This window comes from Methylophaga sp. UBA2513 (assembly GCF_002341285.1).
In the GTDB taxonomy this organism is placed as follows: domain Bacteria; phylum Pseudomonadota; class Gammaproteobacteria; order Nitrosococcales; family Methylophagaceae; genus Methylophaga; species Methylophaga marina.
In genome coordinates this window covers 22199-79869 of sequence record NZ_DDNT01000015.1, presented here as the reverse complement: position 1 = coordinate 79869, position 57671 = coordinate 22199, and the positions used below count along the sequence as shown (strand labels likewise).

The 57671-nt window shown below is 44.1% G+C and carries 49 protein-coding genes (1 of these 49 cut by a window edge); 20 read left to right on the top strand and 29 right to left on the bottom strand.

Annotated elements, in window-relative coordinates:
• Nucleotides 1-1390, top strand: the 3' portion of a protein-coding gene (locus B3V56_RS09635; protein WP_289283031.1) for a M48 family metalloprotease. Its footprint begins 101 nt before the window's first position; 1390 of the gene's 1491 nt are visible here — the last part of the coding sequence; its start codon lies off the left edge, out of view; its stop codon occupies nt 1388-1390.
• Between the two features lies 1 nt (nt 1391).
• On the opposite strand, the gene B3V56_RS09630 is transcribed toward B3V56_RS09635, so the two are convergent.
• Entirely contained in the window at nt 1392-3767 is a 2376-nt protein-coding gene (locus B3V56_RS09630) for a penicillin-binding protein 1A (RefSeq protein ID WP_286303494.1), read from the bottom strand.
• Between the two features lie 192 nt (nt 3768-3959).
• Between B3V56_RS09630 and B3V56_RS09625 the strand changes: the two genes are divergently transcribed.
• The 8 genes from B3V56_RS09625 to B3V56_RS09590 all read left to right on the top strand — a co-directional run bounded on the left by B3V56_RS09625 (nt 3960) and on the right by B3V56_RS09590 (nt 12101).
• Nucleotides 3960-5018, top strand: a complete 1059-nt coding sequence (locus tag B3V56_RS09625; protein WP_286303495.1) for a pilus assembly protein PilM — start codon at nt 3960-3962, stop codon at nt 5016-5018.
• The gene (locus tag B3V56_RS09620) at nt 5018-5578 is read left to right on the top strand and encodes a PilN domain-containing protein (RefSeq protein ID WP_286303496.1); all 561 of its coding nucleotides are present in this window, start codon (nt 5018-5020) and stop codon (nt 5576-5578) included. The genes B3V56_RS09625 and B3V56_RS09620 overlap by 1 nt, the downstream gene beginning before the upstream one ends.
• A complete protein-coding gene (locus tag B3V56_RS09615) occupies nt 5578-6165 on the top strand; it encodes a type 4a pilus biogenesis protein PilO (protein ID WP_286303497.1) in 588 nt (195 codons plus the stop codon). The genes B3V56_RS09620 and B3V56_RS09615 overlap by 1 nt, the downstream gene beginning before the upstream one ends.
• Before the next feature lie 7 nt (nt 6166-6172).
• Entirely contained in the window at nt 6173-6730 is a 558-nt protein-coding gene (locus B3V56_RS09610; protein ID WP_286303498.1) for a pilus assembly protein PilP, read from the top strand.
• 3 nt (nt 6731-6733) lie between these two features.
• Nucleotides 6734-8851 carry a type IV pilus secretin PilQ gene (gene pilQ / locus B3V56_RS09605; protein WP_289283032.1) on the top strand — a complete coding sequence of 706 codons (2118 nt, stop codon included), beginning with the start codon at nt 6734-6736 and terminating at the stop codon, nt 8849-8851.
• A gap of 83 nt (nt 8852-8934) precedes the next feature.
• Nucleotides 8935-9486: a shikimate kinase AroK gene (gene aroK, locus B3V56_RS09600; protein ID WP_289244104.1), complete on the top strand. Its 552-nt coding sequence runs from the start codon at nt 8935-8937 to the stop codon at nt 9484-9486.
• The gene (gene aroB, locus B3V56_RS09595; RefSeq protein ID WP_289283033.1) at nt 9467-10552 is read left to right on the top strand and encodes a 3-dehydroquinate synthase; all 1086 of its coding nucleotides are present in this window, start codon (nt 9467-9469) and stop codon (nt 10550-10552) included. Before aroK ends, aroB begins: the two co-directional genes overlap by 20 nt.
• Nucleotides 10553-10559: 7 nt before the next feature.
• Nucleotides 10560-12101: an SPOR domain-containing protein gene (locus tag B3V56_RS09590; RefSeq protein WP_289284214.1), complete on the top strand. Its 1542-nt coding sequence runs from the start codon at nt 10560-10562 to the stop codon at nt 12099-12101.
• Here the strand turns inward: B3V56_RS09590 and B3V56_RS09585 are convergent.
• From B3V56_RS09585 to B3V56_RS09565, 5 genes are read right to left on the bottom strand one after another with little or no spacing between them, the layout of a single operon-like run.
• The gene (locus tag B3V56_RS09585; RefSeq protein ID WP_289283035.1) at nt 12076-13224 is read right to left on the bottom strand and encodes a pyridoxal phosphate-dependent decarboxylase family protein; all 1149 of its coding nucleotides are present in this window, start codon (nt 13222-13224) and stop codon (nt 12076-12078) included. The two genes, B3V56_RS09590 and B3V56_RS09585, sit on opposite strands and share 26 nt — an antisense overlap.
• A gap of 6 nt (nt 13225-13230) precedes the next feature.
• Nucleotides 13231-13815: a delta 1-pyrroline-5-carboxylate synthetase gene (locus B3V56_RS09580; RefSeq protein ID WP_289244100.1), complete on the bottom strand. Its 585-nt coding sequence runs from the start codon at nt 13813-13815 to the stop codon at nt 13231-13233.
• A gap of 1 nt (nt 13816) precedes the next feature.
• Nucleotides 13817-15202: an aminodeoxychorismate synthase component I gene (gene pabB, locus B3V56_RS09575; RefSeq protein ID WP_339608424.1), complete on the bottom strand. Its 1386-nt coding sequence runs from the start codon at nt 15200-15202 to the stop codon at nt 13817-13819.
• Nucleotides 15203-15208: 6 nt separating this feature from the next.
• Nucleotides 15209-16255, bottom strand: a complete 1047-nt coding sequence (locus B3V56_RS09570; RefSeq protein ID WP_289283036.1) for a hydantoinase/oxoprolinase family protein — start codon at nt 16253-16255, stop codon at nt 15209-15211.
• Nucleotides 16239-17204 (bottom strand): ATP-grasp domain-containing protein, encoded by a 966-nt coding sequence (locus B3V56_RS09565; RefSeq protein ID WP_289283037.1) that lies wholly within the window; start codon nt 17202-17204, stop codon nt 16239-16241. The genes B3V56_RS09570 and B3V56_RS09565 overlap by 17 nt, the downstream gene beginning before the upstream one ends.
• Before the next feature lie 22 nt (nt 17205-17226).
• Here B3V56_RS09565 and B3V56_RS09560 point away from each other — a divergent pair, with 22 nt between their 5' ends.
• A complete protein-coding gene (locus B3V56_RS09560; RefSeq protein WP_289244097.1) occupies nt 17227-17940 on the top strand; it encodes a HisA/HisF-related TIM barrel protein in 714 nt (237 codons plus the stop codon).
• Nucleotides 17941-17966: 26 nt separating this feature from the next.
• Here the strand turns inward: B3V56_RS09560 and fae are convergent, their stop codons facing one another.
• The 12 genes from fae to B3V56_RS09500 all read right to left on the bottom strand — a co-directional run bounded on the left by fae (nt 17967) and on the right by B3V56_RS09500 (nt 33690).
• Nucleotides 17967-18485: a formaldehyde-activating enzyme gene (gene fae / locus B3V56_RS09555; protein WP_007143952.1), complete on the bottom strand. Its 519-nt coding sequence runs from the start codon at nt 18483-18485 to the stop codon at nt 17967-17969.
• Between the two features lie 102 nt (nt 18486-18587).
• A complete protein-coding gene (locus tag B3V56_RS09550) occupies nt 18588-19478 on the bottom strand; it encodes a triphosphoribosyl-dephospho-CoA synthase (protein ID WP_289244096.1) in 891 nt (296 codons plus the stop codon).
• Entirely contained in the window at nt 19468-20382 is a 915-nt protein-coding gene (locus B3V56_RS09545; protein WP_289281425.1) for an ATP-grasp domain-containing protein, read from the bottom strand. Before B3V56_RS09545 ends, B3V56_RS09550 begins: the two co-directional genes overlap by 11 nt.
• A gap of 6 nt (nt 20383-20388) precedes the next feature.
• Nucleotides 20389-21372, bottom strand: a complete 984-nt coding sequence (gene mch, locus B3V56_RS09540) for a methenyltetrahydromethanopterin cyclohydrolase (RefSeq protein ID WP_289244094.1) — start codon at nt 21370-21372, stop codon at nt 20389-20391.
• A 74-nt stretch (nt 21373-21446) separates the two neighbouring features.
• The gene (locus tag B3V56_RS09535; RefSeq protein WP_289281426.1) at nt 21447-22673 is read right to left on the bottom strand and encodes a multifunctional CCA addition/repair protein; all 1227 of its coding nucleotides are present in this window, start codon (nt 22671-22673) and stop codon (nt 21447-21449) included.
• Nucleotides 22674-22689: 16 nt separating this feature from the next.
• The gene (locus B3V56_RS09530; RefSeq protein ID WP_289281424.1) at nt 22690-24612 is read right to left on the bottom strand and encodes a transglycosylase SLT domain-containing protein; all 1923 of its coding nucleotides are present in this window, start codon (nt 24610-24612) and stop codon (nt 22690-22692) included.
• A 92-nt stretch (nt 24613-24704) separates the two neighbouring features.
• Nucleotides 24705-25193: a chemotaxis protein CheW gene (locus tag B3V56_RS09525; RefSeq protein ID WP_289281423.1), complete on the bottom strand. Its 489-nt coding sequence runs from the start codon at nt 25191-25193 to the stop codon at nt 24705-24707.
• Nucleotides 25194-31085: an Hpt domain-containing protein gene (locus tag B3V56_RS09520; protein ID WP_289284213.1), complete on the bottom strand. Its 5892-nt coding sequence runs from the start codon at nt 31083-31085 to the stop codon at nt 25194-25196.
• 23 nt (nt 31086-31108) lie between these two features.
• Nucleotides 31109-32374, bottom strand: coding sequence for a methyl-accepting chemotaxis protein (locus B3V56_RS09515; RefSeq protein WP_289244090.1), 1266 nt, complete (start codon nt 32372-32374; stop codon nt 31109-31111).
• Nucleotides 32375-32398: 24 nt separating this feature from the next.
• A complete protein-coding gene (locus B3V56_RS09510) occupies nt 32399-32947 on the bottom strand; it encodes a chemotaxis protein CheW (RefSeq protein ID WP_289281420.1) in 549 nt (182 codons plus the stop codon).
• Between the two features lie 2 nt (nt 32948-32949).
• On the bottom strand, nt 32950-33315 hold the full coding sequence (gene pilH, locus B3V56_RS09505) for a twitching motility response regulator PilH (RefSeq protein WP_286303515.1): 366 nt from the start codon (nt 33313-33315) through the stop codon (nt 32950-32952).
• A 3-nt stretch (nt 33316-33318) separates the two neighbouring features.
• Nucleotides 33319-33690, bottom strand: coding sequence for a response regulator (locus B3V56_RS09500; protein ID WP_414673376.1), 372 nt, complete (start codon nt 33688-33690; stop codon nt 33319-33321).
• 262 nt (nt 33691-33952) lie between these two features.
• On the opposite strand from B3V56_RS09500, the gene gshA reads away from it, so the two are divergent.
• Complete coding sequence (gene gshA, locus B3V56_RS09495) at nt 33953-35227, top strand: glutamate--cysteine ligase (RefSeq protein ID WP_289281419.1); 1275 nt, start codon at nt 33953-33955, stop codon at nt 35225-35227.
• A 5-nt stretch (nt 35228-35232) separates the two neighbouring features.
• Here gshA and B3V56_RS09490 read toward each other — a convergent pair whose 3' ends face one another.
• From B3V56_RS09490 to B3V56_RS09480, 3 genes are all read right to left on the bottom strand, one after another.
• Nucleotides 35233-36375, bottom strand: a complete 1143-nt coding sequence (locus B3V56_RS09490) for an FIST signal transduction protein (RefSeq protein ID WP_286303518.1) — start codon at nt 36373-36375, stop codon at nt 35233-35235.
• 212 nt (nt 36376-36587) lie between these two features.
• Complete coding sequence (gatB, locus tag B3V56_RS09485) at nt 36588-38030, bottom strand: Asp-tRNA(Asn)/Glu-tRNA(Gln) amidotransferase subunit GatB (protein ID WP_289281418.1); 1443 nt, start codon at nt 38028-38030, stop codon at nt 36588-36590.
• Between the two features lie 49 nt (nt 38031-38079).
• Nucleotides 38080-38733: an HAD family hydrolase gene (locus tag B3V56_RS09480; protein ID WP_289281417.1), complete on the bottom strand. Its 654-nt coding sequence runs from the start codon at nt 38731-38733 to the stop codon at nt 38080-38082.
• A 148-nt stretch (nt 38734-38881) separates the two neighbouring features.
• On the opposite strand from B3V56_RS09480, the gene B3V56_RS09475 reads away from it, so the two are divergent.
• Complete coding sequence (locus B3V56_RS09475; protein WP_289244085.1) at nt 38882-39391, top strand: RNA pyrophosphohydrolase; 510 nt, start codon at nt 38882-38884, stop codon at nt 39389-39391.
• On the opposite strand, the gene argA is transcribed toward B3V56_RS09475, so the two are convergent.
• Entirely contained in the window at nt 39388-40689 is a 1302-nt protein-coding gene (gene argA / locus B3V56_RS09470; RefSeq protein WP_289281416.1) for an amino-acid N-acetyltransferase, read from the bottom strand. The genes B3V56_RS09475 and argA overlap by 4 nt on opposite strands.
• Before the next feature lie 117 nt (nt 40690-40806).
• Here argA and ilvD point away from each other — a divergent pair, with 117 nt between their 5' ends.
• Nucleotides 40807-42660, top strand: a complete 1854-nt coding sequence (ilvD, locus tag B3V56_RS09465) for a dihydroxy-acid dehydratase (RefSeq protein ID WP_289281415.1) — start codon at nt 40807-40809, stop codon at nt 42658-42660.
• A gap of 32 nt (nt 42661-42692) precedes the next feature.
• Here the strand turns inward: ilvD and B3V56_RS09460 are convergent, their stop codons facing one another.
• Genes B3V56_RS09460 through B3V56_RS09445 form a run of 4 tightly spaced genes read right to left on the bottom strand, consistent with a single transcriptional unit; the run spans nt 42693 to nt 47122 of the window.
• Nucleotides 42693-44477, bottom strand: coding sequence for an ABC transporter ATP-binding protein (locus tag B3V56_RS09460; protein ID WP_289281414.1), 1785 nt, complete (start codon nt 44475-44477; stop codon nt 42693-42695).
• Nucleotides 44478-44486: 9 nt separating this feature from the next.
• The gene (locus tag B3V56_RS09455; protein ID WP_289281413.1) at nt 44487-45254 is read right to left on the bottom strand and encodes a heme ABC transporter ATP-binding protein; all 768 of its coding nucleotides are present in this window, start codon (nt 45252-45254) and stop codon (nt 44487-44489) included.
• Between the two features lie 7 nt (nt 45255-45261).
• Nucleotides 45262-46302 (bottom strand): FecCD family ABC transporter permease, encoded by a 1041-nt coding sequence (locus B3V56_RS09450; RefSeq protein WP_286306097.1) that lies wholly within the window; start codon nt 46300-46302, stop codon nt 45262-45264.
• A gap of 16 nt (nt 46303-46318) precedes the next feature.
• Nucleotides 46319-47122 (bottom strand): heme/hemin ABC transporter substrate-binding protein, encoded by an 804-nt coding sequence (locus tag B3V56_RS09445; protein ID WP_289281412.1) that lies wholly within the window; start codon nt 47120-47122, stop codon nt 46319-46321.
• Nucleotides 47123-47338: 216 nt separating this feature from the next.
• Between B3V56_RS09445 and B3V56_RS09440 the strand changes: the two genes are divergently transcribed.
• The 3 genes from B3V56_RS09440 to B3V56_RS09430 are packed head-to-tail and all read left to right on the top strand — an operon-like array spanning nt 47339 to nt 50255.
• The gene (locus B3V56_RS09440) at nt 47339-49333 is read left to right on the top strand and encodes a TonB-dependent hemoglobin/transferrin/lactoferrin family receptor (RefSeq protein ID WP_289281411.1); all 1995 of its coding nucleotides are present in this window, start codon (nt 47339-47341) and stop codon (nt 49331-49333) included.
• A 9-nt stretch (nt 49334-49342) separates the two neighbouring features.
• The gene (gene hutX, locus B3V56_RS09435) at nt 49343-49726 is read left to right on the top strand and encodes a heme utilization cystosolic carrier protein HutX (RefSeq protein ID WP_286303528.1); all 384 of its coding nucleotides are present in this window, start codon (nt 49343-49345) and stop codon (nt 49724-49726) included.
• 10 nt (nt 49727-49736) lie between these two features.
• Nucleotides 49737-50255 carry a HugZ family protein gene (locus B3V56_RS09430; RefSeq protein ID WP_286303529.1) on the top strand — a complete coding sequence of 173 codons (519 nt, stop codon included), beginning with the start codon at nt 49737-49739 and terminating at the stop codon, nt 50253-50255.
• Nucleotides 50256-50327: 72 nt separating this feature from the next.
• Here B3V56_RS09430 and B3V56_RS09425 read toward each other — a convergent pair whose 3' ends face one another.
• Nucleotides 50328-51002: a TIGR04211 family SH3 domain-containing protein gene (locus B3V56_RS09425; RefSeq protein WP_284452220.1), complete on the bottom strand. Its 675-nt coding sequence runs from the start codon at nt 51000-51002 to the stop codon at nt 50328-50330.
• A 164-nt stretch (nt 51003-51166) separates the two neighbouring features.
• Between B3V56_RS09425 and B3V56_RS09420 the strand changes: the two genes are divergently transcribed.
• On the top strand, nt 51167-51601 hold the full coding sequence (locus B3V56_RS09420) for an arsenate reductase ArsC (protein ID WP_284452221.1): 435 nt from the start codon (nt 51167-51169) through the stop codon (nt 51599-51601).
• A gap of 5 nt (nt 51602-51606) precedes the next feature.
• On the opposite strand, the gene B3V56_RS09415 is transcribed toward B3V56_RS09420, so the two are convergent.
• Nucleotides 51607-53421, bottom strand: coding sequence for a GGDEF domain-containing protein (locus B3V56_RS09415; RefSeq protein ID WP_289281410.1), 1815 nt, complete (start codon nt 53419-53421; stop codon nt 51607-51609).
• An 89-nt stretch (nt 53422-53510) separates the two neighbouring features.
• Nucleotides 53511-54896, bottom strand: a complete 1386-nt coding sequence (locus tag B3V56_RS09410; protein WP_273178397.1) for an OprO/OprP family phosphate-selective porin — start codon at nt 54894-54896, stop codon at nt 53511-53513.
• A 218-nt stretch (nt 54897-55114) separates the two neighbouring features.
• On the opposite strand from B3V56_RS09410, the gene B3V56_RS09405 reads away from it, so the two are divergent.
• The 3 genes from B3V56_RS09405 to groL all read left to right on the top strand — a co-directional run.
• Nucleotides 55115-55588, top strand: coding sequence for an FxsA family protein (locus B3V56_RS09405; RefSeq protein WP_273178396.1), 474 nt, complete (start codon nt 55115-55117; stop codon nt 55586-55588).
• A 115-nt stretch (nt 55589-55703) separates the two neighbouring features.
• Nucleotides 55704-55994, top strand: coding sequence for a co-chaperone GroES (gene groES / locus B3V56_RS09400; protein WP_007143920.1), 291 nt, complete (start codon nt 55704-55706; stop codon nt 55992-55994).
• A 46-nt stretch (nt 55995-56040) separates the two neighbouring features.
• Nucleotides 56041-57671: chaperonin GroEL (gene groL, locus B3V56_RS09395; RefSeq protein ID WP_289284212.1), on the top strand; the 1631-nt coding region annotated here is incomplete at its 3' end.

The following is a 57671-nucleotide window of genomic DNA, read 5'->3' as shown; positions in this document are numbered from 1 at the left end:
AACAAACCCGGTAACCGGGGATCAAAACTTCGTCATGTTTGGCGAAGATTCTGAACTGCAAATGGGCAGAGAAAACCATCCCAAAATCATTGCAGAATATGGTCGCTACGATGACGAACAACTGCAACGTTATGTGCAGGGAGTTGGAGAAAAGCTGGCTGCTGTCAGTCACCGTACAGATCTGGTCTACCGATTTACGGTATTAGACTCTCCTGTTATTAATGCGTTTGCTTTGCCGGGGGGGTATATCTATATCACTCGTGGGCTGATGGCATACCTGAACTCTGAAGCAGAACTTGCGGCAGTACTTGGCCATGAAATTGGTCATGTCACAGCCAGACATGGTGTCAGACAACAGAGTGCGGCGCAGGCTGCCAATATTGGTTACACACTTGGGTCATTATTGATACCTGAGCTGCGCAACGCTGGTTCTCAAAATATATTCAACATGCTGGGCGGTGCATTATTGAGTGGGTATGGTCGCGAGCATGAGCTTGAGTCAGATCGCTTGGGTGCTGAATATCTGGCTAGAGCTGGCTATGATCCGAGCGCGATGATTGATGTGATTTCTGTGTTAAAAAACCAGGAAATATTTGCTGCTGCTGAAGCCAAGAAGCAAGGACGTGACTATCAAGGCTATCATGGCCTGTTTGCCAGTCATCCAGATAACGATACGCGTTTACAGGAAGTGGTGGCTGCTGCTGGTAAAAATAAACTAGCTGATGGCCGGATTGAGAAAGCGGCCTACTTGGAACATATTGCTGGCATGACATTTGGCGATAGTGAGGACCAAGGCATACGATCTGAGAATCATTTTTACCATCTATCTATGAACTTTGCCGTTGATTTTCCTGAGAAGTGGCATATCAACAATAACCCTGACAGTTTGCAAGCGATTGCTCCTGATGGCGAAGCGGTGATAGAGATGGGAGCGGCAGATTTGAATCGTCAGTTATCACCTGAGCAATTTATCAAGCAGCGGTTAAAAATCACGACGATCCGATCTGGCCAGGCTTTTGAAAGTCATGGATTATCAGGTTATACCGGTATTGCTTTAAGTCAGAATAAAACGATCAGGGTTGGGGTGGTATACCTGAATGACAAAGCCTTTATTTTCTTTGGCGGTACTGAAAGTAGCAATATGTTTAGCAGCTATGATCCGGCTTTTCTGACAACGATTAAAAGCTTACATCGTTTAAGAGATGATGAAGTGAAACTAGCCCAGGAATTAAAAATTCAAATTGTGAAGGTGGGTAAAAGTGATAACTATGCTGCGTGGGCAAAACAGAGCAGAATCAGTAATAGCCCAATCGAGCAATTGCGTTTACTCAATGGTGATTACCCGGACGGCGAATTACAGCCCGGGCAGTTAGTAAAACAAGTTCGGTAAATCAGAATAGTTCAATTACCGGTGACGAGCCGCTATCACCTTGTCCTGATAGCGGTGCCATCCGCTTCGGTACATACTCTTCTCTGAAGGTTTCGTATATTGCATCCGTTGCTTCTGGTCTGGCGAGCAAACCCGTGGCAGGATCAATTCTCACTGTCACCATACCCACTGGTGGTTCCAGAGGAGATTCTGGCATACCTTCCAGAGCGACCTTCATAAAGTCTATCCACATAGGCAGGGCAGCACGTCCACCCGTTTCATAACGCCCCAAGGAGCGTGGGTTATCAAATCCTACCCAGGCTACAGCGACCAGTTCCGGATGGAAACCATTAAACCAGGCATCTACCTGATCATTAGTTGTTCCTGTCTTTCCTGCGAGATCATTCCGTCCAAGACTCATCGCTTTACGCCCCGTGCCGTGTTTAACGACATCACGCAATAGACTGTTCATGATGTAATTATTCTGTGGTGTCATGATGCGTTGCGCGGCATGGAACTCATCATTATCATCATTAGAGGCATCCAATAAACAGGTTTCACACACGGTATCTGGCGTGGCCTGCATCACAATCTTTCCTGAAGCATCTTCAACGCGTTGAATAATGTAAGGTTCGACTCTATAGCCGCCATTAGCCAGTGATGAATAGGCACGAGCCATATCCCAAGGTGCTGCACTGCCACTACCTAATGCTAAAGATAGATTTTTGTGCATCATGCCCGGTTTAAATCCAAACCGCTCTGCATACTCAACAGCATAGTCTGCGCCGATATCACGCAGCAAGCGGATAGAAACCAGGTTGCGAGAATGAATTAAGGCTTCTCTTAAGCGCGTGGGACCAAAGAATTTGCCGCTGTAGTTTTGTGGGCGCCAGACATTCTCTAAGCCAGGATCATCAAATACGACTGGCGCATCATTGACGATGGTAGCGGCGGTGTAGCCTTTTTCCAGTGCGGCAGAATATATAAACGGCTTAAATCCAGAGCCAGGTTGACGACGAGATTGAGTCACCCGGTTAAACTTATTATTGAAGAAGTCAAAACCACCATTCAAAGCGGTGACAGCGCCATCATACGGTGCAATTGCTACCAGTGCGCCCTGTGCCTCGGGTAACTCAGCCAGCTCCCAGTTCGAACTGGTTAATTGTTCAACTCGAATAATGTCACCGGCCTTAATCGCATCGGTGATTTTCTTTGGCACAGCGCCTCGGCTATTGGTACTCAGTTTTTTCTGAGCCCATTTCACCGCATTGAGTGGTAAATGTGCGTAACCCCAGTTCCTGATGTATAACTCAGCTTTTTCGTCAGTGGTTTCAATCACAAGGGCTGTTTTTAGTGGACCAATATTGTCGTAGTCTTTCAGAATTTTATCGAGAGCTGCTCGATCTGATAGGTCCTCTGGTAAAGCTATATTGGTGACTGGACCGCGATAACCATGTCGACGATCGTAGTCTAACAGTGCAGTCTGTATGGCTTTATTAGCAGCTTGTTGATGCTTGGCACGAATTGTTGTGTAGACATTAAAGCCATTGGTATAGGCTTCTTCACCAAACTTGGCGATTAGGTCTGTACGTACCATTTCTGAAACGTAAGGGGCATATACTTTGATTTCCGGACCGTGATAGCTTGCCGTAACGGGTGCTTGTATAGCCTGATCGTAATCTTCTTTTTTGATAAAACCCACTTCCCACATACGGCGTAAAACATAATTGCGTCTGATAGTGGCTCGTTCTGGGTTTGCAATAGGGTTGTATGCTGAAGGTGCTTTGGGTAAACCGGCGATCATGGCCATTTCTGATAAAGATAATTTATCTAGTGGTTTGCCGTAATAGACATTAGCCGCTGCGCCAACACCGTAGGCGCGGTTGCCTAAATATATCTTATTCAGATAGAGCGATAAAATGTCTTCTTTGGATAAAACTTTCTCAATTTCAAGGGCGAGAATAATTTCATTTAATTTTCTTAAATACGTTTTTTCATTAGATAAGAAAAAATTGCGCGCAACCTGCATAGTAATCGTACTACCACCTTGCGATTTTTCCCCTGTCACTAACAAAGAATAAGCCGCGCGGATAATACCTTGATAATCAACACCAGGATGTTGGTAGAAGCGATCATCTTCCGCCGCTAGAAAAGCATCAGCAAGCGATTTCGGGATTTCATTGTACTCAACAGGGATACGTCTTTTTTCACCAAATTCGGCCATTAACAGGCCTTCAGAACTGAAAATCCGTAGCGGGATTTGTAACTGTGTTTCCTTGAGGGTATTGGTGTCTGGCAGTTTCGGCGCCAAAAAGAAATAGACAACGCCGACGGCGATAAGTGTCAACAACGCTAGAATTAAAATAAGCTTTGTAGTGAAACGAATAAATCGATGCATGTAGACTTGGCTGTTATGTAAGAAATGATGTGAAAGTATATATTGAGTCACAAATAATAACAGTGAGAGAGTTCAAATCACTAGTTTTATTGATATATTTAGGTTGACAACCCCAATAATCTTAATAAACTACTTTAAGTAAGAGTGCTAAGTGGGCTTATGCAATTGAATCAACGGGAATTGAGGCGATAAATGTTCGGACGAAAAAAATCCCCTTTGCTAGGAATAGATATCAGTTCTTCGGTAGTAAAGGTATTAGAACTGAGCAAAAAAGGTGAGAAGTACACTGTCGAGTCATATTCCGTTGAGCCATTGCCTGTTAATGCCGTGGTGGAAAGCCGCATTGAAAATAGAGATGAGGTCGCTGGAGCGATTAGACGAGCAGTCAAACGTTCCGGTACCAAAGCCAAAGAAGCCGCTGTTGCCGTGTCTGCGAATTCTGCCATTAGCAAAATCGTTTCTTTCCCTGCTTCATTATCAGAACGTGAGTTAGAAGAAAACGTATTAATGGAAGCAGAAAATTATATTCCTTATCCGCTGGATGAAGTACGTTTGGACTTTGAGATATTAGGTCCTTCAGCTGCTGATGTTGAGGCTGTGGATGTGTTGCTGGCTGCTTCCCGACGTGAAAATGTAGACGTACGTACCGAAGTCGTAGAAAAAGCGGGCTTAAAGCCAAGGCTGGTCGATGTTGAAGCGTACACCATGGAAAATGCTTTCGAGTTAATCGCGCGTCAATTACCACATCATGGACAGGGATTAACTGTTGCTGTAGCGGATGTGGGGGCCACCTTAACGACCTTACATGTTTTAGTCGATGGCAAGATTGTATTTACTCGGGAACAAACTTTTGGTGGCAGGATGTTAACCGAGGATATTGAGCGCCATTATGGTATGTCATACCAGGAGGCCGGACGTGCTAAAAAGGATGGCAGTTTACCCGACGACTATGGCCCAAAAGTGCTTGAGCCATTTAAACGTTCGATGGCCATGACCGTCACGAGAGCATTACAGTTTTTCTTTTCCGCGTCGACACAGTACCAGTCTATTGATCATATTATCTTGGCTGGAGGCTGCGCATCTATCAATGGTATCGATACGATGATTGAAGAAGAAACGGGTACTTCAACCTCTATTGCTAATCCCTTTGCTGAAATGATTCTTGGTTCACGAGTGAAGATTCAGGCATTGAGTAATGATGCTCCCTCGATGATGATTGCTTGCGGCTTGGCAATGAGGAGTTTTGACTGATGGCACATATCAATTTACTGCCATGGCGTGAAGAACGAAGAGAAGAGCGGCAGAAACAGTTTTATTTAGCGATGGGCGCGACTTTTTTGTTTGCAGCCCTTATTTTTTATCTTGTAATGAGTTATGCCGATAGCTTGATTAGCGAGCAAAATCAAAGAAATACCTTATTACAAACAGAAATCGCCAAGTTAGATATCAAGATCAAAGAAATTCAAGATCTGGAGCAACAGAAAAAACGCCTGCTAGCACGTATGCAGGTTATTCAAGATCTACAGGAAAGCCGTCCTAAAGTGGTTAAAGTCTTCGATTCCATTGCTCGAGTCGTGCCTGAAGGCATCCATTTGGAAAAAGTGGTACGGACAGGGAACACCATCACATTCAGTGGCACAGCAGAATCCAATGCCCGAGTATCTGTGTTCATGCGCCAACTAGATGAAAATCCGGAATACGGCGAATCTCGTTTACAAGTCATCAAACGCACATCCAGCAACAACAATGCAATTAGACAGTTTACGGTGGAAGTAAACGAATCAACTGATGCTACTCAGGAGGATAAATAATGGATCTCTCCTCTATCAATGAATTGGATTTTAATGAAAGTGGTGAGTGGCCAACGCCGATAAAAATTATTGCTGGTGTTTTGATATGCCTGTTGGTCTGGGCAGGAGGCTATTACTTCATATTGAAAGATAAGCAGGCAGAATTGACAAAGCTTGAACAGAAAGAAGTGGAGCTCAAACAAATTTTTGAGATTAAACAAGCTAAAGCTGTCAATCTTGAAGCTTACAAAGAGCAATTAGCTGAAATGCGCGTGATGTTCTCTTCCATGCTTGAGCAGTTACCTAAGAAAAGCGAAGTACCAGATTTACTCGTGGATATCACCCGAACAGGGTTGATAAACGGCTTGGAGTTTGAGTTATTCAAACCTGAAGGTGAAAGACCTGTAGATTTTTATGCTGAACTGCCGATACAAATGACGGTAACCGGTACCTATCATCAATTTGGCGAGTTTGTCAGTGGGGTAGCATCGTTACCACGAATTGTCACGCTTCATGACATCAGTATGGGGCCTATGAGTCAGGCAACAGGTAAGATGACAATGAATGTTACCGCCAAAACATATCGTTATTTTGATGATGATAAATAGAGTGACAATGAATATGAAAACAATTCACACATCATCAAAAGCCTTATTAAACGTAATCGGTACTCTATTAGTGATGTTGTCTTTGACTGCATGTGATCAGGATAAAGCTGACTTAACCGTGTATATCGCCGAGGTAAAAAGTCAACAGAAATCAGATATAGAACCGATACCTGTCATGAAGCCTTATGAAAAATTTGCTTATGCAGCGTCAAGTTTACGTGATCCGTTTATTCCTACTGTTATTGATGTACCACAACCTGCACCAGAACCTGTCATAGATAATGGTATTCGCCCTGATGAAAACAGACGAAAAGAAGTGTTAGAGTTTTTTGACTTATCTCAGTTGCAGTATGTTGGTACGTTAGAGCAAGAGCAGGTCTGGGCACTTGTTAGAGCACCTGACGGTGTTATTCACCGTGTGCAAACAGGCAATTACATGGGGCAGAATAACGGTAAGATTATGGAAATCAGCGACTCAAAGCTGATTCTCAAGGAAATCGTTCCTCAGGGCGGTGGTGGATATATTGAACGAGAGACTTCCGTTCCAGCGGTAGAGGTAAACTAGTCAATGAAAATGATGAGAGATCAAAAAGTCATGGATACACAGCAATCATTAGAAACCAAATCCAGCTGGAGCGTTAGATTGAAACATCATTTATTCTGGCTAACTGCTCTATTTGTAGCTAATACCGCTGCTGCGACAGATATAACTGCTGTGGATTTCAGTGCGTTGCCTGGTGATAAAGCGAAGATCCTGGTCCAGTTCTCGGATGATTTTCCTGAGCCACACAGCTTTTCAACTGATGACCCAGCTCGCATTGTGATTGATTTTGCTGGAGTAAAAAATGCACTCCCACAAAGAGTGAAACAGGTGAATGTTGGCGTCACCAAAAGCATTGCGGCTGTAGAAGCTGGTGACCGCACACGAATGGTTATCAACTTACTGCAAAAAGTGCCATACACCATTACACGAAACAATCGTCAGATGACTATCAGTATCGATAGTGCCAATGTAGCGAAAAATAAAACATCTACCGGTTCTGCATTAAACAGCGTCAAGGATATTGATTTTCGACGTGGAGACGATGGACAGGCACGTTTAGTATTAAAACTAGCCAATGACAACGCAACCATGGATGTGAAACAACAACGTGGAGATATTGTTGTCGATTTGAATAATGTGTCTTTGCCGGAAAATCTTCATCGCCGCCTAGATGTGATGGACTTTGCTACGCCCGTTCAATTCATCGATACAGAAAGTAAGGACGGCGGCACGCAGTTAACGCTGACTACAAAAGGCAAATATGAGCACCTTGCCTATCAATCTGAAAATACATTAGTGGTTGAAGTAAAACCTGTTGCCGATGACGAGTTGAAAAAAGGTGGGCGCAATGAGTTTGGTTATACTGGCGAAAAACTCTCACTCAACTTCCAGAATATTGAAGTGCGGGCTGTACTTCAGCTTTTAGCTGATTTTACAGGCATGAACCTCGTTACCAGTGACACCGTGACTGGCAACCTGACTCTACGTCTAAAAAATGTTCCCTGGGATCAAGCTCTGGATATCATCTTAAAAACGAAAGGCCTTGCCATGAGACAAAATGGCAATGTGATGTTAGTTGCACCAGCTTCAGAAATCGCCGCCAGAGAGAAACAAGAACTGGAAGCTCAAAAACAACTTGTTGAGTTAGAGCCACTGTATACGGAGATTAAAGAAATCAAGTTTGCTAAAGCCGATGAGCTGGCAACCTTGTTACAAGGTGACGGTAAAGAATCGGGTTTCTTATCTGCCCGAGGTAATATTACGATTGATGCCAGAACTAATTCTCTGTTAATTCGTGATACGGCAAAAGGTCTGACTGAAATCAGTCAAGTCATTGAACAATTAGACAAACCTGTCAGACAAGTATTAATCGAGTCACGTATTGTTATTGCAAACAATGACTTTGAGAATGAATTAGGTGTTCGTTTTGGGGCCTCTGGTCGTAGCCGAACCTTGGGTGTGGGTACGTCTGGCTCATTAGATGGCTTGACCGTGACTGATGGTGTGAGTAATCCAAACTTGGTCACACCCGCAACCGGCACACGAACATTAGGTCAGGATTTAAATGTGAACCTTCCTGTGACAGATGCTTCTGGCACCATAGGACTTGCTTTAACAAAACTTCCACTAGGAATGATACTAGAGCTTGAATTATCAGCCATGGAGACCGAAGGTAAAGGTGAGGTTATTTCTTCACCACGAGTGATTACCTCTAACCAAAAGCAAGCTACCATTGAGCAAGGGACAGAAATACCGTATCAGGAAGCAACATCAAGCGGCGCAACGAATGTGTCGTTCAAAGAGGCCGTGCTGAAGCTGGATGTGACACCTCAAATTACACCTGATGATCGTATTGTGATGGACTTAGAAGTCAGCAAGGATGCCGTTGGTAGTTTATTCAATGGTATTCCGAGTATTGATACCCGTAAAGTTCAGACACAAGTCTTAGTTGACAATGGTGAAACAGTAGTTTTGGGTGGGATTTATGAACAAACAAAATCTGACACGGTAGAGCGTGTCCCGTTTTTTGGTGATTTACCTTACGTTGGCTTTATGTTCAGAAATACGAATAAAACAGATTCAAAACGTGAATTACTGGTTTTCATCACACCTAAAATTGTAAAAGAAGGATTTCAATACTGAAATCAGTCATTATCGGTTAAAATGAAAAAGCCGGATCGTATGTGATCCGGCTTTTTTGTCATCAGCATTTGGATTAAACCACTTTGAGTTTAGGAAATATATTTCTTGTTGGGCCGATGGGCGCAGGTAAATCTACAATAGGTAGACAGCTTGCAAAAGCTCTACACAGGAAGTTTTACGATAGCGATAAAGTTATTGAAAAGCGAACAGGTGTGTCTATTTCCTGGATATTTGAAATGGAAGGGGAATCTGGCTTTAGAGACAGAGAATCAAAAGCGATTGATGAATTAACTGATTTGAAGAAGGTCGTTGTGGCTACTGGTGGCGGTGCGGTTTTGTCTGAACAAAATCGTCAATGGCTTAAAACGCGTGGCCAGGTTATTTATTTATCTGCATCGGCAGAGCAATTATATCGACGTACAGCCAGAGATAAAAAACGTCCCTTATTACAAAACACCGATAGACGTAAGCAAATTGAAAACTTACTCTCAATTCGAGATCCTCTCTATCGTGATGTGGCTGATATTATTGTAAAAACAGGTGAGCAATCTGTTCAGCATACCGTCAATGAAGTGATTCGTAAGCTGAAAGAATTAGACAAAAAAAGTGAAACGCATGAAAACGCTACAGGTTGAATTAGCAGAACGCAGTTATCCCATTTATATCGGGACTGAGTTATTGTCACAGAAAGAGTTGCTAAGCAAGCATATCAAACGTCGCGAAGTCGTGATTGTGACGAATGAGACCATTGCACCTTTATACCTTGAGAAAGTGAGTGCTTTACTGACAGAGTTTAAGTGTGAGTCTGTCATTTTGCCAGATGGTGAGTCGTATAAAACTCTCGAGGTAATGAATCAGATTTTTGATAAGTTACTCTCGGAGCAGTTCTCAAGGCAAGTGACATTGATTGCACTTGGAGGGGGCGTTATCGGTGACATGACAGGGTTTGCTGCGGCATGTTATCAACGGGGTGTACCATTTATCCAAATACCCACCACCTTGTTATCACAAGTTGACTCTTCCGTGGGCGGAAAGACTGCGGTGAATCATGCTTTGGGTAAGAACATGATTGGCGCGTTTTATCAGCCGCAATGTGTCATTGCTGATACCAACACACTCAATACCCTGGATGATAGACAATTAGCTTCCGGTATAGCGGAAGTCATCAAATATGGCTTGATTAATGATTTGGCTTTTTTTGAATGGCTGGAAAACAATATTTCAGAGTTAAAGCAGCGTGATCCAAAGGCATTAGCCTATGCTATCGAGCGTTCATGTCAGGATAAGGCTGATATTGTTGCTAAAGACGAGACTGAGCAAGACGTTCGTGCATTATTAAATTTAGGTCATACTTTTGGTCATGCTATTGAAACGGGCATGGGCTATGGCAATTGGTTGCATGGCGAAGCGATTGCAACCGGGATGTTAATGGCGGCTGACTTGTCAGCAAGACAAGGTTGGATGTCAACTGAGGATGTTGCACGTATACGAGATTTATTCATTGCTGCAGGGCTACCAGTTGATGGGCCACAACAAATGTCTTCTGACGACTTTATGTCATTAATGTCAGTTGATAAAAAGGTCCAGGATGGAGTCATTCGCCTGGTGTTATTGAAAGGCATTGGCAAAGCGATTATCAGTGATAATTATGATGCAGATAAACTGCGTGAAACACTGATGGCATTTCAAAAAGAACTATAGGTGCTGAATGAGTGATATTGCTGCAACATCGCCAGAGCCAGCATATATCACTAAGCTGGCTTTACGTCATCTTCCTTTCTCTGAGGTAAAAGAGACGCAAGACTTTTTCGATGGCCGCTATATCAAGCAACGACGTTTACTGATATTACATTTATTAAGATCCACTACTACTCCCATTCTGTTGCAGGCAGATTCAGGGGCAGGTAAGACAACGTTATTACAGCAACTACAGCGCCAGGCACCATCTGATATACGGTTTTACAGCTGGCAGAAAAATGTGTCAGCTGCTGAGCAGTATCAAAGCATGTTAAAAATATTAGCGACTGAAACGGCTTCGACACGAGATGAAACAGCGCTAGCGAATATTCTGAAAGAGCGGCTCAGTCATCTAAAAAAACTCAACATTACTCCTGTCTTACTGGTTGACGATGTGCACTTATTGACGGACGTTGAGCAGCAAGTCTTACAAGTCTGTCTTAGCTGGCAAGATGAGCAGCAACAGCCAGTCATGCAAGCTGTCTTAGCAATGACGGCAGAAACAGCCTTTACGGTTATTCCCACGCAATGGATGGATTTACCTCCATTAGAGCTTATTGAAACAGAAGCGTATTTATTACATCGCTTGAAATACGCTGGACTTCAGGGGGATAGCCCTTTCACCCAAAAAGAGATTCAATATTTAAGTAAGGCATCAGCAGGAAATCTGGCAAAACTGAATGCCTTGGCGCATCAGCAATTATTAGGCATTAAAGCCAAAAAGTGGCGTACCAGACCTTCTATCAGACTTGGAAACGTCCATTGGCTAAGATGGGGTGGAGGGCTTTCGCTGGCCATTGTTATTCTGCTTATACTAAGTTTTCAGAATCAAATTAATGAATGGATTACAGCCTCTACCACATCTGAAAATCATCTCGATTTGCCCGAAGATATTACAACCGAAGATGAGAAGCTGGCCACGGTTATTGTTGGGGATGAGCAAGAAAAAGCAGCAGAAATGCTATCGGAACGTGAAAAGTTAGAAGCGCTACTTGCTGAAATTCCTCCTCCAGCGTCTCAGGAAAGTGAGGCTCCAAAGGCCATAGAGCCAGATCCATCCAATGCGCCTGTTCCTCAGCAACTTCCTGAGCCTGAAGAACAACCCCTCGCCGAGATATCAGTGGAAGAGCTGTCAGGGCAAAATACCAGTCAGGAATCACGTCAGGAAGCTACAGATAAAGCTGATGAGGATATGCTGAGCGCTGTTCACCAAAGAGACTGGATTCTGTCTCGTCCAGAAAAAAGCTATACATTCCAATTAATGGGATCGTGGGAAGATAAAGAAGTCGATGACTTTATCAAGGAGCATGGGCTGAAAGGCGATGTTGCCCGCTTCACCAGCTTACGCGAGAATAAACCATGGCATGTGCTTATTTATGGTGTTTATCCATCTAAGCAAGCAGCCCTAAAAGCCAGTAATCAGTGGTCTGGTGCCATGAATAATTTGCCAACCTGGTTACGTCGATTTGATAGTGTACAAAAACAAATCAAAGAAAAGGGCGTAGCACCCTAAGAATATTGTCTGCGCTTGTATCGAGTCCTGCAAAAACAACACGATAATACAACGTTTGATTTAATTTAATAGTAGAAATGGTGCCATTTTTAATTAATGATGTTAAATCATGATCCTGATTGAGTTTGAAGCAGACAATACCTGTCCCATGATTGATCACTTTACACTTAGCTTGTTCAAGTGCTTCGGCAAAATGTGCCGCTTGTGCAAGACGATAAGCCATTTTTTCAATAAACCATGTTTTGCCCAGCAGCTTCCAGTTTAACCATAAGGGAAGAAAAACCTCTCCTCCATAAGAACCACCAATGGTCATCTCGGGCGGCTCTGATAGGTAATCAATCGCACTCATCAATTCTGGGGCTTGATGGCTAAATAAAAGACTGCATGGTCTAGGTTGGAATAATGCTTTATGGGGGTCGAAACTCAAGCTATCGACTTTCGATATGAGTTGTTTAAGCTCATTAGCTTGTAAAAGCATAAAGCCTCCCCAGGCGCCATCCACGTGTAACCATGAGTCATATTTAGCCGCAATTGCTGTTATCTCTCCGATGGGATCGACAGCCCCTGTGGCTGTGGTTCCCATATTAGCAATAATGGCCAGTGGTGCAGTCTCTACACATTTTTTTTCTAATGAGGCGAGGTGGATTTGTTGACGCTCGTTACATGGAATTACTTCAAAAGTGATACCGAGAATATCACAAGCTTTGGCTATGGAATAATGGCACGCTTCACTGCCATAAATCACGTTTTTATTAGTGTCTGACTGGTTTCTCGCCCGCCATAAAGCCTGTAGATTTGAGAATGTTCCACCATGAGTAAATTGGGTGTAAGTAAATCCAAACTCTTCTGCCAGAGTGAAACGAAGCTCTGTTTCAGCTTGTTTGAGTTTGGGGTACAGCTCAGGAGATAACAGATTGCCATGATGGTGCAATGCCAACTGCATGCCTAACTGACTGTATGGTGCCAGATCAGGTGTCATATGAGCTGCCCAACATCCTTTCTGAAAGCGACTGGCCTCTTCGACAAGATCCTGATAACTAATATCAGACGAAAGCTTTTCCCGTGCATTACCTGCTTGTGCTGTCTTGTTTATTCCATCCTCAGCATCGTAGTTATGTTTCATATTTGTTCATTGCAGTACAAGACCTTTGTCGGGAAACAAGGCTTGCTGTTGGAAGTGAAACAGGCGTGTCATAACGGGCTGTTGATGGAATAAGGGCAGAAAGCCACTGTCCAGGACATTATGATTAATTAAAGATTTGATCTGACTAGAAATAACGGTACTGCGTTTGATGATGCTGAGCTCATCCGCCTTGAGTGACTGACTTAGCCACAAGGCCATACTATCTGAAGTAATATTCCAGCTATGTTTTAACTCTGCTACAGACAACACTCTATGATCAGGAAGCCATATATATAAACCATTTTTCAACAGCGTTGTCTGTTGCTCACCTGGGTAGTAGAAAGGGCGACAATTCGGTGCTAGATCTTTTATTAATAAACCAAATTGTGACATGGCTAAGATGGCCATATGGTGTGCTGTCGCATCACTAAAGCGGTGTAAACGTTGTGCATGCCGAACTTCATCAGCAAAAGGGCCACCGCCAGGTACGATAATCACGGTTTCGTATTCACTGGCTCGGCTTAATAATGTTAGCCATTGCTTAAGTTCTGGTGTATGAAAAAGGCTGCCACCCAGTTTAATAATTCGCATATTATTGTAGAAATTGAATTAGGTTAATCATTGCTGCTGCTTTATCATGCACTTCCTGGTATTCCTCATCTGCATCAGAGTCTGCCACAATTCCGCCACCAGCCCAGAATCTTAGACGATTATCACTGAATACCATGGTGCGAATAGTAATGTTAGTATCCATATTACCATCAAAACCAATATAGCCGATGCTTCCACAGTAGACACCGCGACGTTGGGGTTCAAGCTCTTCTATAATTTCCATTGCTCGTAGTTTTGGCGCGCCAGTTATAGAGCCGCCAGGGAAACATGCTCTGAGTAAAGTCACCGCTGACTCTGTCTTGGCCAAGGTACCTGTAATCGTGCTCACGAGGTGGTGGACAGTGGCAAAGCTCTCCAATGCAAAAGGGTGAGGGACCTGAATACTTCCCGGTTCACAAACCTTACCAATATCATTCCTGAGCAGGTCAACAATCATTAAGTTCTCTGCACGATCTTTTAGGCTGTTTTGAAGTGACTCAGCAAGCAATCGATCTTTTTCAGGATTATGGCGATCGCGAGGTCTTGTTCCCTTGATAGGCTTTGTTTCTACCCGTGTTCCCTCAACACGCAATAAGCGTTCAGGTGAAGAGCTTAATACAGAGACGGTACCCGTATCAAAATAGGCTGAAAAGGGCGCTGAATTTTGTTTTCTTAAAGCCTGATATGCTAACCATGAATCACCTTCAGCATTAACTTCAAACCGTTTTGCCAGATTAACCTGATAACAATCGCCTTCAGTAATGTAGGTTTTTATTTTTTTGAAAGCTGACTTATACGATGCCGTATCGAAGTTACTTGTCAATGGACTGGTGATATTGAATGTTCTTGTTTGCTTGTCTGGTGAAGAGTTTAAGGTTTTGAGCAAGTCTGACCATCTATCCTCTGTGTGAGGAGCAAGACCATGACTGACCAGCCAGCTTCGTTTTAACTTGTGATCAACGACGACTGCCCAGTCATAAATGCCCACTGCCATGTCTGGAATCTGTTCAGCATCTTCAGCCACTGTTGGTAGTGTCTCCAGATAGCGACCTAAATCATAAGCAAAGTAGCCAATCGCACCACCGGTAAAAGGTAATGATGTTGTGTCTTGTTTGTAGCGCTGTAAAAGATCATTGAGCAGTAGAAAGGGGTCGGATGTCACCGTTTTTTTATTCTGACTCTCTGAGATCACTGTTCTGCCATCAGTCGTTTCTAATGTCATAAATGGGGCAGCAGCCAGAATGTCAAAGCGGCCAATATCGGGTGAAGTATTGGCACTATCCAGCATCACTGGCCAAGGAAAGTGACGGATACGGCAAAAAAGCTCAGCGCTATCTTCAAGATAAGGGAGTTCAGTGGTTAAACGTGGGTATTCAGAGTTCATCATGTTATTTTACGATAACTGCTGTGCAGCAAGAAGCGCTAATGCCGTAGCGGGAGCATAGGATGCAGCATCAGGATGATGCTGACAGAAGGCAGCATAATCCACATAAGGGCGATTGAGTCGTGATGCGCATTTCTCGACGATGAATTGACCAATTCCGGCACCTATAATCGGACTTGATGGTTGCCAATCAGGAAATTGACTTAATACTTGATAGCAGCCATTAAGGATCTGTTGCATTTGCTTCTCAGCAAAATAAGCGGCTACATTTTGCCATTGTGCGTCGGTGGCATCACGGGCGTCAGAGCCCAACATTCTGGCTAACCGTTGTTGGCTATGCATTTGAGTCCATGGCTGGCCATCAGCACTACTATCTTGAATATCGCTCTCATTGAGTTGATTCAATATCAGCCAGATATCAGCACTACTGGCAAACCATTCTGCAGCCAGGGAAACCCGATTGCCGTGTAATGGGGCAGCATCACTTATCGCCATTAACGGTGTTCGTATCGCACCGGTATAGACCAGCTCGCCCGAGCATTGTCGTCCATAATCGGTTGTGGCTGCTGCCGAAACTTGGTGACGATCAATCGCAATGATATCGCAGGTCGTGCTGCCGATATCAATGAATAACCCCTGTTCAATATGTTGAGCAGCAAGAAATGCACTTGCTTGCCAGTTCATTGAAGCAATATTCTGCCATTGCTCAATCGCTTGATTTTTTGTTAGCCAAGTTGCCTGACCAGCAAAGAAACGCACGTCACTGTTATTGAGGTGAGCGTCAATAGTTTCGACAATCGCTTTCACTCCTTCTTGGCGATCAGGGAAGGCATCTACGAGTTCTCCTGTCATGGTAATGTAATGACCAGCCGTAGCTTTGGGTAATAGAGTAAGGGCAGATCTGATGCTTTCATTCAGGGCATCAATGCCTTTCCATAAGGCGCAGGGGAGTTGAAAGACATGTAGTAAATTTCCCGTTGCATCAGCATAAGCCACTTTAAGATGTGCGCCACCAATATCCCAACCGCAAAATGCCATATTAGTTTGTGTTGTCATGGTTGAGTGCTTGTATGTGTGTATTCAATAATCTTGCAGGATTTGTTTGGCTTCGCATGGCTGGTTCTGCATAGGTTGTGGTCAGTCGCGGATTGACTTCTACTACATAAATGACGTTGTCAGTTTTGATAAGATCAACACCAACGAAGCCCCATAGCCCTGGGATTGCCATACGAATCTGTTCAGCGATTTCTTGTGCTTTCTCAATGGACAGCATATCAAATCGTTGGGCTTCAAATGCGTCTAAGTGCAGCTGTTGCTGATGTTTTTTTACATGCTGAATATTGACGGATAGTAAGTGAGACTTTTCACCTGTCATAAACAGACTCAAGCTTAGGCTGTCACCGTAAATATATGGCTGAACAATAAACCGGTCTTTGTTTAAGGTTAAAAGCTGATGTCTGGCATCAATACTGTTGTATACATACGTGTCCTCACAGCCGGCACCATCTATGGGTTTTAAGACCCACTGATGGTGATCATGATGATCTTTGCAAAGCCATTCATCGGCTGTGAAGGTGACAGGTGTCTTTATCTGATAAGCTTTAAATTGCTGATAAGTTCGGTATTTATCAGTACATAAAAGAATAGCCTCAGTACGGCAATTAAGGATGGTTTTGGATTGTTGTTCGAGACTTTGTATTAAATCAAACAATATCAAATCCGTTTCAGGCGCGATAATGAGAAACAGGTCATAGCGTTGCTGGCATTGTAACCAAGTCTGATTGAATTGCTTCTTAGTTTGGATGGGGTAGGTGGTTATACGTTCTGTTGAGAAGGGTAAAGCAGGAAGTCGCTCATCTCGCATAATGGCGATGAGATGACCATATGCCTGTAAATCCTGACAAATGCTTGCCAGCATTAATTCACCTTCGTGCATCAAACCAGCGGAAAAAACCGTTTCTGATAACGCGCCACTGGTAAGATGTTCGTATATAAAAATTGTCATTTAAGCGGACATATTAAGAACTATGAATATTATACCTGTCATTGATATTCGTGATGGTATTGTTGTGCATGCACGGGGTGGTGAAAGAGCAAACTATCAGCCACTAAAGTCATTATTAACTCAGTCTGTGAAGCTAGAACAAGTCATTGATGATTTACTCGCGTGGTACCCGTTCAAACAGCTTTACATTGCCGATCTCGATGCGATTGAGCAAAAACAACATACGCCTCAACAATATCAACATTTAATCGACACATTTCCACAACTGAGCCTCTGGCTTGATGCTGGTATTACTGAGATGAGTGCGTATTCATATTATCCGATGTCGCCACAATTACGTCTTGTCCTTGGAAGTGAAACGCTGACAGATCTGCAATTGTTAAAAGCGCCGCATGTCAGACAACAGTCAATTTTGTCTCTGGACAAGAAGTCTGGATCCATTTTGGGCAGTGAAGAAATAGCAAAAGAGCCAGCTTATTGGACACAAACATGTATAGCCATGAGCTTAGATAATGTAGGTACAGATAAAGGACCGGACTTTGACTGGCTCAAATCATTAATGAAAGAGCAAGAATGCGTGAAATGGTATGCTGCGGGTGGAGTACGTGATGAAGCTGATTTAAGTCAGTTAGCACAAATAGGTGCCACAGGGGTATTAGTAGCCAGTGCATTGCACACTGGTAAATTAGGTCGCTCGACTATAGAACGATTAAGCAGGGACATCACTCTTCCGTAGAAGAGTGATGTGTGTAAGCTTAAATCTTACTTAGCACCAAATGGGTGTTCGCTAGATTTGTATTGTGCAACAACGTCAGCCGCTTTTGGCTCACGAGCAACAGCACGTTTGATAGCTTCTTTAGTAGCGCGATAGTTCCAATCTTGGATTTTTTCATCGCTATCAGCAGTTGGAGAAATGAATACGCCAACGCAGATAAAGCAATCATCAGCTTCACCAGCTGGGATAGTGCCATCTTCAACACATTCAGCAACAGCAAGTGAAACACCACGCTGTGCTGGGCCGAACATTTGAACGGCTTGTTTCATGTTTTTGATGGTGACTTTGTTGAACATTACAGTTGCAGGCTTAACCATTAAGTTAGGCGCAACAACAGCCAACAAGCCATTAACCCCTTGTTTCTGGTCGGTGAGAGTACGGCAGAAGGCATCTTCTGCTGCAGAACCACGTGGACCCATGATTAAGTCAATGTGTGCAACGTTGTCTAAGTCACCATCTTCGATGACCAATGATTCACCTACAAGTACGCGATCGATAACTGGCATGTTATATTTTCCTGTTCCAAAAAAATTGTCAAAAGGCTCATTTTTTTCCCTCCTTATTGTGAAAGGAAGGGTTTATACGTAATAAAGGAACGTATCACCTGCTCAGTGCCGTCCGCTAAATGCTTCGTGGTACTGAAATTCATTAAAAGAAAGCAATTGCTTAAATTTATAAAGCAACAAGGTGGCTGCAATAAGATCAGCCGATGTCCCTGGATTAATTGCTTTCTCTTTTAATTCTTTATCCCAGTGAGTGAGTGCATCAAAATGGGTCTCTACAGTACCCGTTTCTTCTATTTGGATCACAAACTGTTTTGCTCTCTCACTGACTTTGGTTGCCAGCGCAGTGGATTGCTTACGGGATATCAAGCTATCCAACGCCTTCGATAACAACTTAAGATACGCGAAAGCCGTTGCCCATTCAACACTTTCCCCAGAATTTATCGCTTTTGTCAATGATGGCAAACTCAGATCCCATAGCGTGTTGAAATTATTGATATATTGCTGGGCAATTTGATCACGATTTTTTGCTAAATCCATCGCTTCAAGCAAGGTAATGGTTGGTACTGCGCTGATATCCTGTTGGTCTTGTTTACCTAGTCCACCCGCTTCAGCTAAACGAATGGCTTGGTAGCAATCGATGGCATCATCTACAGTCAGATTATTGAGTACGACTTGAAGACGTTCTGGAAGTTCGTCAAAGGTTTCACACGACTGAACAGCCTGACACAGTGGTGCAAACAGTAAAACAATACCTAAGTTGGTATTGCAGTTGACAACACGTCGGGTTGCCTGAATCGATTGCAGAATACGTTCACCTACGGTCAAATCAGGTTTTGCCATAACCGGGGCGATAGCGTGAGCACTTTTAATAAAATCTTCCACCACCATATTATGCCCATCACTGATGACATTAACATTACCGGGTTTGGGGGCAGAGACCTCTTGCTCACAGGCCCAGAATACAGCGTCTTTTAAATCTGACTCAGAGAGCATGGGTCGCTTGTTTTTGTTCAATACGTTTGACTAATGCTTTAGCCAGGTGCATAGCCACATCCGTTCCGGTAGCTTGATAGAGTCCTTTCCAAGCTGGAACACTGTTCACTTCTAACACGGTAAAGTGTCCATTTTTATCCCTGATCAGATCGACACCGGCATAGTCTGCATTCACTGCTGCCGTCGCTTTGACAGCTAATTGCCTCATCTCTTCGGTGACCGTGGTAGCAAAACAGCTGGCTCCTTGAGCAAAATTGGTTATCCATTTATTGGCGCGTCGGCTCATGGCGGCGCAGACTTCATTATCAATGACCAATAGACGCCAATCCTGCCAGATACCTTCAAGTTCTGGTGCAATATATTCCTGCAGATAATAAGCACCACCAACAGGAGGAAGTTGTTCGAATTGCGATAAATCTTCGATTAAGGTGATACCTTTACCTTGGCAGCCGAATAACGGTTTCATCACGATTATATTACCCATATTCAATTCTCGGGTAATGATCTGTTTGGCCATATTGCTGTCTTCGCATGCCCAGGTTCTTGGCGTGCTCAATCCAGCCTGATGCAGGCGTAATGATGTTCTGGCTTTATCTACCGTGTATTCGATAGCCGTTGCTGGGTTAAAAACAGGAATTCCCAATTCAGCTAAGGTATGCAGGACATCCATGCGAAGGGTGATTTGTTCGAGAAAACCTGGCGCAATACCTCGAACCATTGCGGCGGCGGGTAATTCATTCTCAAAGCCGGGAATAAACAAACCGGTCGGGGAGTCTAGATCGATTCGACATGCCGCTAAGTCTGTTAACACTGCTTCGATACCAAACTGGCTCAGTGAATGTGTTAATTGTTCACTGTGCCAGCCGTGGGTATCGTTAAAAATAACAAGGCGGTTTGACGCCATAGTGATTTAAAGTCCGAAAGAAAGATTGAGTAATTCCTGATTCAGCTCACCAGCAGTGAAGCTTTTACCTGTTTTTGTGCTAGTCACAATCACTTTACCTGGACTGAACAACATGCCATCAATTTTGAAAAAGTCATATTCATAAGATTTAAAGATGTCGGCAAAGGGACGGCCATAGTCTGATGAAGTATTACTAGGCATTTTTTCAGCCAGATCTTTCGCTTCTTCATCTGTAGCATCAACAAATAAATGTACTTGACCACCAAATAAAATTGCATCATTAGTGCGGCCCATGGCAGTCATAAAGTCACCACCTGGAGGCGCGACTGGCGTTGAGCCATAACCATCAACAATTTTTTCTAACGGGAAATGCAGTTCGTGTGCTTTATGCATGGCGACTTCCAGGACACGGATAGCAATTTGCATCACACCAGCCAGACTCGAGGTAGGCGTCAAGATGAACGTGAGGTTTTCAGGCTTAATACCACAGTTATTGGCCACTTTTTCAGCCACTTCTACTGGCGGGAAACTATCCACTTCCAGAACAATGACGGTTGATTCAGCTTCGTCTTTGTAACCAAATTCTTTGAAAATTTCTTCTCTAGCTGCCAGCGCACGACCGGGGCCAGAGCCTAAAGCAAAGAACTTACTGTCTTCGCTTTTATGAGATAAGCTCCATCCGGCATATTGACTGCCGAGGCAACTTAAAACGGGGGTCTTAGCATGGACATTAACTGACCATGGCCAGTTGGCAAAGCCACTGTTGGTACCCATGGTGGCCGTACCCAGCCCACCCATACAAATTTCACCAATAAGACGTCCGGCTTCCAGCCCGCCGTTACAGTTAATGCCAGCATCAACCACCCGAGTGCCATTGCTTAAGGTGCTGATTTCAAGTTGTAATGCTTCAGCATTATCAATTAAGGCATCCACTAATGGTTGGCAGGCAGCGTTTACACTGGTCCATTTGGCTGAAATGTCTGTGCTCATTGTAACGTCCTATAGATAGAGTCGAAAAAAAGGTTCATTAGATTATACGTGATGAAGGGCTGGCTTATGCAAGGTCATGGCGCTGCTCGGTAGTGGGATAAGACCCCCTCAATTGCATTGAGTCTATGTTGGCGAATTGCCGATTTGATTTGCTCGCCTGCTAAACCTTGATCAAGTAATGGTTTGATATCGACCTCGGCAGCGTATTGATAACAAGCCGAAAAGGCATCTTTTTCAGGATAATCGGCGGTTTCATACCCTGGTCGACCACGAAAGTCCGCTTCACCTGCCAATAAAAACTGTTCAAACCGGTGAGGACGGCGGAAGCTATCCAAACTTTCAAGCACCTCTAAAACCCGACTGGCATCAAGCTCAAATAATAAGTGAACATCGGTATGAAACTCTGCCACTTTTGCGGCAAGCGAACTGATATCTTTAGGTACTCTCAAGCGCTGGCATAACTGTTGGGTCAGCTTAATACTTGTCGCTTCATGACCGGTATGACTGGGCAATATATCTTTTGGTGTCAGACCTTTACCCAGATCGTGGCATAAAGCAGAGAATCTGACAGCCAGATCTTCGGTTAACTTTGCAGCCTGATCGATAACCATCATCACATGCACACCAGTATCAACTTCAGGGTGCCATTTGGGTATTTGTGGCACACCAAACAGACGATCCACTTCAGGGAATAAAGTGGATAGCGCATTCACCTGTCTGAGGCTAGTGAAAAATACGGAAGGTTGTTCTGTTTGTAATGCTTTTGATAACTCTTGCCAGACCCGTTCAGCCACCAAGTGTTCAAGTTCGCCACTGGCTACCATTTGTTTGATTAGCTGTTGAGTTTCATCGGCAATAGTGAAATTGAAGCGAGCTGCAAAACGAGCGATACGTAGTACCCGAACAGGATCTTCTACAAAAGCAGGTGATACATGCCTGAGAATGCCTTGTTCAAGATCACGAATGCCGTTGAAGGGATCGATAAGCTCACCATCAAGTGATTCGGCAATGGCATTGATGGTTAAATCGCGACGTGCGAGATCATCTTCTAAGGTGACGTCTGGCGAAGCATGGACGGTAAATCCCTGATAACCATGTCCTGATTTGCGTTCAGTTCTGGCAAGTGCGTACTCTTCCTGCGTCTTAGGATGAAGAAACACGGGAAAGTCTTTCCCTACTGGTTTGTAACCATTTTCCAACATATAGTTGGTTGAGGCACCAACGACTACCCAATCACGATCCTTGACAGGTTTTCCGAGCAGTTTGTCTCTAACACAACCGCCAACAAGATACGTTTTTATCGTGTCGATAACGACCTTACTCCGATTTTATTCTAGGCATTCTTTCTGACAACGGTTTAATTGATTGGTTACGTTGACTATCAAAAATAGCTGCATAGCTCATGACCGTTTGGACATAGTGCCGGGTTTCATTAAATGGAATATTTTCAGCCCAAATATCAGCATCAAGTGAATTATCAGGTAACCACTTACTGACACGATGTGGTCCTGCATTATAGGCGGCAGTGGCTAATACAGGATTTTGTTGATTCTCATCATACATGCGACGTAAATAAGCACTACCTAGTTCGATATTACGCTCTGGACGATACAGTTCGTTAAGCTGTTTTAATGGACGATTAATCAGTTTAGAAATCAGGCGACCAGTATCAGGCATCAGCTGCATTAGTCCCATTGCACCAGCATGTGAGCGGGCTTCTGGGTTGAACGCACTTTCCTGACGAGCGATGGCTAGTAACCATGACGGATCTAAACCTTGTGCTTTACTGGCCTGACGCATGGCATCATCATAAACGACAGGGAAACGTAAATCTAAAGCATCCCAATATTGGGCTTTACCCAATAAGGCGATGGTTTGATTATGCCAACCCCATTCGTGAGTCAGCATCGCAATCATTTGAAGTTCACGGTCCGGCCGCGTTTGTTTCAAATGGTAAGCCTCTCTGCGTGCTTCCAAGTGCATACCTTGTATATAGAACTCATGTAAGCGTTGGATTGCAGATTGTTTTTTTAACGCTGCCATGTCTTGTTGAGTCACCGGTATAGGGCGGTGATTCATTTTATAAGGCTGGGTTAGATGATCAGAAGCCAAGAAAGAGTAATAATCGCGCTTACCTAAAATGGCTGAAAATGTTTGATTAGCAGCTTGCTTTTTCCCTAGTGCTTCCTGACTTCTGCCTAACCAATACTGCCAGCGTGTTGTACCCAGCTCATCAATATTCATCAATTTGATAGCTTTTTCAGCGGCTTTCCAGTCTTTTTGCCATAATGCGGCACGCACCTGCCATTCACCACCTGGAATATCACCAAAGTAACGCAAAGCTTTTTTATCACGGTTAAGTGCGGCCCATTTTCCAATCGCTTTTCTAGCTTCAATCGTATCTTGTTGGCTAAAATTGTAGCGCGTTTTAATGTTTGACCAGCTAGTGAATGCTTGCTCCGGCGAACGTCTGGCTAGTCGTTGCAAACCATGAATAATCATTTCACGATTGAGGGCCGTATCAGCGCTTAATGAGCTATTCTTGGCAAGCCCGTTGAATACAGAGAGGGGATTATTATGTATCGCTTGCCACTGCTTCACCAACTGCTGATTATCTACTGGATTGGCGGTTGATTTAGCTAGATAAGTCGCCATAGAGAATTGATTGGCACGCAAGGCCAGCATCATACGTTGATAGCGTAAATCATTGTTTAATAAACCCGCCGTTTCCCAAGCTGAGAATACGGGATCACAGGCTTTTTCTTGTGAGTGGGGGACCAGCCATAACTCAGGCGTAAGTTCAAAAGCTTTTTGTTTCTGACCCGAGGCTAGTAATGCTTGCAGGTAATAGCACTGCCTTGTTGCTGATTGTGGAGGCTGGTAAAAATTCAAATAGTCGGACCAACGATTTTGTTGAGCTAACTTATTTAGCCAAAACATACGTAAACGTTCAGCATAGAAACTGCCATCTTCTTTCTTTAAAAACTCGCTGACAGAAGCGTTGCTGGCCTGACTCAGGCGTCCATTCAGATATAGATACTGTAAATAACTTTGTAGTGGATAGCCATCAAGTTGTTTATGTAGCATTTGATAGCGTGATATTTGATTATCTTGTAGCGCTTTTTTTGCTTGCTGGAACAAATGTCGTTGTTCAGTTAGTTGCACAGCATTATCGCTATAAGCCAGTGGGCTCATCAGTAGACAGAGAATGAAAAACGGCAGTGTTTTGATAATGTTCATGAGGCCTATCTTAAACCATATACGCAGACAAAATCAGCCTATCTGTAAAGAAAATATGAGTGCGATTGATGACGTAAATAGATGATAAATTTTCAATCGTTTTTAGCTGATAAATTTGCGTTCTTTATGGCGATTTCCAGCTTATCAAGATTAGGAATAAAGGCCACTTTATTACCCACTTTTATTTGGCAATACAGATAATCAGAGTTGTTCTGGTCGTGTGTCATTTTAAGCGCCGAAGCGTTTAGCGTAATGAGTTGTGGTGAACCTGTGCAAGGAATCGCATAATACCCAATATCGGCATCAGCATTAATGCCTTCGATAATGCACAGTTTGTTAGCAGGATAAAGTGTTTCTATATTTTGCTTGAGTAAAGTCTCAAGATCGACAACAGCTAATTTTTTTTGTTGCCATTCGACCCACTCTAACCAAGGCGTCATCTTCGTGGCCGCTTGTTTAATCGTTGCTTTTGGAAGCACTTCCGTTATCGTGCTGTTTGGCAGCAGTAGGTAATGTTTCTGCAGTGGAATCAGCATGCAGTGCACGAATTGAGCTTGGGCAGGTTTTTCCATATCTGACATCTACTGTGTGGTTTCCTGAAAACTGACTTTACCCAGCAATTTCTGCATCTGCCAGATGAGTTCTTCTTCTTGGTAAGGTTTGCCTAAATAGGCATTCACACCGATTTCCAGGGCTCTTTCACGATGTTTATTCCCTGTTCTTGAGGTGATCATGATAATTGGAAGATGCCTGAATTCTTGGTCATTACGTACAATTGAGGCGAACTCAAAGCCATCCATGCGAGGCATTTCAACGTCTAACAGAATAATGTCGGGCTTCTGCTCATGTAATTGCGATAGTGCATCAACGCCATCACGAGCTGTCATGACTTCGAAGCCGATACGACGTAAAAGATTGCCTGTCGCTTTGCGCATGGTAATAGAGTCATCGACGACCATCGCGGTTGGCAGTCTGTCTTGTAACTGTTCGAGTTCACGTTCAAGGTTAATCGCATCGTCAGTATCCAGAGAAATATTCTGGCTACTATCCATCAGTGTGGGTATATCCAATATAAAGACCACCCGACCATCCCCAAGAATGGTGGCGCCGTTGATGGCCGTAATATGACCAAGTTGTGTACCGACAGATTTAATAACAATTTCGCGGTTGCTGACAATATCATCCACTAACAAGGCAATGCGTAAGTCACCAGAGCGAAACAGTAGCAGCGGCATTTGATGTTTCAGATTATCAGATAATGATAGTGGCTTATCGAGCAATGAACTCAGCGGCATAAACCGGTATTTTTCGCCCTGAAAATCATAATGTGGTTTATGTGTGCCCAACATTAATTTGATGTCACGAACGCTGATACGTTCACCTGCCGTGATGGTATTTAAAGGCAGGGCGTACTGTTCATCCTGAATCCGAATTAATAAGGCCTGGATGACAGACAAGGTTAATGGCAGACGAATTGTAAATGTACTACCTTTGCCTCGTTCAGATTTGATACTAAGATGGCCTTTCATACCGCGGATTTCATTGCTGACAACATCCATGCCAACACCTCGGCCAGCAAGCTGAGAGACATTGTTTGCGGTACTAAAGCCTGAGCTCAAAATCAGCTGAATCAGCTCATCTTCTGATGGCATATCATGATGGTTGATAAGATTCATGGATAAGGCTTTTTCTCGCACCTTATCGATATTGATTCCTTGTCCATCATCACTGATATTGATGACAATTTCTGAACCTTCACGTGTGATAACTAATGACAGCAAACCGTTAGCTGCTTTACCGTGGTTGAGCCGATCTTCGCTATCTTCAATTCCATGCGCAATCGCATTACGAAGAATATGCTCCAATGGGGCGACAAGGCGGTCAAGAATCGTTCTATCGATATCGAGTTCAGAGCCTCGAATTTTTAACTCGACTTTTTTACCTAACTCAGATGCTGTTTGTCTGACGATGCGTTCAAGCCGACCAACAATGCCACTGAAAGGTAGCAAACGGGTGGTCATCAGACCTTGCTGTAAGTCGGTATTAAGCCGTGACTGCTGCAACAGAATTGCATCAGTTTCCCTGACCAAGGTATCCATCGAGTGACTGATGTCATGTAAATCAATGACGCTTTCAGTTAGCCCCCGAGATAACTGTTGAATCAGGGAAAAACGATCCAACTCCAATGGGTCAAAATCCGATTCATTCTTGAGTCGTTCATCTTCATAACGGAACAAAATCTGAGTTTCCGTTTCAATTTCCAAATTACGCAGCTGATCATGTAAACGAGCAACCGTCTCTTCCATTTCGTGTAGTTGCTGACGCAGTGCTATATGTTGTTGCGTCACCCGATCACGCGAAATACTGACTTCGCCGGCAAAGTTTGTTAGATAATCCAGAAGATCAGCACGAACTCTGACTTGCTCGACATGTTGAGGCGCTGGTGGGGTATCAGTTTGAATCGGGCTGACTGGTAATATATCGGACGCGGTATCTATATCTCTTTCTGCTTGTCTAACTTTTTCTGGTGCAGGTAGCGGTCTGTCTTCAATATGTAAATCCTGGCCTTCCGTGCGTGTGGATATCTCGGCAATCAAAGATAATGCCGTTTTCACCGGCTGGTGATTGGCTAATTGTTCCTGCATTTCCGCCAGCTTATCCTGACAGCGTTGCAGTAAATCAAAGAAATCCTCATCGGCTTCTTGTAAGCCATCGCTGACGGCCAACACTAATGTTTCGATTTGATGCGTCAAATCGGCCATAGGTGAAATACCCGTCAGCCTTGCGCCTCCTTTTAGCGTGTGTAAGTCACGCTGGAGCTGCAATATATCTTGTTCAGTATGAGTATGGCTCACCCAGGCTTTGATGATTTGACTGCTTGAGTCGAGTAGCTCTTGTGCTTCTGCGGCAAAGGCTGACAGCAAGTCATCATCCATATCTGCAGGTATGGCGTAGTCTGTTTCATCCAAGCCCATATCCTGCTGATGACGTGTTTTTTGAGCTAGGTAGTTATCAACCCGAGCAGAAAAATCGGCAGAGGTGGAAAGCGGCTTATTCTGTAATAAGCTTTCAATAAACTGGTTTAACTGCTCATACCCCTGTTCCAGTAAGGCATTTAAACCAATATCTTGAGGATGGCATTGATTAATGAGCTTGTTCAGGCTGGCATACGTGTTTGCAATGAGGGTTTGTTGTGCATCGGATGCCGTTTGCTCTAACTGCCGCAAGGTTGAACTAATGGCAAGCAGATTGTCCTGATCCGTGGGCACCAATTGCCACTGTTTTAATTGCTTGATGTAATCTTCAAGGAGTTCATCCGTTTCTTCCAGCAAGATCATCAGAAATTCAGGATCAATGACTGGTGCCAGTGCCGTTTCTCCAGACGGTGTCAGTTCAGAAATATAGGATGATAATGTGATCAGGTCAGGCTGTTCGCTCTGATTCATCACGTGTTCAAGCAGTTTGTCTAGGCCATCAACCACCTCATGCATCAACGTCATCTGATGATTATCAAGCACAGTATCGTTCATATGGAGTTGCTTAACAGCTTGATCCATTTCTGTGGCAATCATCGCCATGGTTTTTATGCCGGCAATATTGGCACAGCCTTTTAATGAGTGAACCGAGCGTAAAACTGGCGAAGTGATTTGTCTGGAAAAAGCGATATCGTTGAGGCTTTGCTTCAGTGTTGAAATATGTTGTTGTGCTTCTGCCACAAAGATATTGAGCAACTCATTATGCTCTTCTTCTGCAATTTCATCCGCTTCCTGTTCAGATAATGTTTTTGCTTTGATGTATTGATCGACAGATGTGTTGTCTTGAGCACGTTGAATCAGGTAACGGTCAACAGAGCTTATGGGAGACCGTATTTCTTCTACAGGAATACTTGTGCGGAATGCCTCAATTTCTTTTAAACGATCCTGCTGGGCAATATAGCGTGCGACACTCGTTTGTTGAGGTTCAGTAGTGGTTGTTTCATGCTCTGTATGCAAACGCTGTATGTAGCTTTCAACGCTGGTCATAAGTGGACTTTGATGCTTCTCAAGCCCCCACTTCTTACGAATATATCGTTCGACGCCCGTAGGCAGAATGGGATCTATTTCAAAAACAGGTTTGTCCGGGGAATATTGCGCATCTTGCTGTGCCTGATACGTTGCTAAATCGACATCTAACCTTGCTGCATCACGTGCTTGACGAATTTGGATATAACGTTCAACAGAGGTGCGTTGGTCCTGCTGTCTTTGCGCTTTTACTTCTTTGAGTAAGGGATTTAAGCACCTTTCTTTTAGTTCATACAACGCATCGATGTTATCTGGCGAACTGGTATCTGCTTGAGTGAAACGTGACAGTAGCTCTGGTAAGAGTTGATAACTGTCTTGTACTAATTTTTTGACAAGATCATTATCGTCACGGCTGCCCTCAATGACATGATTCAACACATCTTCAACAGCCCAGCAAAGATCGGCAATGACCTGAGCCTCTGCCATACGCCCGCTACCTTTAAGCGTATGGAAGTGACGCCTTGTTTCATTCAATGCTGCCTTATCCTGCTGTTGAATCCAGGCAGGAATGTGGTGCGCTAGTTCCTGTAACACTTCTGTGGCTTCTTCAATGAAGATAGCAGCTACTTCAGCATCAATACCCTCAGCAAAATGCCAGTCTGCGTCAGCGCCTGAATCTGTGCCGGCAATGTTGGGTTGGTCAGTTGATACCTCGACTGGGGATGAATGAACGGTATCATCGCCAGAAAGAACAGGATCATCGATAAAGTCATATGGCTCAATACGCTTATCCTCAACGGATAGCGCAGGTTCGGCGGAAGTCTCTGTGTCAATTATGACGTCTTCATCAGTCGCTGTTTCATATTCATTATCGAACTGCAGCAGTTTGGTTTTAGCTGTTGCCAGATAATCGTCATCAGCCTGTCCGTGATGACGCACGCCCTCCATGTATAATTCGCAGCAAGCAATGATATCAGCCAAACGTTGCAGCTTAATCGCCGAGAAGGTTTTCTCCCCTGCGTGATAATCAGATAGTGTCTCCGATGTCATTTTCACGATCTCGGCCGCAGCAGCCTGGTCCAGCATATCAAGACTGCCTGCAATCAAACTTAACTGTTGTTCTGTTTCTCCTAAGCCATCAACATAGCGTTCTGATCGCTCCATTAATGTTAGAGTTTCTTTGATATTACTCAGCTCTAACAAACATTCGGTCATGACTGTTTGGCGCAACTGGTCACTGACGTTTGCCTGTGTCGTAGATGCCAGTAGGGCTTCTGCCTGTAATAAGCTATCGGCAAGTTGCGTTAAGTCATCTTCACTGGGAATATCACCGCGACTGCTTATCGCATTGAGTTGCTCTACCTGATGATGTAATAGATTGCTGGCTTCATATTCGGCAAGTAAAGCCAGTGTGTCTGACATGCTTTGTAATTGTTTTGATGTCGACTCAATCACATCAATATCAACATCGCCATCATGAACGTGTTGATTTAACTGTTCTTTTATATCCTGAAGTTGCTCAAGCAAAGCAAGGTGAGCATCACCCAGCGCATTGTCACTCATTCCATAGATACGGGAACGTTGATCAAAGAAATACAGTTTTAACGTCGCTTTTAGTAAGGTGACATGTGGGCCACGGCTGGTCGCTTTGGCAATGGCTAATAACAGCTGTTTTTCCAAGTCTGCAGGAAAATCCAATTGTAGGGCGGCTTCACCGGCTTCGCTATGTTGCTTAATTGGTTGAACCAATTTACCCATTAGGGGTTTTATTTGCCCGGCAGACGTCAGTCCTTGGTGTTCAATAGCTTCAATGAAAGCTTCGGCTGTCCACCAGAACAGGCAGACTTTTTCTTGGTGGCTGGATAAGCGAAGAAAATGCACGATGGCATACATTTGCCTTAGGCTGTCATTATCTTGCTGACGTAACCATTGCAGTAGCAAGACTTGGAAAACATGTCCCAACTTACGTTGTTCAATATTCAATGCTGGAAGTTTTCGGGCTGGATTGGGTGCAATGCTGTCTGGTAGAGCAATGGAAAGCGTTGGATTAAACAGCTCGATTTCAGTTCTGGTATCTGCTTTGCAGACTTTTCTCAGCTCGTTAATGATATCCAGCAGGGACAGTGGGTGATCCAGAAAGTCGTTATTCAGCAGTTTGATGTAGTTCGGTAATAGTAATAACGATTTTACAATGGCATCCTGAGCCGCTGAGGTATCTGTTACCTGATTATTTTGAAGGGCTCTGACGGCTTTTTGTGTTTCTTCAGTCAGCATTGACGCACCGGACATATTAATCATATCCAGTGTCCCTTTCACCTGATAAAGAGACTCGATAGTATCGGTAAGAAGCTTCTCTTCAGCCTGGCCATCGAGAAAATTATTCATGGCCGCTAAGGCATGAGCAAGAGACTGCTGCAATTCATCTTGCAGCCAGACTAATGCATCGTAATTGCCTTTGATGAGTTGTGCCATTAGATGACTATCTCCAAATAAGCTTAGCGAGGTAACTTAAAGCCAGATACAGACTTACGCAGTTCGTTTGTTAACTCTAGAAGTCGACCAATCGAAGCTGCACTCTCATTGGTGCCGGTAGAGGTTTGCATAGTGATTTCCTGAATAACATTCATGTTCTCAGAGGTCGTCACCGCAGCCGTTGCCTGTTGTTTGGCATTATCGGAGATATTGTTGATAAGTTCTGCCAACTGGTGAGAAACACTTTCAATTTGCTCGAGAGAGGTGCCGGCATCCTGTGATAGTTTTGCTCCGGCAACGACTTCGGTTGTACTTTGTTCCATCGAACTGATGGCCTCGTTAGTATCACTTTGAATCGTTTTAACCAGGGCATCAATTTGGCGTGTGGCGTTACTGGAACGTTCAGCAAGGCGCTGAACCTCATCCGCTACCACAGCAAAACCGCGACCAGCTTCACCAGCCATCGCAGCCTGAATGGCGGCGTTCAGTGACAGAATATTCGTTTGTTCAGCGATATCATTAATCAGTTCAACAATATCTCCGATTTGTTGTGAGCTTTCACCTAAACGTTTGATACGTTTTGATGTTTCTTGAATTTGTTCACGGATGGTATCCATACCGTGTATCGCTTTTTTCACTGCACTGTTACCCTGAATAGCCAGAGATACAGATTGTTGTGCTACATCAGATGATTGGCTGGCACTACGAGATACTTGCTCGATAGAGCCTGCCATTTGATTGATAGACGAACTGACTTCGGTAATTTGTTGTGCTTGATGCTCACTGGCATCGGTCAGATGTAAGGCAGTTGCTTGTGTTTCTTGCGCTGCAGAAGCAACCTGCATGGTGGTAGAATTAATTTGCTCAACCAGACTTCTCAATGCGTCTATAGTGTAGTTAACGGAATCAGCAATAGCGCCTGTGATGTCCTCTGTCACTGTGGCACTGACGGTAAGATCACCATCAGCCAGATCACCCATTTCATCCAGTAATCGAAGAATTGCATCTTGATTGTGTCTGTTTTGTAATTCCATTTTATCCAGTGACACTTTCAACTGCTGAATAGAAGGCAGGCACAGATTAATAGCTGCCAGTGTAGAGAGAACAAACAGTATGGCTACACCAATGCTGATATAGAGCAAATTGGGGTAGAGGAGTGTGTACATACCCGTTGCAATCAGCCCTAAGCCTGTCAGGGTGAGTATAAACAGAATGATAAACGCGGCCAGTCCCGGCCAGTTCTTACTGTTTTTCAGCGACGAAAATAAAAGCTTGCTGGTTGAGTTCATATACCTAGTCCTGATATCAAATTATTATGCGGCAGCATTAATAAACCTTTCATCTTCAATAAGTTTCGAGAAACTGAAAACGTCCCATTGTATGTCTTGCTGGTAAACACTACCTGTTAAGTAAGGTGTAATTTCTTTATGTGCTTGCATGTCGAGAGAGTCTGGCTCACGTTGAAAATGCTTGAGTCCATAGACTTCATCTACTAATAAACCACTGTTGATGTCTGCATCGTTGATAACAATAATGCGGCTTCGTTTAGATAATCTGCTGGGTTTATCAAGAAGATAATGCTTTAGATCCAAGACGGGTAATAGTTCACCACGAAGGTTAACGATGCCATATACCCAAGCTTTAGCTTTTGGCACGGCGGTAATGTGGTCGGGGACGGGAAAGACTTCTCTGGAATCGTTTAGTGGAATCACAAAATGCTGACCAGCAAGACGAAATCCGATGGCTGTCCAGCTTTGCCCAAGCGATTCTTGCTGTGTTAACCCTGCCGCTTTTTGTCTGCTACGGCGTTCGACATCTTGCAATATGGCAATAATGTCTTCGGGTGTTTGTGGTTGCATCATAGTCATTTATCCAGCAACGATTGAATCTGTTCAATAATCTCATCCTCTGAGACCGGTTTGCCAAGATAACCTTTGGCTCCCTGGCGGAGTCCCCACATCTTATCGGTTTCCTGATTCTTTGAGGAAACAATAATGATAGGAATGTGACGAGTGTCATCATCACGACTTAAAAGACGTGTAGCCTGAAAGCCATTCAGGTTAGGCATAACCACATCCATCAATACTAAGTCTGGTTGTTCTTCTTGTGTAATACGAACTGCTTGCTCACCATCTTCTGCAACCAGAACCTGATGACCATGTCGTTCTAACAGTTTTTGAAGCACATATACTTCGGTAGGCGAGTCGTCAGCGATTAAAATTCGAGCCATAAATTAATTTGCGTCCTGAGTTTTTTCCAGCAAATGTGTTCGGATGGCACCGAGTAAATCTTCACGAGTAAAAGGCTTGGTTAAATATTGTTCGGCCCCTACAACGCGTCCTTTTGCTCTATCAAATAAACCATCCTTGCTGGAGAGCATTACTACGGGTATGTCCCTAAATTTAGGGTTATTCTTCACTAGTGCACAAGTCTGATAGCCGTCCAGTCGTGGCATCATAATATCGATAAATAAAATATCGGGATGATGGGCACTAATGATGGGTAGAGCTTCAAATCCATTGTCAGCCGTTAACACATCACACCCTGCTTTTTTTAATAGTGTTTCAGCTGTGCGGCGAATGGTGTTGCTATCATCAATCACCATCACTTTCAGACCGTTAAATTCGTTTTCACTCTGGCTCACGACTATGCTATACCTGAATTATTTTATAATTGTAGTGCACACGAAGATAACCCATTTTTGTGTTACAGGCTAGTGATGACTTGAGTTGAATAATCATCTCAGCGAACTGTAAATTCACAACGGTTAAGTATGAATGACTTGAAATATCAAATTTGTGTCCCATGTCTCTTCTTATCGACATTTATACTCAACTCTACACTTTAAAACATAAGCGAGCTTAACCATGACTTCTGGCGTCCCACACTTAACCACCGCTTTAAATGGTCCTCTTCTAAAGTTAGAAGCCATATTGCTAGAAAAGCAGACACAAGTTGAAACATGGTTAAGAGAGCAGTGGTTAAAAACGCCTGCGCCGTTTTATGCTTCTGTCGATCTCCGAAATGCGGGGTTTAAGTTGGCGCCTGTGGATACGAATTTATTCCCTGCTGGGTTTAATAATCTTAACGCCTCTTTTATGCCTTTGTGTATTCACGCTGCTCAGGCTGCTGTTGAACGAACCTGTCCAACAGCAAAACGCGTATTGATTGTGGCTGAAAATCATACGAGGAACTTGTTTTATCTCGAAAGCCTGGAAACCTTACGTGACATCTTCCAAAAAGCAGGTATGGAAGCTCGCATTGGCAGTTTATTAGAAGAGATTGAAGAGCCTATGAGCATTGACCTGCCATCAGGTAAGCAAATTACGCTTGAGCCATTAGTCAGAAAAGGTAATCGTGTTGCCGTGGATGACTTTTCACCCTGTCTGGTTCTGTTAAATAATGACTTATCTGCCGGACGGCCAGCTATTCTCGAAAATCTAGAGCAAGAGGTTATTCCACCATTACGCGCAGGCTGGTCAACCAGAAAAAAATCTGATCATTTCACTCAATATAATCAAGTCGCAAAAGAATTTGCTGAGCAGATTGATATAGATCCGTGGTTAGTATCCCCTTTGACATTGCAATGCGGTGAAGTGAATTTTAAAGAAAAGTCGGGCATAGAGTGTCTCGCCAAAAATGTGAACAATTTGCTGACATCTATTCGAGCCAAATACGCTGAATATAATATCGACAGAGAGCCGTTTGTTGTTGTGAAAGCCGATTCCGGTACCTATGGGATGGGCATTATGACGGTTAAAAGCGCCGAGGAAATCGAAAACCTCAATCGTAAACAACGAAATAAAATGTCATCCGCTAAGGAAGGTTTGGTGGTGGATAATGTGTTGGTTCAGGAAGGCGTTTACACCTTCGAGACATTGGGGGAAGAAAAGGCGGTAGCTGAACCCGTTATTTATATGATGGATCACTATGTGGTAGGTGGCTTCTATCGTGTTCACACTGGGCGTGGCGTTAATGAAAATTTAAATGCGCCGGGGATGCATTTTGAACCACTGGCCTTTGCTCAGTCCTGTAGCACACCAGATCAAACAGATTTGCCTGATTCGGAACCGAACCGCTTTTATGCCTACGGTGTCATGGCTAGATTAGCGTTGTTAGCAGCAGCGAGAGAAATCGCCTGATTTAATCAGGCGTTGTGCTCACTCAGATAAGCGATAGTCATGGTTTGGTTGTGCAGTAAACTGTGACTATCATCTTCCCCTGAACAGATTTCACCATTTGAATAGAATCCGGTGATGCCTGTCTGCATACCCAGTAGTCTTTGCACAGCAAACACTTCGTCTGATACCTGAGATTCCATGACTAATTTACGGCCAACACAGCTCACGCAAATAGCTAAGGCTTTATCGTTTATGTTGACGTCTTTTTGTAATATTTGTCTGGCTGCTTCACTGGCACCTAAAACCAAACGATCATGATCAGACTTGAGAAAACGAACGGTAGACCCTTCTTTTATATTGCCTGCAAAGGTCAAGCTATTATCTTGTTCATTAATCGAGAGGAGTGTTCTGATGACATTAACATTCTTCTCATCCATGATGGCAAAGGGGAAATTCAAGCCAGAAGCAGGTAATTCATTGGCGTAATAGCCTATGTACATCTTGTAAAGTGGAAGAGCGGGTTTATTGTCTAACTCGTACACCACATTTTTGTTTGAACGCGTAATTTTTCTTGGTGGTCCGTATGGTTGCCAGCCGCCTAAGGCGCCACTGGTAACGATGGCATCTTCTCCGTAAATACCAACAGCGATCACTGTACGATCCTGAATTTTGTCATTGTTGATGAGTAAGGTTTGCTTGAATGCAGCAGAGTCGCCTGCTAGACCACCTGTGATAGGAATATTGGGCAATATCTCCTGGAGACCTTCTACCAGTTCAGAACCATTAACATTCAAACCGTCACTGAGAACAAACACGCCTTTGAGATCATCCATTTTTAACTCAGCGGCAATTTGAGCACCCAGTGCATGGGATTGCTCCATACTATTAACCGGCTTGCTTATAAAGCGGAGCGTGCTTCGCTCCCACTGCATGGCTGTGATGTGGATGCTGTCATCATAAACACCATCACCTGTAATCTCGCCCGATGTGGTGCAACCGATGATTTCGGCGTTTGGGTAGCGTTTTTTTAGGGTTTTAGCAAAACCTTTATCGTTGAAGCGGCTGACAGAGCCGAAAACGAGTACCCAGTTGGCTTCAGGAAGGGGAGAGGCCGACGGTAATTTATTTAAACCCGTCTTGGCGGGGAGGTGCTCCTGTACAAACTTCATTGGTTGGTCAACCTTTGCTCCATCATTGGCTTTTAGCGCCGTAGTCAAAAAAGCGTAACAAATCCATCGGGTGATACTACATCGTTTAGCGATTAAGGGGAATCGGGTCGCTTGTAATTTGTGAGATGCCTCACAATGAATGCATAAAAATCGGCCATAAAAAAAGCCGCTCAATGGCGGCTTTTTTTGATGATTAACTCATGTGTCAGGAATTATTCATTCAGTTTTTTCTTCAGTAATTCATTTACCTGGGCTGGGTTGGCTTTACCTTTTGACGCTTTCATTATCTGGCCAACGAAGAAGCCAAGTAATTGTTCCTTGCCATCCCGGTATTGCTGCACTTGATCAGGATTATTCGCCAGTACTTCATCCACCATAGCTTCAATAGCGCCGGTATCGGTGACTTGCTTCAGACCTTTATTTTCGATGATCGCATCGGCATCTTTACCTTCACCTTTCCACAATGCTTCAAACACGGTTTTGGCGATTTTGCCTGAAATAGTGTTATCACTGATTCTGTTTAAGACACCAGCAAGCTGTTCAGCACTCACCGGTGATTCAGTAATATCCATGCTTGCTTTGTTTAGTGCACCGGACAGCTCAACAATAACCCAGTTGGCACATTGTTTCGGGTCATTGCCGCCAGTGGCCGCTAGTAATGACTCAAAATAAGTGGCCAGCTCACGGCTACTGGTGAGTACCGAGGCGTCATACAGCGATAGACCTAACTCATTGACAAAGCGATCACGTTTTTCGTTGGGTAGTTCGGGCAATGTCGCTTTAATATCAGTGATCGTGGCTTGGTCAATAATCAGTGGGAGCAGATCAGGATCAGGGAAGTAACGGTAGTCATTCGCTTCTTCTTTACTACGCATCGCGCGCGTTTCATTTTTGTCGGCATCGTACAAACGCGTTTCCTGAATGACTTCGCCACCTGACTCCAACACATCAATTTGACGCTCAACTTCGTAATTAATAGCGCGTTCAACGTTGCGGAAAGAGTTAATGTTTTTCAGCTCGGCACGGGTACCAAACTTTTCCTGCCCTTTAGGACGAATTGAAACGTTCGCGTCGCAGCGGAATGAACCTTCCTGCATATTGCCATCACAAATCTCAAGATAGCGAACCAGTGAGTGGATTTTCCTCATATAAGCAACCGCTTCTTTTGCGCTGCGCATATCAGGTTCAGACACAATTTCTAACAACGGTGTGCCTGCTCGGTTTAAATCAATGCCTGTTTGACCGTCAAAGTCTTCATGTAGTGATTTGCCAGCATCTTCTTCGAGATGAGCTCGAGTAATACCGATGACTTTTTCAGAGCCATCCTCCAGTTCGATACTGATGTGGCCTTTTCCGACAACGGGTAATTCATATTGGCTGATTTGATAGCCTTTTGGTAAGTCAGGATAGAAGTAATTTTTGCGGGCAAAGACTGAACGTTCAGAAATCTCAGCATCAACGGCAAGACCAAACTTAATCGCCATTCTGACAGCTTCTGCATTGAGTACCGGTAATACGCCCGGCAGACCCAGGTCAACGGCACATGCTTGTGTATTCGGCTCTGCACCATATGCTGTAGCAGCACCAGAGAAAATCTTAGACTTGGTGGCGAGTTGGGTATGAATCTCTAACCCAATAACAACTTCCCATTCCATAATGACGGCCTGATTGTGAATGATAAAAAACGATGAATTGTAACAATTATTAACGCAAACTGAGAATTTTCCAGCCTTTTTCCTTAGCAAAGGCTTCAAGCTTCTCATCGGGATCAACGGCGACAGGGGTGTCGACCAGTTCTAATAGTGGGATATCGTTATGAGAATCACTGTAAAAAGTACTGTTCTCCATCGTTTCATCCCGATGGTTTAACCACATTTTCAAGCGCTCGACTTTACCACGCTGAAACGAGGGCGTGCCTGAGACTTTGCCGGTAAACGCGCCATCAATCATTTCTGGATCCGTGCCAATTAAATGTTCAATGCCCAGGAGCTCCGCAATAGGCTGAGTCAGGAAACTATTGGTGGCGGTGATAATGAGTAATGTATCGCCTTTGGCTCGATGCATTTCGATAAGCTCGATACCCGCTGGCAAAATGATCGGTTTAATTTTTTCTTCAAGATAGGCCGCGCGCCAAGCTTCTAATTCCGACATGGAATGGTTGGCGTAAGGTGTAAAGACAAATTCTAAAAATGCGTAGATGTCGAGTGAGCCGTTAATGTATTCCTGAAGAAAATGATCATTGCTAGCCCGATAGGCCTTCTCGTCTACAATGTTATTTTCACACAAGTAACGACCCCATAAATAGTCGCTATCACCGGCCAATAAAGTATTATCCAAATCAAAAATTGCCAACGCCATGATGCTGGAAAAGTCTCCGTTTTAATCAAAAATGCGACTATTGTATGTCAAAATGCATTGCATACTGACAGTGCTTTTAATAATCTAATCGCTAATTGAGAATAAACCGCTGGGGGCGATTGCGCTCAGCCAGCTAGAGACTTCAGTCGTGATTGATAAAGATGGCTTCAGGCCTAACGTAGGGATCATACTCTGCAACGAAGAGAATCAGGTGTTGTGGGCGCAACGTGCGCAACATGATTCGTGGCAGTTTCCTCAGGGGGGGATCAAGTCCCATGAAACTCCTGAGCAGGCGGCTTATCGTGAGCTTACGGAAGAGGTAGGTTTATTGCCAGAGCATGTTGAGTTAATTGCAATGACCCGAGGGTGGTTGCGTTACCGCTTACCTAAACGTTACCTGCGATATGGAAATAAACCGCTTTGCATTGGCCAAAAGCAGCGTTGGTTTTTAATGCGTTTTACCGGTAAGGAAGAAGACGTCAAGCTTAATCTGCATGAAAAACCAGAGTTCGATGATTGGCGCTGGGTGGATTACTGGACGCCTGTTGACGAAATTGTGTTTTTCAAACGTCGTGTTTATGAAAAAGCACTCCATGAATTTGCGCCATTATTATTTCCGGAATATCGACGTCAGTTAAATAACAAAAAAAGACGTTAATCCAGTTCTTTTCTGAACACACGTGATTTGCGCTGGTAATTGTATAGCGCTTGTTTTGCGACGGGGAGATCCGCTATTTCTGCTGGTTTGAACCCATGCTCTAAAAACCAGTGCGCCGTTTGAGTGGTTAACACGCACAGATTATTGATGCCTTGTGCTTTTGCTGACTGCTCCAGTACCCCGAGTAATTGTTGACCGCGACCATGACTCTGGTATTGATTCGATACCGCCAGGCAAGCAAGTTCTGCCATATCATTATCAGGATAGGGGTAAAGTGCCGCGCAGGCTACAACACTGCCATCACGCTCCATGACCGTGAAATGATCGATCTCTCGTTCTAGTAACTCTCTTGAACGTTTTACGACAACTCCTTTTTCTTCTAACGGTTGAATTAACTCCAGGATACCGCCGACATCATCAATCGTTGCTTGTCTTGTGGTTTCAAAAGAGGTGGACGTTACCAGCGTACCAGCACCATCACGGCTGAATAATTCCTGTAATAAAACACCGTTAATGGCTCTATCCAGAATATGTACTCTGGTGACGCCTGCTTTACATGCTTTTACCGCAGCATGTAATGAAGGGTGGGAGCTGAGTGCTTTTTCTGCCTCATTCACCGTCAGCTCGCGGGGCATCGTTTTGTTACTGTGACCAATAAAGATCAATTTATCTGCGCGCAATGCTGTGGCCACTTCTGTCGCGATAGATTCAGCTGAAACGTTGAAGCTTTCGCCCGTAAGGGAGTAACCCAGAGGGGGCAGCAAAACAATATTACCTAATCCCAATTGTTGATTGATGCCTTCAGCATCAATACGACGCACTTCACCTGTATGACCCAGATCCACACCATCTATGATGCCAGCAGGTCTGGCAATCACCAAGTTCCCACTGATACAACGAATACGTGCATCGGCCATTGGCGTATGTGGTAACCCAAAGGACAGTTTCGATTCGATATCAAGGCGCAGTTTACCAATGGCTGCTTTGGCAATAACCAAGCTGATATCATCGGTCACTCTCAAACCATTGTGATATCTAACAGGTATGTTTTGTTCGATACAGCTTGCTTCAATCTGAGGTCTGGCACCGTATACTAGAACCAATTTAATGCCTAAGCTATTCAGGATAGAGATATCATGGAGCAGGGGCTCGAATTCCTGGCTATCGATGGTTTCACCATCAAAAGCAATCACAAAAGTCGCGCCACGATGACTATGAATATAAGGCGCAGCGGTACGAAACCAGCTGGTTGTGGTGGCTAAGTTTTGTGGTGTAACTGGCTTTACAGTGTCGTTCATTCGTTTCTTTTTATCTCAGACTCGGCACGCTTGCCAAGTGTCGTGTAAAATTTATCAGATTATTACCATGTGATCTAAGGGTTACGTGGGGCAAAACAGATTTTGGAGAGATTTCGCATGCCTCAATATCGTTCAAGAACATCTACCGCGGGTAGAAATATGGCTGGCGCTCGCGCACTGTGGCGGGCGACAGGAATGAAAGATGATGATTTCAATAAACCTATCATCGCTATTGCAAACTCGTTTACACAATTTGTTCCCGGACATGTTCATCTAAAAGATCTTGGCCAACTGGTTGCGCGCGAAATTGAAAAAGCGGGCGGTGTCGCAAAAGAGTTCAATACCATTGCCGTGGATGATGGTATCGCTATGGGACATGGCGGCATGCTTTACAGCTTGCCATCGCGCGACATTATCGCCGACTCTGTTGAGTATATGGTGAATGCCCATTGCGCGGATGCCATTGTTTGTATTTCAAACTGCGACAAGATCACACCCGGCATGTTAATGGCCGCTATGCGACTCAATATTCCGGTGATTTTTGTTTCTGGTGGACCAATGGAAGCGGGTAAAACAAAACTCGCTGGTAAAGACGTCAAGCTGGATTTGGTGGATGCCATGGTGCAGGCAGCGGATGAGCATGTCAGTGATGCGGATGTCGAACAGGTTGAGCGTAGTGCCTGTCCAACCTGTGGTTCATGCTCTGGTATGTTTACAGCTAACTCAATGAACTGCCTGACGGAAGCTTTGGGGCTATCATTACCAGGCAATGGTTCATTGCTTGCTACACACGCGGATCGCAAAGAACTGTTTCTGGAAGCAGGTCGTCGCATCGTCGATTTAGCTAAACGCTACTATGAGAATGATGAAGTGGATGTCTTACCGCGATCTATTGCGACAAAAGCGGCGTTTGAAAACGCCATTGCCCTAGATATTGCGATGGGTGGTTCAACCAATACCGTGCTGCATTTATTAGCGGCGGCGAATGAAGCCAAAGTCGACTTTACTATGGCTGATATTGATCGCATGTCACGTAAAATTCCGAATTTATGTAAAGTCGCGCCTGCCACCAACAAATACCACATGGAAGATGTACACCGCGCTGGTGGTGTCATTTCTATTCTTGGTGAATTAGCGGCTGGTGGTTTATTGCATACTGATGCGCCCACAGTTCACAGCAAAACCATGGGTGAAGGTTTAAAACAATGGGATGTCAAACGCACAGACTACGAGCCTGCATTAACACGTTATCTCGCCGGTCCTGCTGGTATTCCAACACAGGAAGCCTTCAGTCAGAACTGCCGTTGGCCAGAGCTGGATTTGGATCGTGAAAACGGCTGTATTCGTGATGTCGAACATGCTTATAGTAAAGATGGCGGCTTGGCCGTGTTGTATGGCAATTTAGCTGAAGATGGTTGTATTGTGAAAACGGCCGGTGTGGATGAGTCTATTCTGACTTTCTCTGGTCCGGCACGCATTTTTGAGTCTCAAGATGACTCTGTCGCAGCTATTTTAAGAGGGGATATCAAAGAAGGTGATGTTGTCCTCATTCGCTATGAAGGACCAAAAGGTGGACCAGGCATGCAGGAAATGCTGTATCCCACCAGCTACCTGAAATCTAAAGGTTTAGGTAAAGCCTGTGCCTTATTAACTGATGGACGTTTCTCCGGTGGTACATCGGGTTTATCTATTGGTCATGCTTCACCTGAAGCGGCGGAAGGCGGGAATATTGGCTTGGTGGAGGAAGGCGATATCATCCATATCGATATTCCTAACCGTAAGATCAATGTTGAGATAAGCGACGAAGAGCTGGCGCATCGTCGTGCCGCTATGGAAGCGAAAGGCGATGATGCCTGGAAACCCGTTGGGCGTGAGCGTGAAGTGAGCCTAGCTCTTCAGGCCTATGCCGCATTGACTACCTCAGCGGCGAAAGGGGCTGTTCGGGATGTTGAACAACTCAAGCGTCGATAGAAAATAAATGAGCCCGGTTTATCCGGGCTTTTTTATATCTGTTGTGCGTAAAGTTTTTGGTACAAACCGTCCTGATTAATCAATGAATCATGGTCGCCTTCCGCAATAATTTCTCCACCGTCAAATACGATAATGCGATCGGCTTGTTTCACGGCGCTGAGACGGTGAGCGATAATAATGGTTGTCCGATTTTCCAGATACTGCTCTAAAGCATTATGCAGTTGAAATTCGGTATCACTATCTAAGGCTGAAGTGGCTTCATCCAAAACAACCACGCTTGGATTCACCAAAGCCATACGTGCAATTGCCAGACGTTGACGTTGTCCACCCGATAATTTCACGCCATCACGGCCTATGATGGTATCCAATTGTTCTGGAAGGTCTTGGATGACGGTTTCTATCTGTGCGATACGAATAGCTTCCCAGATAGCATCATCAGAATATTGACGTCCCATCGTAATGTTTTGACGCACGGTATCATTAAACAAAGCGGGGCTTTGTAAGACTGTGGATACGTGCTCACGAACCGTGTCCAGGCCAATTTTACTCACGGGTACATCATTAAAAAATACCATGCCATCATCAGCTGGATATAAACCTAATAACACATTGACTAAGGTAGACTTTCCGGCACCACTAGCACCGACCAGTGCGACTTTTTCACCTGCTTGGATATTCAGGGATACGCCGCTGAGCACTTTATTATTATCGCCGTATTTAAAGTGCAGGTTCTCAATGCGAATACTGCTGGGTTGTCCATCTACAAATGGATTTACGTCGTTTTGGTAACGCACTTCTTCATGCATGCTGAACAGACTATTCAGCCGTGAAACCGCTGCGCTGGCAGAATAAAAAGAATATTGAATATTCAGAATCTCTTGTACCGGACTCATCATAAACCAGAGGTAACCAAAGACAGCGAACATCTCACCAATACTTAAATTAGAGAAAATCACCATAAACATACTGACAGCCCTGAATACATCAAAGCCAAACAGGAAGATCACAAATGAAAAACGGTTTGCGGCATCACTTTTCCAGGCAAACTCTGAGGCATGGTTTCTAACGTGACGTGCGTTATCAATGACGCGAAGCAGATAGTGTTTTTCTCGGTTAGCAGTACGTATTTGCTGAATACCATCTAATGTTTCGGTCAAGCTTTGTTGGAAGATTTCAAAAGCAGAATTTTCTTTCCTTTTAAGCTCCTTGACGTGTTTACCCACCACCATAGTGAAATAGATCACCAGCGGATTCATAAACAAAATTAATAATGCCAGTTGCCAGTGTAAAAACAGCAATATCACTGCTGTACCAATAATACTCAGCGTTGCTACGATAAATCGACTGATGGTATTGCCGATAAAATTATCAATCACTTCAATATCGGTAACAAAATGTGAGGCAATGCCGGCGCTACCTCGAGTTTCATATTCGCTGATGGCAATTCTACCCAGCCGTTTAATCAGTTTTTGACGAATCCTGAAGGTGATGCGTTTGGCAATAAGGGTGAAATAACGTGACTGAGCCACATTCAAAATGACCGATGCCACACGTAATACCAATGTAAATAACAACACAGCCAAAATATATAAAACCGGACCATGCCAGCTATCGGGACTGAATTGCTGAATAAAGGCGACGGTTGGGCCTGGCTCTTCAAGTAACACTTCGTCAACCATCAGAGGCAATAATAGAGGAACAGGCACGGCACAGAGTGTCGCCAGAAGCGCGATGATATTGGCTTTGACGAGATGCTTTTTGTACAGAAGGGCTTGCTTGAGGATGCCGCTCAGCTCATAGCTGCTTTTGTCAGTCATATAAAGTCATTAAATTAGAACGTTGTTTCCTGCTTGAGTGATCAGTTTCTCAGGAACATAACCCCAGACCGCACTGACGGTATCAGGTGTTAATATCGCCTGTGGTGAACCTTGAGCAAACATTTTACCCTGATTTAGCAACCAAATCTTATCGGCATAACGCGTTGCTTGGTTAAGATCATGCAAAATGGCCACGATCGAGAATTGTGATTCATGACTAAGCTGACGAACGAGTTGTAATAAATGATGCTGTTGACCTAAGTCTTGTGCTGATGTGGGTTCATCCAACAAAACAACAGGTGGTTTTTCGGCTTGTGATACCTGGAGTAATATTCGCGCTAGCTGCACGCGTTGCCGCTCTCCACCAGAGAGACTGGTAAAAAAGCGATCTGCAAATTGCCAGGTATCGGTTTTTTCCATCCAAAATCGTGTTTGCTGAGCTAACTCATCAGCAGATAGAGACAGCGGCGTCGCACCTATTGCCACGACTTCACTTGCACTAAAGGGAAAGGTTAATTGTGATGATTGGGGCAAAATACCTAAGTGTTTCGCACGCTCTCGACGAGACCATTCATTTACATTTTTATCATGCAAAAAAACATGACCTGAGCTAGGTTTCCACTCGCTAGTAATGGCACGAAATAAACTGGTTTTTCCTGCGCCATTAGGGCCCAGCACGGCAATAAACTCGCCCGGCTCAACATCAGCATGCTCGATATGGAGAATGGAGCGTCCACCATGAGCAATGTTGAGATGATTTAAAGTTAAACTGGTCATCGTCATCCTACAATGTACTTAAGCGCTGACGTTGCTGTAATAGAAGAAAAACAAAAAAGGGTGCGCCAATCAATGCTGTCACTAAGCCAACCGGAAGTTCGGCTGGAGCGAGCCAGACCCGTGCTCCCACATCAGCCAGTAATAACAGGGCCGCCCCTGCAATGGCAGATAAAGGTAATAGGCGTGTGTGATCTGGGCCTAATGTCATACGTATTAGATGAGGCACAACCAAACTGATGAAGCCAATAATGCCTGAGGCAGAGACGGCAATACCAATGCCAATCGCTGTCGCAATGATGAGTTGGCGTTTGAGTTGTTCAGTATGGATGCCTAAATGTGCCGCTTCAGCTTCACCCAGCAATAAGGCATTCAGGGCTTTGGCGTAATACTGATAGAAAAGTATCAAGCACAGGCAACAGCCAGCACATAACCACAACATAAAAGGTGTGGCGCCATTTAAGGAACCCATGCCCCATAAAGTTAAATCGCGTAATGCCTGATCATTGGCAATAAATGTTAGAAAACCAATCACGGCACCGGTAAATGCGGCGACCGCGACCCCGGCTAATAACAGAATAAGCACGGAAGTATTTCCTTGGCTGGATTGGGCCAGTCGATACACTAATAAACTGGTGACTAACCCACCCACAAAAGCCGCTACAGGTGTGGCAAAAACTGAGAAACTTACGGGAAATATTACGATGGCAAGTGCCGCCCCAAGCCCTGCACCAGAAGACACACCAATGATGCCTGGATCAGCCAAAGGGTTTCGAAACAAGCCTTGTGTGACGGCGCCACAGATGGCCAATAAGGCGCCAATAAACAAAGCTAGCAGCGTACGAGGCCAGCGAAGATCCCAGATAACGACCTTCTCATAGTCATTTAGACGGCTAAGATCGGTATGGAATAAACCGTCCCAGACAGTTAACAAACTCTGCCAGCTTGATAACTTCATGGGGCCAGATGTCAGAGATAAAATAATACCGATGACAAGCAGGCTGATCAGAACTGGCCACGCCAGCTTTCGGAATAGCGATTGGTAGGGCATAGTCACGAGTCGATGGCTAGTAGAGTTTATCTGCCAGTCGTTCAGCTTCCGCCAGAGCACCGAGGCTGAGCCCGGCAATTAAGGTCGCTGCATTCACACTCACTATCTGATTATTTTTAGCCGCTTGGCTATGTTGCAGTAATGGCTGACGTTTGACGAGCTTGTTAGCGCTATCCAAGCTGTCAGAACGACTACCAACCAGAATAATATCCGGGTTGACGGCTAATAAAGCTTCAACTGAGATGGATTTGTAACCACTAAACTGGCTGATATTTTTACCGCCCAGTAGTTTTATGAGTGCATCGCCAGTGGTGTCACTGCCCGCTTGGGATAAACCACGCTCACCAATATCGAGCAGAAATACTACAGTTGGCTTGTGTGCGAGCTGTTTCTCTAGCAAGGCTGACTGCCTTATTTGAAGCTGTTCGATAAGTGTTTGCGCTGCTGATTCTGCATTTAGCCGAGATGCTAACAGCGTTATATTTGTTTCAAGCTGCTCCAATGTCGTTGGACTATCAAGTTGGAGTACATGAATATGTGCTTTTTTGAGGGCCGCGATAGTGGGGGCTGGCCCCATATGATTGCTACCGATAACTAAATCAGGATGTAACTGGAGCAATCCTTCTGCTGATAATGTCCGATGGTAACCTAAATTCTCAACTGGCTGAGATAACAAGGGCTGACTGGTTAAGTCTGCAGCCACAATATGCTCTTCCAATCCCAGGTTGAGCAAAATCTCAGTGGCATTGCCGTCAACACTGACCAGGCGGGAATTATTAGAGTCCGCATAGCTGCTTGGGGCTGTGAGCAAAGTCAGCATTAAAAGCCATAGAGCGCAGAAAAGAGAAGGGATTCTTTTATTCTTCATCATAAAAAGTTCAGTCGATATGTTAGTTAAAGTGAAATGGGCATACACAACGAATCGCATTCTACTTGATATCTGATAAATTGTTAATCTATATGTAAATGATAATTGATCTCATTATCGTTAAGTGGTAATTTTCTCGACATATTTTTTAAGTCAGGAACAATTACGATGAAATTAAGAAAGTTAGCCTTGCTAATGCAGGTGCCTGTTTTATTAACAGTAAGCGGTGGCGCAGCCATCGCTGCGGAACAAAGCCTCGATGAAATCACTATCACAGCAACAAGAAACACTGACGGTGATAGTGCAAGCCGTAACATCAGTGTCGTCAGTCAGGATGATATTGCACGACAACAAGCCACTTCTGTTCCTCAAGTTATTAACTATTTACCTAATGTCACATTAACTGGTGGCCCTCGTGAACAAGTTCAGGGAGTCAATATCCGTGGCTTGGGTGGAAACCGTGTTTTGCAATTGATTGATGGGGTTAGACAGAATTTTGAATCAGGTCATCGACCTACGTATTTTTTAGACCCATCACTCTTAAAAAATGTTGAGGTACTTCGAGGGCCGAGCAGTTCTTTATGGGGGTCAGGTGCGTTAGGTGGTGTTGTGTCACAGAATACTATTCATGCGGCTGATCTCTTGGATGGAGATAATCTGGGCGGCTTTGTGAAACAAGGTTATCAATCAAACGGTGATAAGTGGACAACAACCGGTGCTTTGGCTAGTCGTTTTGGCAATGTTGATTTTCTGCTATCGGGTTACTATCGTGATGGCAATGACTTGGAACTGGGGAATGGCGATGATCTGCAAAACTCAGCAAATCGCGACAAAGGTGTGTTAGCTAAGCTGGACTGGTTTATCGATAACGATCAGATGGCGACATTTAACTTTCGTCGCTCGTACAATTACGGTGGCATTCCATCAAATGGGGCAGCAGATGTTTCCACATCAAACTTCTTGATAGATAGAAAAACGCAGACAGATCAAGCGTCATTTGACTATCAATACAATCCTAACAACCCGTTGTTGAATACCAAGCTTACTTTGTATTGGGATCGTACTAAAATGGATGAAAGTCGGACTTCGGATGGACGCTTTGATGACACTGAAATTCGGACAGTGGGAATGAATATTCATAACCGTAGTGAGTTTGGTGACATAGCTGTTATCTACGGGGTGGATGGATATCAGGATAAATTAAATGCAGATCGCGGTGGTGTCGATAGGCCATTACCGCCAACGGCAACGACCGATGTATGGGGGGCCTTTTCAGAGATTCATCTTCCTGTAGCAGAGAAGTGGCATGTGGAGTTAGGCGCACGCTATGATTATTTCAAAACAGAAGCAGAAAACTTAAACGAAGAACACAGTGATAATGCGTTTTCTCCATCTGCTGCTTTAGTTTGGCAGCCAACCGATCTGTTAAATGTCACATTACGTTATGATGAAGCTTTTAGAGCACCCTCATCCGAAGAGCTCTATACATCTGGAACGCACTTTTGTATGGGGCCAGGATTTTGTAATACCTTCCTTCCAAACTCGGATTTGAAGCCAGAAGAGTCTCAAAACTGGGAGTTAATGACTCAATATACAATGCCTGATGTGTTGAAATCGTCTGATTCATTAACGTTAAACGCTAATATTTTCCATAACGATGTAGATAACTTCATCGAACAACGAGTTGATGACCCGGTCTTTTTCCCTATTCCCAATCCAGGTAATACCTATTACAGAAATATTGATAAGGCAGAGTTGCAAGGTTTTGAGCTAGCCATGAATTATCAATTGAATACATTCAATGCCCTATTGAGTTATGGCCAAACCAGGGGGCAAGATAAGAATACGGGAGAAGCCATCTCGACAATCCCTGCAGATAAATGGGTATTGGATATGAATAATGCTTGGCTTAAAAATACCCTCAAAACAGGTTTGAGGCTAACGCGGATTGAAAGTCAGAAGCATCGACCGAATGATATCAATACTGACTATGAGCACTATACATTAGTGGATCTCTACACAAGCTGGACATCGAAAGATGTTAAAAACTTAACGATTGATCTGACTGTGAATAATTTGACTGATCAACACTATCGTGTCGCATTTCAACAACTCTATATGCCGGGCAAAGATATTCGTCTTGGCGTGAAGTATGATTTTTAAGGAGCAGCTATGTCTAATGAAGTAACAATGCCAGGTGAGCAGGCTCAAGCATTACTCGAGCAACTGGCTGATTGGGGTACTATGACGACCATCGTATTGCATGGCGGCAGTGTGTTTGAGTTTATGGGGCCTTTTCCGAAAGGCTCTGTAGCGGAAGGTTTTTATAATTTATCAGGTCCGGTGCCAGGCTTTCATGGACACTTAAATCTTAAGTTAGTAAACCATATTCGTTTTCAAGATAAACAGCACCGTGGCCGAGAGAGTTACGCGTTTGTTTTTGAAAATGCCGAGGGCGAGGTGATTTTTAAAGTCTTTCTTGGCCGAGATGAAAAAGGCGAGTTGTTAGCAGAACAAAAACAACGTTTTCTGGCCATGCAACAACAATATCAGTGAGAATAGAGTAATGAATAATAAAGGGTTAGAAGAGAAAATCAGTCAAGAGATTATGGCGATGGTCAACAGCAGAAAAAGTTTGCTGCTATCCTCATTAACCGAAGAAGATGAACCTTATGCTTCCTACGCGCCCTTCGCGGTGGGAGAAGATTGTTTATATGTATTAATCAGTGAAATCGCAGTTCACGCTAAAAACTTGCAGCATCACCCTAGAGCTTCAGTATTAATTATTGAAGATGAAGATTCTGCTGCGGAGTTATTTGCTCGTCTTCGTGTTCAGTACAATGTGACCACAGAACTATTGCCTGTCGATTCTGCAGACTGGGATGTGGGTATTCAGTGTTTAACCGATCGTCATGGCGATCGCATACAAAACTTAAGTCAATTGAGTGACTTTAAGTTATTTAAGCTGAATCCTATCGGTGGCCGTTATGTGAAAGGCTTTGGTAAGGCGTATCAGATTGATGGTGGCTCTTTAGCTGGAGAAGGCTTGTCTCATCTGAGAGATGGACACAAAAAACGTGCTTGATAGACTGGTTGTATGAAACAAAAAAAGGACGCTCGATGCGTCCTTTTTTATTGACGAGATAATAATCTGTTATCAGAGGCTGCCCCAGCTATCCTTTTTCCGAACTTTTAGGCGCGGTAGGATGATGCCTAACAAGATACCTGCGAATAAAACAGCGGCGCCAATAAGGAACCAGCTTCGGGTACTGTTATCTTTTAAGGCATTGTTTTCGATGACTAATGACTGGTTCTCATGATCAATTTCTTGCAGCTTTTCTTTTAGCTGGCGGTTTTCATTATCTAAAGCCACAGCATTTGACGCGGTACGACGGAGGTCGTCCAGTTCTTTGCTCAAACGTTGTGATTTTTCTTTCAACGACATGTTTTGTGTATCAACGTCAGAATTTTGATTACTGAGTGATGAAATTTCTTCTTTGTATTTAGCGATTTCAAGTTCTAAATTGGCCACACGCTTTTGACTGGCTTCAAGTTGGTCACGAGCACTCGGTGTGTTGGTCAGATAACGGGTTAACACCCAGCCTTCAACGCCATCTGTCGTTCTGACTTTTGAATAACCTGCTGGATCCGTTTCCAGTACTTCGAGTCGTGTACCAGACTCGAGCATTTTACGGATATTGAACTTCACGCCTTGACCATTCCGCATGGTGATTTCGAGCTTATCAGATACGTAACGTGTGGTTTGAGCTTGAGCAAGGACGGGAGTCAACAGTGCCGCTGAGATGAGGATGTGTGCGATCAGTTTTTTCACAATGGACGTCTTTATTCTTTGATAAACAGGCATTTTAACAGAAGCGATGCTGTTCGCTTCAAGTCTGAATTAGGAATTAACAATAAATCAGAATGTTATGTTGCCGTAACGGCGTTGTCATATTGGTTTGTTAAGGTCGGCCTGCTATAAAGAAAGGGTTAGAAATGGAAAAGATTAGAGTCATGTTTTTGTGTACTGGCAATTCGTGTCGTTCACAAATGGCTGAGGGTTGGGCAAGAGCTTTGGCCAGCGAAGAAATTGAAATTAAATCGGCTGGTATTGAAGCACATGGACAAAACCAACGTGCCATCAAAATTATGTCTGAAGTCGGCATTGATATTTCTCAGCAGGAATCAATTCGTGTGAATGGTGAAATGCTGGAATGGGCAGATTTGTTAGTCACACTATGTGATAACGCTGAAGAGCAGTGCCCTCTACTCAGCCCGCATACAGTTAAGGTGCATCTGCCTTTGCCTGATCCGGCCAAGCTGCGGGGTAGTGAAGAGGAAGTGATGGCCATCTTCCGCGAAACACGTGAGAAAGTTCGTCAGCGTGTCGAGTTTGTACTCGAACAGGTTGCTTACGAAGCGGCAGTTTAAGCCGTTTATTTCTCCGTGACCAAGCGTATCTTCGGTTTCTGATTACTCATATTTTTTTCTGTCGCCTCTAGCTGATAGAGGCTGTTTCCAGCGATTCGCTTAGCCATTGATTTTGCTTTGCTGGCATATTCGGTCAGATCAATCTCTGCCTGGATATTCGGGAAGTCTAAAATGCGCACAGCACCTATCGATAAGCTAAGCAGTGAATAAAAGGTTTCATTGCCATGGCGATCAACCGCATTGATGCCTGCTTGTTGCAGATGACGCAAATTGTATAGCTGTGGGTAAAGTGCCTCAAATGCTTCCAGAATCTTTTGGCAACGGTGTCGCCAGTCTTTACTTTCAAACAAGATGATAAAATCATCGCCACCCACATGCCCGACAAAGTCGATCTCCTGGTCGACATGTTCAGTTAACGTTTTAGCTGTGAGGCTAATCACTTTATCGCCTTTACCGTAACCATAAATGTCGTTGTAGGGTTTGAAGTTATCCAAGTCAAAATAGCAGACAGTGACATCCCTATTTTGCTCGATAATCTCACGGGTATGCTCACTTAATGGCACATTTCCTGGCAGACCACTCAGCGGGTTGGCATGGCGAGCCATGGTGATTTGCATATCGGTAATCTGACGTAGCAAGTCCATCAAACTACCTACACCGCGATAGCGGCCTTGCTCCGTTATGACGAAGGCACTGTGCTGGTGATGTGCTTCCTGGCTGGTGATTTGATAACTGAGTTTTTTCAATGGCAGCTCAGTTTCAACGACGATGGGATTTTTATCCATAAAGTCTTTTATGGGTTTTCTTCCGTACAGTTCACGACCAAAACGGCTGGCGTAAAGTGTCATAAAATCATCGCGCCACATGATACCCACGACACGATTATTATCATCAACAACCGGCAACGCATTCAGTTTTAACGCTTTCTGAAAACGATCAGAAATGTGCTCAATGGTATCGTTATGTCTGACCGGATCTAAATCTGTCAGCAAGCTGCTAACAAGGGTATTCGCTCTTGGACGACCTGTTCGTTGTATCGTTGTTTCTTTGCGTTGGGCAAACAGACTGTTATCGAGTTCTTTTTGTGGATTACGATTAGGACGGCCAAAGTAATAGCCTTGTACAAAGCGCATATCCAGACTTTGTGCGGTGATATATTCCTGACGAACTTCAATGCCTTCACCAATCACCTGGCAGCCGATACTTTGAGCAATATCAATCATGGACTGCACAAATTGGCGCTTTTGCCGATCTTCATGAATATTCTGCATAAAGTGGCGGTCCAGTTTGACAAAATCAGGCTTGAGTTCAGACCAGGTGCGTAAGCCAGAATAGCCCGCACCCAAATCATCAATCGCAATCGAAAAACCCATATCGCGATAATGTTCGGTGGCTGTTCGCATTAATTCATAGTCATCAATCGGATACTGTTCAGTGAGCTCAATGATGACTTGTTCTGCTGATAAGCCCGCCATTTCAACATATTGTAAAGTCAATCCATGTGGATAATTGTTATCCAGAAGGGCGACAGGCGTGGTGTTGATAAAGAGTTTTTCTTTCAGGCCGAGTTGACCATAGCGTTTGATCGCCGTTTCTCGACAGAGTAAATCCAGCTCAGCCAAACAATCATGCTTGAGAGCAGTATCAAATAAGGTCACAGGCGAATGGAGTGGGCCATCAGACGGACCACGAATCAGTGCCTCATAACCAAAAATCTGTTGGTTGTGTAGAGATATAATGGGTTGAAACAGAGCTGTCAGACGTCCATGACTGAGAATTTCCTGTAATGAGTGATAGTGGTGTAATTCTTCTTGTGTCATCGTCTTATCTTCTCTTGCTAATATCTCCTAATCAGAAAAAAGCCCCACCCTGGGGTGAGGCTTTTATCAGTGCTTTCCAGTGTTAAGACCTACCAGAATGCTTGCGCACGGAATTTAAGTGCAGATGGTTCTGCATCTGAACTTGCGCCATCGACAGTCAGATCGGTAACTTTGTCGTAGTTCAGCATTAAACGAATATTTTTACGTGGAATGTAGTTCACACCCAATGTAAATTTATCTGCTTCGTCTTCAGTTTGTACACTTCCGCCGACTAAACCTTCGGTTTCAATGTTTTCAAAGCGAGCAACTAACTGCCACGCACCATATGGAGATTTAGGTGAAACGCCAGAGTTATAACCTTTTTTCCACTTGTAAGATTCACCCGTCAGGAAGTAACCAGCTTCAACTGAATAGCCAGTGAATTCTTGATCTGAGTTTGAGTTACTTTCAGCTGTGTAGTCTACGTATTCAGCTAAAGCGTGGAATGGGCCGTAGATACCTAAAACATCAGCTGTGAATGCTTTTGAGCCATCATAATCTGCTACAGAAGTGTCAATTGGACGCTCTGAAGTAATGTGGCTAACAGCACGTTGACGGTAGCGGAATGAACCATCACCGTTACCACGGTTCAAATAACCCAAACCAACTTGTAACATGTGTTTGCTGTCTTGCATAAATGGTACGAATGAACCGCGAACTGCCCATGTATCTGCATCATCTACATCAGTTTCACCACCGTCGATTTCACCGCTTGTTAAAGATGATGCTAATAACCAACGATAATCTTTGTCATTCAACTGGAATGCAACACCACTCTCACGAGCAGGTGATAAAGCTGAATCAGCATAGAATGGGCGATCAATAAAGCTCATGTATTTAGAGCTAGCTTTAGTGTTATAACCAAAAGCTATGTGAGATTGACCAAGTTTTACACCCCATTTGGTGCTGTCGTTTAGTTTGTTGCCGTAACCAACATAAGCATCTTTAATTGATGCATCACCGCCAGCAAAGTCAGCTTCAAATTTGTAGCTCCAGTCATAAATCGAACCTTGGAAACCCAAACGTGCACGACGTAATTCAGTTCCTCGACCTTCGTTATCACCTACACCTGCAGTACCATCGTATAAACCATCATTGTCTACAGAGATGGCATCCCACATCACACGACCGATAGGTTGGAATTCCCAGTTACCTTCTCTGTCTGCAACAACTAACTTGCCATCAGTGGTAATTTTTGGCATATCTGCAGTTGCTTCAGCGACTTGTTTTTTCACTTCAGCTTGAGCAGCTTCAGTTTTTTCTTGATCAGCTGCTGCAGCGTTTTTCAGCATGTTGTAGTCTTCTGCACTGATGGTGCCTTTGTCACGAAGGACTTTTAACAGGTCAGCCATCGCTTCGTTGTTTGCCTGAGCAGGCAACATTGCTGCACCAAACAAGGTACCGGCAATTAATAAAGATGTTGTTTTCAATTTCAAGGGACTATCCTCTAGGTTGGTTTATCAATTCGGTAAGAGCCGAAGTCCCGCACACCTTAGGCTTGTTATGTTTCAGCATGATGAAGAAAACGTTACAGTTTTGTGACATTGATACAAAAGCTGACTTTTGTTGTATTTAAGCGACAATGGCGATCAGGCCTTGAAATAAGGAAAACCGCACCAATATCCATCTATATAACTATGCCTTTGGACGTCCTATGTTTCGAATTTTATTACTGATTTTTTTAATTATCCCCATCGTTGAAATCTATGTGTTGATACAGGTTGGCGATGTGATTGGTGCATTACCGACTATATTTATGGTGGTGGCCACCGCTGTTCTAGGTGCGTTTTTACTTCGTTTACAAGGTTTTCAAACATTACAACGAGCACAAAGCTCCATGGCCAGCGGCCAAATTCCTGCCACAGAGATGTTGGAAGGGGTGTGCTTGGTTATCGCTGGGGCGATGTTACTAACGCCCGGGTTTGTCACCGATACCTTTGGTTTTTTGCTACTAGTGCCAGCCGTCAGGCAGAGTGTGATTAAACAATTAGCCAAGAATAGTCGTATTTTTTACACACAAAAGCGTGGTGATGCTTTTTCACAACAACGCTATCGATCAGATTATCGTGAAGGTGATGTGATTGATGGGGAAGTGGTCGATGACGATGATAAACATCATCTTCGATAAAAATTTTTAAATTTTTTTGCTTAGCCCCCTTGAAAGCGGGTTTTGTAACCCCATTCTATGAGTTCCCTACAATTTAAGTTAGTCATTAATAGACATTTTTTCGGAGGAAATACAGATGAATCTTCGTCCCCTTCATGATCGTGTGATTGTTCGTCGCATGGAAGAAGAAACAATGAGCGCTGGCGGTATCGTTATCCCTGATAACGCCGCAGAAAAACCATCTCGCGGTGAAATTCTTGCTGCAGGTGATGGCAAGGTTACAGATTCAGGCGAAGTTCGCCCTTTGGCGGTAAAAGTGGGTGACAAAGTACTGTTTGGCAAATATGCCGGTACTGAAGTTAAGGTTGACGGTGAAGAACTGTTAGTCATGCGTGAAGATGACATTGTTGCTGTTATCGAAGGCTAATCCCTGGATTCATTTGCTTTATTAAAGAATAAGAGGAATAACTACAATGGCTGCTAAAGAAGTCAAATTTGGTGCAGACGCACGTCAGTTAATGGTTAAAGGTGTGAATACACTGGCTAACGCAGTAAAAGTCACACTGGGACCAAAAGGTCGCAACGTTGTTTTAGATAAAAGCTTCGGTGCACCTACCGTCACGAAAGACGGTGTTTCAGTCGCGAAAGAAATCGAACTGGAAAACAAATACGAAAACATGGGCGCCCAAATGGTAAAAGAAGTGGCTTCGCACACTTCTGATGCTGCTGGTGACGGTACAACTACAGCGACAGTTCTAGCACAAGCTATTCTGCGTGAAGGTATGAAAGCCGTTACTGCTGGTATGAACCCCATGGATCTGAAACGTGGTATCGACAAAGCAGTTCAATCTGCGGTTGAACAACTGCGTACTATGTCATCACCATGTGATGATGATAAAGCGATTGCTCAAGTCGGTACTATTTCAGCTAACTCTGACGCTTCAATCGGTAAAATTATTGCTGAAGCCATGCAAAAAGTCGGTAAAGAAGGCGTTATCACCGTTGAAGACGGTAGCGGCTTTGAAAACGAATTAGACGTCGTTGAAGGTATGCAGTTTGATCGTGGCTACCAGTCTCCATACTTTGTTAACGACCAACAAACTATGACAGCAGAACTGGAAGATCCGTATGTGCTGTTATTCGACAAAAAAATCTCAAACATCCGTGATTTGCTGCCAACTCTAGAAGCTGTCGCGAAATCTAGCCGTCCATTATTGATCGTTTCTGAAGATGTGGAAGGTGAAGCCTTAGCCACACTGGTTGTGAACAATATGCGCGGTATCGTGAAAGTCTGTGCTGTTAAAGCGCCTGGCTTTGGTGACCGTCGTAAAGCGATGTTAGAAGATATCGCTGTTCTGACTGGTGGTACTGTGATTTCTGAAGAAGTCGGTCTGAGCCTGGAAAAAGTGACTTTGGATCACTTAGGTCAAGCGAAGAAAATCACTGTCAGCAAAGAAAATACCACTATCGTTGATGGTGCTGGCCGTGCAGATGAAATCCAAGCACGTGTTGAACAAATTCGCACACAAATCGCTGAATCTTCTTCTGACTACGACAAAGAAAAACTGCAAGAACGTGTCGCTAAATTAGCTGGCGGTGTTGCTGTTATCCGTGTTGGTGCGGCTACCGAGATGGAAATGAAAGAGAAGAAAGCACGCGTTGAAGATGCGTTGCATGCTACTCGTGCTGCGGTTGAAGAAGGCGTCGTCGCTGGTGGTGGTGTTGCTCTTGTTCGTGCAGAAAGCTCTCTGGGCGAACTGCGTGGTGACAACCATGATCAAGACATGGGTATCAAAATTGCGCGTCGTGCAATGGAAGAGCCTTTACGTCAAATCGCTACAAACGCGGGTGCTGAAGCATCTGTTATCTTGAATGAAGTTGTTGCAGGTAAAGGTAACTATGGTTACAACGCGGCAACAGGTGAATACGGCGATATGATTGATATGGGTATTCTTGACCCAACTAAAGTCACTCGTACTGCATTACAAAATGCAGGTTCCGTTGCTGGCCTGATGCTGACAACAGAAGCGATGATCGCTGAACTGCCAAAAGAAGATGCACCTGCAATGCCTGATATGGGCGGCATGGGTGGCATGGGCGGCAT

Bases quoted from the DNA above. Each gene is read 5' to 3' on its own strand.
- B3V56_RS09550 (WP_289244096.1), bottom strand. From the start codon at position 19,478: ATGCTCTCTGAGTCAGATTTAAAAGACGCTGTATTCTGGGCCTGTGAG.
- B3V56_RS09520 (WP_289284213.1), bottom strand. From the start codon at position 31,085: ATGGCACAACTCATCAAAGGCAATTACGATGCATTAGTCTGGCTGCAA.
- B3V56_RS09625 (WP_286303495.1), top strand. From the start codon at position 3,960: ATGTTCGGACGAAAAAAATCCCCTTTGCTAGGAATAGATATCAGTTCT.
- B3V56_RS09610 (WP_286303498.1), top strand. From the start codon at position 6,173: ATGAATATGAAAACAATTCACACATCATCAAAAGCCTTATTAAACGTA.
- gatB (WP_289281418.1), bottom strand. From the start codon at position 38,030: ATGGAATGGGAAGTTGTTATTGGGTTAGAGATTCATACCCAACTCGCC.
- B3V56_RS09585 (WP_289283035.1), bottom strand. From the start codon at position 13,224: ATGAAACATAACTACGATGCTGAGGATGGAATAAACAAGACAGCACAA.
- gshA (WP_289281419.1), top strand. From the start codon at position 33,953: ATGACTTCTGGCGTCCCACACTTAACCACCGCTTTAAATGGTCCTCTT.
- B3V56_RS09415 (WP_289281410.1), bottom strand. From the start codon at position 53,421: ATGACACAAGAAGAATTACACCACTATCACTCATTACAGGAAATTCTC.
- B3V56_RS09580 (WP_289244100.1), bottom strand. From the start codon at position 13,815: ATGCGAATTATTAAACTGGGTGGCAGCCTTTTTCATACACCAGAACTT.
- ilvD (WP_289281415.1), top strand. From the start codon at position 40,807: ATGCCTCAATATCGTTCAAGAACATCTACCGCGGGTAGAAATATGGCT.
- B3V56_RS09445 (WP_289281412.1), bottom strand. From the start codon at position 47,122: ATGCTGACTTTGCTCACAGCCCCAAGCAGCTATGCGGACTCTAATAAT.
- B3V56_RS09460 (WP_289281414.1), bottom strand. From the start codon at position 44,477: ATGACTGACAAAAGCAGCTATGAGCTGAGCGGCATCCTCAAGCAAGCC.
- B3V56_RS09615 (WP_286303497.1), top strand. From the start codon at position 5,578: ATGGATCTCTCCTCTATCAATGAATTGGATTTTAATGAAAGTGGTGAG.
- fae (WP_007143952.1), bottom strand. From the start codon at position 18,485: ATGCCAGTTATCGATCGCGTACTTGTAGGTGAATCATTGGTCATCGAA.
- B3V56_RS09450 (WP_286306097.1), bottom strand. From the start codon at position 46,302: ATGCCCTACCAATCGCTATTCCGAAAGCTGGCGTGGCCAGTTCTGATC.
- B3V56_RS09510 (WP_289281420.1), bottom strand. From the start codon at position 32,947: ATGATGCAACCACAAACACCCGAAGACATTATTGCCATATTGCAAGAT.
- B3V56_RS09620 (WP_286303496.1), top strand. From the start codon at position 5,018: ATGGCACATATCAATTTACTGCCATGGCGTGAAGAACGAAGAGAAGAG.
- pilQ (WP_289283032.1), top strand. From the start codon at position 6,734: ATGAAAATGATGAGAGATCAAAAAGTCATGGATACACAGCAATCATTA.
- B3V56_RS09565 (WP_289283037.1), bottom strand. From the start codon at position 17,204: ATGACAATTTTTATATACGAACATCTTACCAGTGGCGCGTTATCAGAA.
- pilH (WP_286303515.1), bottom strand. From the start codon at position 33,315: ATGGCTCGAATTTTAATCGCTGACGACTCGCCTACCGAAGTATATGTG.
- B3V56_RS09500 (WP_414673376.1), bottom strand. From the start codon at position 33,690: ATGGTGATTGATGATAGCAACACCATTCGCCGCACAGCTGAAACACTA.
- B3V56_RS09455 (WP_289281413.1), bottom strand. From the start codon at position 45,254: ATGACCAGTTTAACTTTAAATCATCTCAACATTGCTCATGGTGGACGC.
- mch (WP_289244094.1), bottom strand. From the start codon at position 21,372: ATGAGCACAGACATTTCAGCCAAATGGACCAGTGTAAACGCTGCCTGC.
- B3V56_RS09420 (WP_284452221.1), top strand. From the start codon at position 51,167: ATGGAAAAGATTAGAGTCATGTTTTTGTGTACTGGCAATTCGTGTCGT.
- B3V56_RS09545 (WP_289281425.1), bottom strand. From the start codon at position 20,382: ATGGCGTCAAACCGCCTTGTTATTTTTAACGATACCCACGGCTGGCAC.
- B3V56_RS09440 (WP_289281411.1), top strand. From the start codon at position 47,339: ATGAAATTAAGAAAGTTAGCCTTGCTAATGCAGGTGCCTGTTTTATTA.
- B3V56_RS09630 (WP_286303494.1), bottom strand. From the start codon at position 3,767: ATGCATCGATTTATTCGTTTCACTACAAAGCTTATTTTAATTCTAGCG.
- B3V56_RS09570 (WP_289283036.1), bottom strand. From the start codon at position 16,255: ATGACAACACAAACTAATATGGCATTTTGCGGTTGGGATATTGGTGGC.
- B3V56_RS09480 (WP_289281417.1), bottom strand. From the start codon at position 38,733: ATGGCGTTGGCAATTTTTGATTTGGATAATACTTTATTGGCCGGTGAT.
- argA (WP_289281416.1), bottom strand. From the start codon at position 40,689: ATGAACGACACTGTAAAGCCAGTTACACCACAAAACTTAGCCACCACA.
- groES (WP_007143920.1), top strand. From the start codon at position 55,704: ATGAATCTTCGTCCCCTTCATGATCGTGTGATTGTTCGTCGCATGGAA.
- pabB (WP_339608424.1), bottom strand. From the start codon at position 15,202: ATGATGAACTCTGAATACCCACGTTTAACCACTGAACTCCCTTATCTT.
- B3V56_RS09430 (WP_286303529.1), top strand. From the start codon at position 49,737: ATGAATAATAAAGGGTTAGAAGAGAAAATCAGTCAAGAGATTATGGCG.
- B3V56_RS09560 (WP_289244097.1), top strand. From the start codon at position 17,227: ATGAATATTATACCTGTCATTGATATTCGTGATGGTATTGTTGTGCAT.
- B3V56_RS09490 (WP_286303518.1), bottom strand. From the start codon at position 36,375: ATGAAGTTTGTACAGGAGCACCTCCCCGCCAAGACGGGTTTAAATAAA.
- B3V56_RS09590 (WP_289284214.1), top strand. From the start codon at position 10,560: ATGAGTGATATTGCTGCAACATCGCCAGAGCCAGCATATATCACTAAG.
- B3V56_RS09530 (WP_289281424.1), bottom strand. From the start codon at position 24,612: ATGAACATTATCAAAACACTGCCGTTTTTCATTCTCTGTCTACTGATG.
- hutX (WP_286303528.1), top strand. From the start codon at position 49,343: ATGTCTAATGAAGTAACAATGCCAGGTGAGCAGGCTCAAGCATTACTC.
- B3V56_RS09525 (WP_289281423.1), bottom strand. From the start codon at position 25,193: ATGTCAGATATGGAAAAACCTGCCCAAGCTCAATTCGTGCACTGCATG.
- B3V56_RS09515 (WP_289244090.1), bottom strand. From the start codon at position 32,374: ATGAACTCAACCAGCAAGCTTTTATTTTCGTCGCTGAAAAACAGTAAG.
- aroB (WP_289283033.1), top strand. From the start codon at position 9,467: ATGAAAACGCTACAGGTTGAATTAGCAGAACGCAGTTATCCCATTTAT.
- B3V56_RS09405 (WP_273178396.1), top strand. From the start codon at position 55,115: ATGTTTCGAATTTTATTACTGATTTTTTTAATTATCCCCATCGTTGAA.